The sequence below is a fragment of the Synechococcus sp. PCC 7335 genome, assembly GCF_000155595.1.
Classification (GTDB): Bacteria; Cyanobacteriota; Cyanobacteriia; order Phormidesmidales; family Phormidesmidaceae; genus Phormidesmis.
In genome coordinates this window covers 4027141-4084811 of the sequence record NZ_DS989904.1, presented here as the reverse complement: position 1 = coordinate 4084811, position 57671 = coordinate 4027141, and the positions used below count along the sequence as shown (strand labels likewise).

45 protein-coding genes (2 of these 45 only partly in view) are annotated in these 57671 nt (G+C 47.4%); 21 read left to right on the top strand and 24 right to left on the bottom strand.

The window, feature by feature from the left end; all coding sequences use genetic code 11:
- The 4 genes from S7335_RS17155 to S7335_RS17140 all read left to right on the top strand — a co-directional run.
- Window positions 1–33, top strand: the final stretch of a protein-coding gene (locus tag S7335_RS17155) for a 3-dehydroquinate synthase (protein WP_038016460.1). Its footprint begins 1152 nt before the window's first position; the window shows 33 of its 1185 coding nt (coding positions 1153–1185); the start codon falls outside the window, past its left edge; the stop codon is at window positions 31–33.
- The gene (gene eboE / locus S7335_RS17150; protein WP_006455338.1) at window positions 34–1269 is read left to right on the top strand and encodes a metabolite traffic protein EboE; all 1236 of its coding nucleotides are present in this window, start codon (window positions 34–36) and stop codon (window positions 1267–1269) included.
- A gap of 253 nt (window positions 1270–1522) precedes the next feature.
- Window positions 1523–2905, top strand: a complete 1383-nt coding sequence (locus S7335_RS17145) for an alkaline phosphatase family protein (RefSeq protein ID WP_006457275.1) — start codon at window positions 1523–1525, stop codon at window positions 2903–2905.
- A gap of 328 nt (window positions 2906–3233) precedes the next feature.
- Window positions 3234–4604, top strand: coding sequence for a chloride channel protein (locus S7335_RS17140; RefSeq protein WP_006456281.1), 1371 nt, complete (start codon window positions 3234–3236; stop codon window positions 4602–4604).
- A gap of 69 nt (window positions 4605–4673) precedes the next feature.
- Here the strand turns inward: S7335_RS17140 and S7335_RS17135 are convergent, their stop codons facing one another.
- Window positions 4674–8135: a PKD domain-containing protein gene (locus S7335_RS17135; RefSeq protein WP_006457243.1), complete on the bottom strand. Its 3462-nt coding sequence runs from the start codon at window positions 8133–8135 to the stop codon at window positions 4674–4676.
- Between the two features lie 334 nt (window positions 8136–8469).
- Here S7335_RS17135 and S7335_RS17130 point away from each other — a divergent pair, with 334 nt between their 5' ends.
- Window positions 8470–9045 (top strand): hypothetical protein, encoded by a 576-nt coding sequence (locus S7335_RS17130; RefSeq protein WP_006455125.1) that lies wholly within the window; start codon window positions 8470–8472, stop codon window positions 9043–9045.
- 478 nt (window positions 9046–9523) lie between these two features.
- Here the strand turns inward: S7335_RS17130 and S7335_RS17125 are convergent, their stop codons facing one another.
- The gene (locus S7335_RS17125; protein ID WP_006456837.1) at window positions 9524–9706 is read right to left on the bottom strand and encodes a CsbD family protein; all 183 of its coding nucleotides are present in this window, start codon (window positions 9704–9706) and stop codon (window positions 9524–9526) included.
- 258 nt (window positions 9707–9964) lie between these two features.
- Between S7335_RS17125 and S7335_RS17120 the strand changes: the two genes are divergently transcribed.
- Window positions 9965–10411: a DMT family transporter gene (locus S7335_RS17120; protein ID WP_050765912.1), complete on the top strand. Its 447-nt coding sequence runs from the start codon at window positions 9965–9967 to the stop codon at window positions 10409–10411.
- 184 nt (window positions 10412–10595) lie between these two features.
- Here the strand turns inward: S7335_RS17120 and S7335_RS17115 are convergent, their stop codons facing one another.
- The 3 genes from S7335_RS17115 to hpnH all read right to left on the bottom strand — a co-directional run bounded on the left by S7335_RS17115 (window position 10596) and on the right by hpnH (window position 13380).
- Complete coding sequence (locus tag S7335_RS17115) at window positions 10596–10862, bottom strand: acylphosphatase (protein WP_006456414.1); 267 nt, start codon at window positions 10860–10862, stop codon at window positions 10596–10598.
- Window positions 10863–10910: 48 nt separating this feature from the next.
- Window positions 10911–11978, bottom strand: a complete 1068-nt coding sequence (locus tag S7335_RS17110) for a sulfotransferase (protein WP_038018857.1) — start codon at window positions 11976–11978, stop codon at window positions 10911–10913.
- A gap of 388 nt (window positions 11979–12366) precedes the next feature.
- Entirely contained in the window at window positions 12367–13380 is a 1014-nt protein-coding gene (hpnH, locus tag S7335_RS17105) for an adenosyl-hopene transferase HpnH (protein WP_006453710.1), read from the bottom strand.
- A 152-nt stretch (window positions 13381–13532) separates the two neighbouring features.
- Here hpnH and S7335_RS17100 point away from each other — a divergent pair, with 152 nt between their 5' ends.
- From S7335_RS17100 to S7335_RS17080, 5 genes are all read left to right on the top strand, one after another.
- Window positions 13533–14372, top strand: a complete 840-nt coding sequence (locus S7335_RS17100; protein WP_006457213.1) for a squalene/phytoene synthase family protein — start codon at window positions 13533–13535, stop codon at window positions 14370–14372.
- A 114-nt stretch (window positions 14373–14486) separates the two neighbouring features.
- Window positions 14487–17255 (top strand): efflux RND transporter permease subunit, encoded by a 2769-nt coding sequence (locus S7335_RS17095; RefSeq protein WP_038018855.1) that lies wholly within the window; start codon window positions 14487–14489, stop codon window positions 17253–17255.
- A 3-nt stretch (window positions 17256–17258) separates the two neighbouring features.
- Complete coding sequence (gene hpnA / locus S7335_RS17090) at window positions 17259–18242, top strand: hopanoid-associated sugar epimerase (protein ID WP_006456864.1); 984 nt, start codon at window positions 17259–17261, stop codon at window positions 18240–18242.
- Between the two features lie 13 nt (window positions 18243–18255).
- On the top strand, window positions 18256–19917 hold the full coding sequence (locus S7335_RS17085; RefSeq protein WP_006453589.1) for a cyclic peptide export ABC transporter: 1662 nt from the start codon (window positions 18256–18258) through the stop codon (window positions 19915–19917).
- A complete protein-coding gene (locus S7335_RS17080; RefSeq protein WP_006453762.1) occupies window positions 19907–20569 on the top strand; it encodes a hypothetical protein in 663 nt (220 codons plus the stop codon). Before S7335_RS17085 ends, S7335_RS17080 begins: the two co-directional genes overlap by 11 nt.
- 9 nt (window positions 20570–20578) lie before the next feature.
- Here S7335_RS17080 and S7335_RS17075 read toward each other — a convergent pair whose 3' ends face one another.
- The 5 genes from S7335_RS17075 to S7335_RS17055 form a co-directional block, all read right to left on the bottom strand.
- A complete protein-coding gene (locus S7335_RS17075) occupies window positions 20579–21169 on the bottom strand; it encodes a sulfite oxidase-like oxidoreductase (protein ID WP_006453732.1) in 591 nt (196 codons plus the stop codon).
- Window positions 21170–21241: 72 nt separating this feature from the next.
- Complete coding sequence (locus S7335_RS17070) at window positions 21242–22141, bottom strand: lysophospholipid acyltransferase family protein (RefSeq protein WP_038018853.1); 900 nt, start codon at window positions 22139–22141, stop codon at window positions 21242–21244.
- Between the two features lie 155 nt (window positions 22142–22296).
- Complete coding sequence (gene bchL / locus S7335_RS17065; RefSeq protein ID WP_006453494.1) at window positions 22297–23220, bottom strand: ferredoxin:protochlorophyllide reductase (ATP-dependent) iron-sulfur ATP-binding protein; 924 nt, start codon at window positions 23218–23220, stop codon at window positions 22297–22299.
- Between the two features lie 92 nt (window positions 23221–23312).
- Window positions 23313–24989, bottom strand: a complete 1677-nt coding sequence (gene bchB / locus S7335_RS17060) for a ferredoxin:protochlorophyllide reductase (ATP-dependent) subunit B (RefSeq protein ID WP_038016456.1) — start codon at window positions 24987–24989, stop codon at window positions 23313–23315.
- A gap of 99 nt (window positions 24990–25088) precedes the next feature.
- A complete protein-coding gene (locus S7335_RS17055) occupies window positions 25089–26375 on the bottom strand; it encodes a ferredoxin:protochlorophyllide reductase (ATP-dependent) subunit N (protein WP_006454947.1) in 1287 nt (428 codons plus the stop codon).
- Window positions 26376–26691: 316 nt separating this feature from the next.
- Between S7335_RS17055 and S7335_RS17050 the strand changes: the two genes are divergently transcribed.
- A complete protein-coding gene (locus S7335_RS17050) occupies window positions 26692–26940 on the top strand; it encodes a hypothetical protein (RefSeq protein WP_006455342.1) in 249 nt (82 codons plus the stop codon).
- 68 nt (window positions 26941–27008) lie between these two features.
- Here the strand turns inward: S7335_RS17050 and S7335_RS17045 are convergent, their stop codons facing one another.
- Complete coding sequence (locus S7335_RS17045; RefSeq protein WP_006457685.1) at window positions 27009–27491, bottom strand: GNAT family N-acetyltransferase; 483 nt, start codon at window positions 27489–27491, stop codon at window positions 27009–27011.
- A 304-nt stretch (window positions 27492–27795) separates the two neighbouring features.
- Here S7335_RS17045 and S7335_RS17040 point away from each other — a divergent pair, with 304 nt between their 5' ends.
- Both S7335_RS17040 and secA read left to right on the top strand, forming a co-directional pair.
- A complete protein-coding gene (locus tag S7335_RS17040; RefSeq protein ID WP_006457322.1) occupies window positions 27796–28341 on the top strand; it encodes a hypothetical protein in 546 nt (181 codons plus the stop codon).
- 230 nt (window positions 28342–28571) lie between these two features.
- Window positions 28572–31361 (top strand): preprotein translocase subunit SecA, encoded by a 2790-nt coding sequence (gene secA, locus S7335_RS17035; protein ID WP_006454888.1) that lies wholly within the window; start codon window positions 28572–28574, stop codon window positions 31359–31361.
- 33 nt (window positions 31362–31394) lie between these two features.
- On the opposite strand, the gene S7335_RS17030 is transcribed toward secA, so the two are convergent.
- Window positions 31395–32054, bottom strand: a complete 660-nt coding sequence (locus S7335_RS17030; RefSeq protein ID WP_038016454.1) for a glutathione S-transferase family protein — start codon at window positions 32052–32054, stop codon at window positions 31395–31397.
- A 391-nt stretch (window positions 32055–32445) separates the two neighbouring features.
- Window positions 32446–32853, bottom strand: coding sequence for a plastocyanin (gene petE, locus S7335_RS17025; RefSeq protein WP_006456973.1), 408 nt, complete (start codon window positions 32851–32853; stop codon window positions 32446–32448).
- Between the two features lie 382 nt (window positions 32854–33235).
- On the opposite strand from petE, the gene S7335_RS17020 reads away from it, so the two are divergent.
- Window positions 33236–33613: a hypothetical protein gene (locus tag S7335_RS17020; RefSeq protein WP_006456303.1), complete on the top strand. Its 378-nt coding sequence runs from the start codon at window positions 33236–33238 to the stop codon at window positions 33611–33613.
- Between the two features lie 108 nt (window positions 33614–33721).
- On the opposite strand, the gene cobT is transcribed toward S7335_RS17020, so the two are convergent.
- The 3 genes from cobT to S7335_RS17005 are packed head-to-tail and all read right to left on the bottom strand — an operon-like array spanning window position 33722 to window position 36359.
- Window positions 33722–34819: a nicotinate mononucleotide-dependent phosphoribosyltransferase CobT gene (gene cobT / locus S7335_RS17015; protein WP_006453984.1), complete on the bottom strand. Its 1098-nt coding sequence runs from the start codon at window positions 34817–34819 to the stop codon at window positions 33722–33724.
- A gap of 1 nt (window position 34820) precedes the next feature.
- Window positions 34821–35657, bottom strand: coding sequence for a DUF2232 domain-containing protein (locus tag S7335_RS17010; protein ID WP_006455346.1), 837 nt, complete (start codon window positions 35655–35657; stop codon window positions 34821–34823).
- 12 nt (window positions 35658–35669) lie between these two features.
- A complete protein-coding gene (locus S7335_RS17005) occupies window positions 35670–36359 on the bottom strand; it encodes a Crp/Fnr family transcriptional regulator (protein ID WP_006456010.1) in 690 nt (229 codons plus the stop codon).
- Between the two features lie 638 nt (window positions 36360–36997).
- On the opposite strand from S7335_RS17005, the gene S7335_RS17000 reads away from it, so the two are divergent.
- On the top strand, window positions 36998–40789 hold the full coding sequence (locus tag S7335_RS17000; protein WP_006454743.1) for a hypothetical protein: 3792 nt from the start codon (window positions 36998–37000) through the stop codon (window positions 40787–40789).
- A 15-nt stretch (window positions 40790–40804) separates the two neighbouring features.
- Here S7335_RS17000 and S7335_RS16995 read toward each other — a convergent pair whose 3' ends face one another.
- Entirely contained in the window at window positions 40805–42289 is a 1485-nt protein-coding gene (locus S7335_RS16995) for a carotenoid oxygenase family protein (protein WP_006455720.1), read from the bottom strand.
- A 109-nt stretch (window positions 42290–42398) separates the two neighbouring features.
- Window positions 42399–43841 carry a folate/biopterin family MFS transporter gene (locus tag S7335_RS16990; RefSeq protein ID WP_006455241.1) on the bottom strand — a complete coding sequence of 481 codons (1443 nt, stop codon included), beginning with the start codon at window positions 43839–43841 and terminating at the stop codon, window positions 42399–42401.
- A 354-nt stretch (window positions 43842–44195) separates the two neighbouring features.
- On the opposite strand from S7335_RS16990, the gene S7335_RS16985 reads away from it, so the two are divergent.
- Entirely contained in the window at window positions 44196–44549 is a 354-nt protein-coding gene (locus S7335_RS16985) for a phenylpyruvate tautomerase MIF-related protein (protein WP_038018843.1), read from the top strand.
- Between the two features lie 27 nt (window positions 44550–44576).
- On the opposite strand, the gene mrdA is transcribed toward S7335_RS16985, so the two are convergent.
- The 5 genes from mrdA to S7335_RS16960 form a co-directional block, all read right to left on the bottom strand.
- Window positions 44577–46403 (bottom strand): penicillin-binding protein 2, encoded by a 1827-nt coding sequence (gene mrdA, locus S7335_RS16980; RefSeq protein ID WP_006453578.1) that lies wholly within the window; start codon window positions 46401–46403, stop codon window positions 44577–44579.
- An 81-nt stretch (window positions 46404–46484) separates the two neighbouring features.
- Window positions 46485–48734, bottom strand: a complete 2250-nt coding sequence (locus S7335_RS16975; protein ID WP_227500018.1) for a transglycosylase domain-containing protein — start codon at window positions 48732–48734, stop codon at window positions 46485–46487.
- Window positions 48735–49192: 458 nt separating this feature from the next.
- A complete protein-coding gene (chlG, locus tag S7335_RS16970) occupies window positions 49193–50176 on the bottom strand; it encodes a chlorophyll synthase ChlG (protein WP_198011451.1) in 984 nt (327 codons plus the stop codon).
- 210 nt (window positions 50177–50386) lie between these two features.
- Window positions 50387–51532, bottom strand: coding sequence for an ArsA family ATPase (locus S7335_RS16965; protein WP_006455669.1), 1146 nt, complete (start codon window positions 51530–51532; stop codon window positions 50387–50389).
- A 1-nt stretch (window position 51533) separates the two neighbouring features.
- On the bottom strand, window positions 51534–51740 hold the full coding sequence (locus S7335_RS16960; protein ID WP_006455779.1) for a DUF2862 domain-containing protein: 207 nt from the start codon (window positions 51738–51740) through the stop codon (window positions 51534–51536).
- A 134-nt stretch (window positions 51741–51874) separates the two neighbouring features.
- On the opposite strand from S7335_RS16960, the gene hisF reads away from it, so the two are divergent.
- Complete coding sequence (gene hisF / locus S7335_RS16955; RefSeq protein WP_006455395.1) at window positions 51875–52645, top strand: imidazole glycerol phosphate synthase subunit HisF; 771 nt, start codon at window positions 51875–51877, stop codon at window positions 52643–52645.
- A gap of 372 nt (window positions 52646–53017) precedes the next feature.
- On the top strand, window positions 53018–53272 hold the full coding sequence (locus S7335_RS16950) for a hypothetical protein (protein WP_038016452.1): 255 nt from the start codon (window positions 53018–53020) through the stop codon (window positions 53270–53272).
- A gap of 80 nt (window positions 53273–53352) precedes the next feature.
- On the opposite strand, the gene S7335_RS16945 is transcribed toward S7335_RS16950, so the two are convergent.
- Window positions 53353–54111 carry a peptidoglycan-binding protein gene (locus tag S7335_RS16945; protein WP_006457160.1) on the bottom strand — a complete coding sequence of 253 codons (759 nt, stop codon included), beginning with the start codon at window positions 54109–54111 and terminating at the stop codon, window positions 53353–53355.
- A 107-nt stretch (window positions 54112–54218) separates the two neighbouring features.
- On the opposite strand from S7335_RS16945, the gene S7335_RS16940 reads away from it, so the two are divergent.
- Complete coding sequence (locus S7335_RS16940; protein ID WP_006454713.1) at window positions 54219–55157, top strand: hypothetical protein; 939 nt, start codon at window positions 54219–54221, stop codon at window positions 55155–55157.
- 98 nt (window positions 55158–55255) lie between these two features.
- A protein-coding gene (locus S7335_RS16935; protein ID WP_006453643.1) for an HD family phosphohydrolase crosses the window boundary here: on the top strand, window positions 55256–57671 show its 5' portion. 314 nt of this gene lie beyond the right edge of the window; only the first 2416 of its 2730 coding nucleotides appear in the window; it begins with the start codon at window positions 55256–55258; the stop codon falls past the right edge of the window.

The window sequence follows — 57671 nt, the reverse complement described above, 5'->3', positions numbered from 1 at the left end:
CGCCAGGCGATCGCACTGTTGCAGGAGTCCTAGATGAAAGTTAATTACTCTACAGAAGACGACCAGGCCTTGCACCTCACCTACTGCTCTAATATTCATCCGGGTGAAACTTGGGCAGAAGTCAGGCAAAATCTTGAAACCTATTTACCCCCACTAAAACAGAGGCTCTGTGCACAATCATCCTTTGGCATTGGCCTTAGGCTATCAGATCTAGCTTCCCGAGAAATCCTAGCAGGAGATCAACTAGATACATTCAAAGCTTGGCTAGAGTCAGAAAACCTATACGTTTTTACTATCAATGGCTTTCCCTATGGGGGATTTCATCATCAGGTAGTAAAAGACAATGTCTATGCACCTGACTGGTCAAAACCCGAACGGCTAGACTATACATTACGCTTGATAGACATTCTTTCTACTCTTTTACCTAGTGGCATGGACGGCGGCATCTCTACCGTTCCACTCTCTTACAAGCCATGGTGGGTAGATGACCAAGAAGCGCGTGAAATCGTATTTGCTGTTAGCACGCAGCAGCTAGCTCAAGTCACTGCTAAGTTGGTCGCGATAGAACAATGCAAAAATCAACGCTTACACATTGATCTTGAGCCCGAACCCGATGGGCTCTTAGAGAACGCGACTGAAGTCATTGCCTATTTCAATGATTGGCTGCTACCTATCGGCGGTGCCTGGCTAAGAGAAGAGCTAGGAATCTCCCAAACGCAGGCAGAGCAACATCTGCTAAATCATATTCAAATTTGCTATGACACCTGTCACTTTGCAGTTGAATATGAGCAACCTCAGCAGGTATTTGAACAGTTTCAGGCGGCTGGTATCAAGATTGGCAAAGGTCAGCTAAGCGCGGCCCTACGAATTGAATTACCCAGTGATGTAGAAAAACGTCAGTGGATGGCCGCTCAGCTTGAGACTTTTGCCGAATCAACTTACCTACATCAAGTAATCGAACGTAGCAGCAGTGGCGATCTAAAACAACATGCCGATCTGCAGCAGGCACTCCCTCATTTCATCAGCAGTGACGCCCAAGAATGGCGCACTCACTTTCATGTGCCTATCTTTGTCGATCGATATCAAGCCTTTCAATCTACCCAAGCTGATATCTCTACCTTCTTATTAGCTCTGAAAAGTCATGCAGGCTGCTCTCATCTTGAGATCGAGACCTACACTTGGGACGTATTGCCCCCCGATATGAAACTCGATATGCTCACTTCCATTCAGCGAGAGTATGAATGGGTGCTAAAGGCCTTGGCTACCTAGCAGCTATCTGGCACCGTCTGTAAATTGCCTTAGCCTATAGCTATTCCTGCACAGACGAGCCCATGCTTATTTTCAAACAATAGTAGCTAGTAAAGGGCGGCTTCACCCACAGATCTACCTATAACAGATCTACCTACAGTAGAGCAAAAGCTAACTCACCTACTTAGGCCAAGCTGAGTCTTGAGTACACATTCTTCACTCGTTATATCAAATAATCTTTCAAGTCTTTGTGCATAAAGTACTCCTCTAATCCATGCAAAAAACTGTTGTTCTTAATGTTGTTGGCCTGACTAAAGATCTGATTGGTCAGTACACCCCGTATTTATCTCACTGGCTGACTAAAGGCAAGCAGGTTGCGATTGAGCCAGTGCTTCCCGCAGTAACCTGTACGGTTCAATCTACTTATCTGACCGGAAAATATCCTGATGAACATGGCATTGTTGCTAATGGTTGGTACTTTCGCGATGACTGTGAGGTAAAGTTTTGGCGGCAGTCGAATAAGCTTGTCCAAGCACCTAAAATTTGGGATATAGCCAGAGAGATTGATCCTACTTTCACCTGTGCCAATATGTTCTGGTGGTACAACATGTACTCGACGGCTGACTATGAGGTAACGCCGCGTCCAATGTACCCAGCAGATGGCCGAAAACTTCCTGATATCAACACCAAACCAGCTAGCCTTCGCCCCCAGTTACAAGAAACGCTTGGACAGTTTCCGCTTTTCAAGTTTTGGGGCCCGGTCACCTCAATCGAATCTAGCCAATGGATTGCAGCGTCTGCTAAATGGGTAGACGCCCAACACAATCCGACGTTGACTTTGGTTTATCTTCCCCATCTAGATTACTGCTGTCAGAAAGTAGGTAGCAGGCCCGAGCATATCGAAACTGACCTACAAGAGATTGACCAGGTTTGCGGTGATCTCATTGACTACTACGAAGCGCGAGGAGCGCAGGTGATCGTGCTTTCAGAGTATGGTATTCAACCGGTTTCAAAACCAGTTCATCTCAATCGCATTCTGCGAGAAAAAGGATTCATTGCTGTTCGAGAAGAACTAGGTAAAGAGCTATTAGATGCTGGAGCGAGTAAAGCGTTTGCAGTAGCTGACCATCAGATTGCTCATATCTACGTTGATAACCCGTCAGAGGTTTCTCAGGTCCAAGCACTTTTAGAAACTGTTGATGGTGTTTCCCAGGTACTAGATGAAGAAGGTAAACAAAACTATCACCTCGATCATCCTCGCTCAGGTGAACTCATTGCGCTTGCTGAGCCTAACGCCTGGTTTACCTATTACTACTGGTTAGATGATAGCCGTGCGCCTGATTTTGCTCGCACCGTCGATATTCATCGTAAACCAGGCTATGATCCAGCCGAAATGTTCATTGATCCGACAATTACACTGGCCAAACCCAAGATTGCAGGGACACTACTTAAGAAAAAACTAGGCTTTCGCACACTTATGGAGTTCACGCCGCTAGATGCCAGCTTAGTTAAAGGCTCACACGGCGCACTTAATACAAACTTAGCTGAGGGACCACTGCTTATCTCTCAACAAACCCAATATATAGCTTCGGATAGAATTGAAGCAGTAGATGTTTGCGACATCATATTGGACCATTTGCTTGTACGCGATCGCTAACGTTAGGATATTATTCCACTTACTGGATGCATACTCTAGAGGAAGGCTACGCCTATAGAGGAGTTGCATAGTGTGTATGCAGCTTTCATTATTTAATAGATAATTTGTAGCAACATGAACAAAAGCTATCGATCTACCTTGGTAACTTAGCCACCAGCAAAAGCATTCATTTCAAGACAGTAAGCACTTAATTAGTTGATTCTTGAGCTCGGTAATATTTTGGAGATAGCCTAGGCAATCCTTCAAAAGGCGATCCGACTACAACTAAAGTTTTGAAATGTTGATATGCAGTTGCTGATCTTCCTTTTATTATTAAGGACTGAGCTTAGTGACTACTCAAACTGATCTAGCCTCGTCAGATACGCAGACAACACCTGATCAAAACTCATTAGACCCCCGTCTACTCACCTATCCACAGCTAGTGTTGTGTGCTGTAACTATTGGGGTTGTAGGAGGTTTAGTTGCGACCTGCTACTACTTTGTTTTAGAAACCATGATGCACGGCGTCTGGCATACGTTACCAGACTGGATAGAACCCCACTTCCCAACTTGGCTACCTACTAGCAACTACGTTTGGATAGCAACAACGATTGGTGGCTTTTGTGTGGGGCTAGTGCTCTATTTCATGGGATTACCGGGTGAAATGGCTCAGGTGGTTGACAACGTTCATAATCCTGGTCGGATCGATATTCATAAAACGCCTGCAATGGTTATTGCCTCGCTAGTAGCGATCACAGCTGGCGGTAGCGCCGGCCCAGAAGCACCACTTGTTCAGGTAAATGGCAGCTTCGGGAGCTGGCTAGGCGATCGCCTTAGGCTAGAGAAAAACAATGTCCGCGTGCTGACGTTCTGTGGAATGAGCGCAGCTTTAGGCGCATTCTTTGGTGCACCCATTGGCGCAGCACTTTTTGCGCTAGAAATCCCCCATCGTCGCGGATTGGAATATTATGAAGCCGTCGCGCCAGCGGTAATTTCGGCGATCCTCTCTTTTGCTGTTTTTAGGATCAGTACTGGAATCACCATCGGCGGCTTCTACCATTTTGAGTCTGTGCCGGAGTTAACTCCAATGAACTTACTCGAAGGGCTTGTCTTAGGTGCAGTTGGCGCAGGTGTTGCCGTAATGTTCATCTATGTTTTTCGGCTAATTGGACAGCTTTTAGAACCGTTAGAGCATAACCTAATAGCCTTAGCGACATTAGGTGGACTATGCATCGGTTTAATTGCTTTCTTTGTGCCGCAAACACTATTTTTCAGTGAAGAACAAATCCATACCGTAATTGAGACTGGATCAACGCTAGGCGTCACTATGCTGTTGATTATTGCAGTTGCTAAGATGTTTGCAATTAGCTTTACGCTGCACTCAGGCTTTTTGGGCGGATTCATCTTTCCACTGTTTTTCATCGGCGCCAATGTAGGTTTAGCGATCGCCCTTGCAGTGCCCCAAGTTCATCCCACCGTCGGCATGGTCTGTCTGATGGCAGCGGTCAATGTAGCGGTTACCAAAACGCCGATTAGTACTAGCATCATTCTTAGCGTACTGTCGGGGACAGCAATGCTACCAGTCATTGTCATTTCTAGCTTCACCAGCTTTGTCTTGACGGGTAAGGTGGCTATGATTGGGACTCAGCGGTCACGGCAGTTAGATGAAAAGCGTCCTCAGCTTTGGGCGAAAAGCGATCTTCTACCAACTCCACAATAGGAATGAGCAATTCGAAGATTTAAACATATGCCTTAGGATTTGAGGATTGGTGCATCTAGATCATCTTTGTTACGCATATCCCTGAATTTGGTACATCTCTAGAGACAGCGCGACTGGAACATCAAGTCTCGAGTACTCTACATTTCCTAACTTATCCTCCATCCGATAGGTTAGTTGGTATACTCGAGCAGTTCCGTTTCTTAACTTTGCAGCACGCAGCAAAATTCGATCGTCTTCAATAATCTCATAATCATAATCGCTGCCGCCTTCGATTCTAGACCCAATAGGTTCGCTACAGGCAATCGACTCTAGAGTGACTGTGAAGTCAGATTCGATAGTCACCAAGCTTTCGATCTTTACTTCTACCATCTGATGTTCAGGGGGCCACAGGGTTGAGGGCTGTGCGGTCAAACCATCCGCCTGATCAGCGAAAGTCGCTGGGGACTCAAAACAAATATTGATAGTCTGATTAATCGGAGTATCCCAGCTGTCTTCTATGGCATATACAAAGCAGCTAGTATCTTCGGCTGCTGCTGGTGTTGGAAAGAAACTCGTTTGTTCTAGCTCAGCGCAGGTCAGCTGTTTGCCGGGAAAGAGTACACTACCATCGGCTAATTGAAGCGTGCCGCTGCTATCAGGCGGAATGTCAACTACAAAAATAGTATGATGGGCATCGTCAACTCCTTGGGGGAGGCGAATGTTTAAACCGTTCGCGAAGTCAGATGTTGGGAGAGTGACCGTTTTGTGCGATTCAACAATGGTTAAGTGCGTGGCCGCTCTTAGGGTAGCTCCTTCGTTGAAAATAACATTTCCTAGGGAGTGAACACTTCCTTCGAGCGTTGTGTTTGGATAAAGCTCAACGTCTGCTTTTGCCAGGATTCGAGATCGCGCGGCCCCACTGGCATTGAAGCAAATTCTTTTTTGGGTAACTATCTTCAGACAATCGGTTGCGTCCACCGTGGCGCCGTTAAAGACGATGGACTGCCGGCTGGCTAGTATACTATTTCCTCGAAAGCGCGATCGCTTAGTTGTTTGAATTGCTTTAGAAGCGAAGATTTTAATCGCTTTAGCGCTAATATCATCTAGTTCAACCCCGCCATCTTTGGCAACAAGCGTCAAATTATCAATAGTATAATAATTTTCTCGTAGAACAATATTGCCTCGATTAACCACAATCACCATATTCTCTAAGGTGACACCCCCAGGAACGATCAACGGCCCCCGCTGAATTTCAATTACTGTCGGACGATCAGCGGTTTCTCCAGCTAGAAAGATCTCACTCCAACCAAGTGTTGTTTGTATTTGTTCTCTATACTTTCTGATATCGAGCTGAATCGGGCTGTACCCTATTGGCGAAGTCTGTAGGAGCAGATTATTTATTAGATCGCGGTGCTGTGGTACCTCGATTGAGACCACTCCCCTCTCTTGGTACTGAACTGAATCATTCGCTTGTACCGAAGAAATTGTTGCCGGATAGATGTTTCTTTGACGAGCGCCTCTCATTTGATTTTCTAGAGGTTGTCGATCTTCTTCTGCAGAAGCGATCGCATCTATGGCATCTACAGTATCTATTGTCATAGTCCTAGAATCAATCTTAGGGACTACTATCAGAGCTTTGCCTTCAACTCGCAGCATCTGGCCCCTATAGAGATAAAAGTTATTCGCCGGCTGTATGGTCAGGCTCGCTTCAATCCTATCTGTTAGCTCTTTATCTACACCTCCACTTATTCCATCGACTGACTCGTTAGCTGCCAACCTAGCTACAACTTTGCCCCTCGCAATAAGTATCAATGGCAACTCGATCACATTTACAGAAACGGTACTAGTAGCCGTGATACCGTAAGTATCTATTACCCTCAAGATCGTCGTGTAGTTACCTGGATGGAGATACTGGTGAGATACCGCTAGCGTTTTACTCTTTATCTTCGTCCCATCACCAAAGTCCCATTCGATGGTACTAAGATCTGCTGACGAAGCAGATTGGTTAGTCGAATTGTTTACGGAGCCTACAAATTCAGTATGCTGTTTAGCTAGAACATGTGCCTTCGTCTGAATCGAGATTGTCAGCTCTGTCTGTGTCACAAAAATTGTGAAACCTTCGGTGACTGTTTTAGATCCGTCGCTAACCCCTAGCGTAACTGACCAAGCGCCCGCTTCTAGAAAAGTAGAAGAGACTACCTGCCCTATCTTCCGTTGAGTATTTTCATCAGTATTTATACCCTTACTCACCCCCGTATTCTCACTAGCTCTTTGTGAGGCGTTTCTAGAAGCGTTCCTATCAGTCCTCTCAAACATCCACTGATAAATCAGACCCTCTTTTTGTCTAGTGGATGCTACGGTGCTAAAACTAGCTGCTCTACCAACAATGAGAGTGCTCGGATAAGCAATACTCTCAATCTGCAAAATACTATCAACGGTAATCGGTATGACTTCTACTGCGCGACTTCCTGTTTCATTGGTGACTTCTAGCGTAACGGTATATACCCCATCGCGACTATAGGTATGATGGACGGTGTCGCCCTTGCCTGCATTGCTCTTAGGCTGCTTAATGTATGACTTTTGACTACCATCTCCAAAGTTCCATGAGTAGTTCAGCGCTCCTTTATTAGGGGCATCGACAAAAGCCGTTAATTTTGTTGGAGCAAGACCTCTAGAGAGGTTGCTAGCTGAAAGAGAACGGATCTCAACTGCACCAGAGACAACCTCAACGGGAATCTGGTTCGTGCTAGTTTCACCTTTTTTATTGGTAATTGCTAATGATACGGTATAGTTTCCCGCCTTACGGTAGACATGCTGAGGCGCAACTTTATTTTTCACAATTGTGCCGTCCCCAAAGTCCCAGTAGATAGAATGAGTCTCGAGAATGCGGTTGTCTTTGTATGGACTATTGAAGGTGATAGGATAACCTTCTAGTACTTCTTTGTTATTCTTTATAGGGCTATCTTGAATAACACCGTCTAAAGTAACTTTATGGACCTGAGTGGCAGTGGCACCCGAGGGACTAGACACAATCAGACTAACAAAATAAGTTCCGCTTTGATTGAACTTGTGAATAGCTTTTTGCCCTAATGCAGAACAACTACCATCGCCAAAATTCCAAACATAAGTAGATACGCGACTAATGACCGGGCAATTATCACCTGAATTGTCGATGATCTGGTTGCTGCCGCTCAGATCGTTTGAGCTCGCTTTGGCAGTTGCTTCAAATGCTACTATTCCTTTTGAGTGATCAATAACGTAGCTTACTAAGCTATTGATTACTAAAGGCACCATTTCAACAACTGCCGTTCTTTTGATGATACTGACGGTACCTTTATCATCTCTGGCTATCAGCGTGAGTGGATATTGACCAGCTAGATGATATCGATGTATAACCATTGCTCCTTGAATAGAAGAGCTACCGTCTCCAAAGTCCCATTCACACGTTAAAGTCCGATCGTCTTCTATGCCATCGGTCTTGACTGTCAGGCCGATACTGTTACCTTCTTCGACAAAGACAGAACTTTTGACTGGAACAATGCTTAAAGTCATTTATTCAGTGAATGATGCTTATCATTTGTTGATGTCTGCTCGAAGCTAATGTCCGATTTGCCATTCAAACGCCCGATGCGCGATTCAAGTTAATACAATAATATTGTATTCAAATCGCTTCTATGCTGTAAGATACAGGAGAATTCTCGGTGTTAACGAATCAAAGAACTTCTTTTGCACCAAAGAGCTTCTTTTGCACTGACTTATCTTCATTTGCTCTATCTTACTTAGTTTATCACCCTCTCCTTATTCATTTATCTTTGAGGAGATACTTCAATTAGTTGGATAGATGCGCTAGTATCGTTTACTGAAACATTTGATTGAAAGAGTATTTATGTCTGAAACCGTTTTACCTCAGCTGCAAGCAGTTATTTCTGACTTGGAGGCTGAAGAATCTAGCCTAACTGCGCAATTAACCGCCATACAAACTAGAAAGGACGCAGTCCTATCTGTTATTGATATGTTTGACGGTTCTACTGGCGATAAGTCTTCGACTGAGACTGCAGCGTCAGCTGAGCCTGACGAAGATTCGGCTGAAGCGCCTCCTGCTAAAGCTAAAGAATCTAGCAGTCAGAAGAAATCTACTTCGACGACGACAAAAACTAAAACAAAGGCGAAAACAAAGGGAAGAGCTAAGAAGAAGGATGGTCGGACAGCCGATTGGCAGAAGTATACATTACCAGGCGTAGGTGATCAGCCCATGCCAGAGGCGGTAAAGTTGATCTTGGCGACTAAGCCAAAAGAAGACTTCAAAATTGCGGAAGTTATGTCAGGCCTCTTCAAGGAAGATATGCCGAAAAATCAGTACTTAAAAGCCCGTAATCGAATTTCCAACATCTTATCTGGTGGTGTTCGCGACGGAGAGTGGTTTAAGGGGGCCAGAGGTGCCTACCGCTTGACAGAGGGTTAAGACAAACTACGCTCGTTAAACGCTACTTCCTTGTATAGCTATCTGCTGAGCGCTACTCTCTGAGAAGACTGCGCCAACAGTAGATCGCGAAACACTAGCTCTATCTATTAAGGGTTGTTGCTCTGGGTGATGGTGCAAGCTAAGTACAGATTACTGTAGCTTTTTTCCTGCTTCCTTGGTGAAGGGCTGGGGCAGAGAGTTCGTGAGCGATTTGTTTCGAACTGATATGTTGATCAAAACCCGTTCGGCGTACTGACAGGTGGCAATCTTGATAAGCATCATACTGAGCAGCAGTCTGAGCATAATCGATGTCAAGTAGATAGGGGCTATAGCATCTATTGAGTGACTAGGACGAGTTCACTGCCTGAAAGCAAAGTAACCGAAATCACAAAGTGACTGAAATGCATCGCATTTCAGTCACTTTGTCAGTTGAGAAGTAGAAATAATTCAATTGAGTCGGATTCATCCGAGTTCAGAATTAGTCGATGGCATCCTTGATACCGTCTTTAATATTCTCGCCTGCTTTCTGGACAGACGCTTCTGCCTGCTTCGCTTTTCCCTTTGCCTGAGCTTCTTTATTGTCCGTTGCTTTACCAGCGGCTTCTTGGACCTTGCCTTCAATATCTTTGGCAGTGTTCTTTATCTTATCGTCGAGACCCATAATGAGTATTCTCCAACTATATTTGATAACGTCTGGCTACGATAGGAGATGAAGTAAGCTGCTGTACTCTATCTTAAGGTGCAAATTTACTCATCAAAAGGTAGGTTGTTGACAAGCATACTCGAAACGAATCATATAGCTCATATGGCAACAACCATTCAGCTTAGTAGAGATAGAGGCGTTTGTTTTTGTCTGCCTAGCTCTTAAAGCCTTCACAATCATATACTTGAAATCCATAGGTTTCCGTAAAGTCATACCATGCTCCCCAAACTTCTCCTACTTCTTCTAGTGACGCTCGGTGGAGCTGGACTTGCTGTTCAAAGCACTTGGAATGCTCGGCTACGACTATCAACTGGGTCTCCAGTGCTAACAACAATTGTTTCCCTTATTGTCAGTTTGGCCTCTTTACTCCTGCTATGGCTCAGTGGTACTACGGCAAGGGGATCGCTACCCGCGTTTAGTTCTGTTCCTCTTTGGTCATGGTTGGGTGGTATCTTTGCGGCCTACTACTTAGTCTCTTCCCTAGTGGCCATTCCTAGGATAGGCGTTGCCTCTGTCTTTTCATTGGTCATTGCTGGCCAAGTGATAATGTCGCTAGTTCTTGATACGACTGGCGCGTTCGGAGTTACTCAAATTTCTTTGAGTCCCCTTCGCATCCTAGGAACGCTACTACTACTCGCTGGGGCAATCTTAATCCAGCAATAGGTCAGATAAAGTTACTTTCATTCCATGGAGTTCACTAATAAAGGTTACTACTAGCGGCCTTTACTGTGGAGCAGTAGCGGGTATGTCTGAATTGGCATAATAACGATAACCTTTCAAAGGAAGTGTCCGAATCTCTGAGCTGAAGGACAAAGCCCATCAAAGGTTCTATCAGGTATATGAGTGATTACAGAATATTGAAACTTTCAAACTTCTGAGGATTTTCCTCTTTAACTTCTACGGTAGATACGCTCGCAGCAGGAGGACCGATGTGGAACCAGGCCATCATACTCTCTATCTGCCTATGATTTCCAACGATCAGCGCTTCTACCTTTCCATTAGGTAAATTCCGGACCCAACCGACTATCCCTAGGAACTGTGCTTTCTCTTTTGTACTGTAGCGATATCCTACGCCTTGTACTTTGCCTGAGATGAGTACCCGAAAGCAAACCATGGTGCGGCAATCTCCTAGCTATTCTTCTAGACATAAGGTGACCAGTGACTAGCCTGAAGCAGGCGGTTCGTAGCCCCAACGATCTAACAGTGGCTGCCAGCGATCGCGCACCCGCTCAATCATATCTGCTGGAAATGCATAGTCATTCTTTCGATAGTGTTTTTGCGATTCTAGATACCGCTGAAAATGGGGTAAATCCTCTTCCCATCCGGTTAGTTCTAGCCGATCGTATATCTTTTCTAGCTGTTCTACTGGGTTTGTCTCAAAAGTCTCAAACCGCAGCTCCACAAAATCTTGTGTAGGCAGAGCCCTTGTCTCTCGCTGGGCAGCTTCTATCATTTTAGGATAGCTTTCTAAAACAATTTCTTCTACGGGTACCTGCTCGAATGATTGCAAAGACAGCTCACGAAAAAGCTTGTCATAGAAGTTGAGCGTAGAGCGATAGACAATGTAGGGGTTGCGATAGATGTGAATGAATTTTGCCTTTGGCCATAGTTCGCGCAGTTTTTTCACCCTAGCAGTGTAGACCGGATTTTTGATCAGTAGCTGTTGATGAGGATTTTGAATTTGCAGCTTTTTGCAAAAGAGAACCATGGCCTGTTGCCATTCTGTCATCTCTATATCAGTGCAGCCTTCGAAAAAGATGCCGGCATTAAAATGCTTCGCAAATTGTTTTGGAAAATAGAGCCCCTGATAAAATGACAGGAGCTGCATACTAGCTAAGGCAATTTCATCTTCTTGAGGAGAGTCTGGGTTGACGGGCACACGATCAATGAATCGGTCCTTTGGCAAAGCGCCTTCTAGAATAGGACGTAGGGCGTTGCCTAGCGTAAGGAAATCCCAGGGTAGGCCGACCGCTAGAGGAGAGGTATAGGCGAACTGAGGTGACTGGCTAAGGACGCTGTGTAGAAAGGTAGTGCCGCTGCGCCAATGACCGATGATGAAGATAGGAGGTTTGCTTTCTGGGTAAGGCGATCGCCTCACCTGCCAGCGTTCATAAGTTGAAAATGGAAAGCGAGCTATTGCTGTCGCCCAAATGATTAATAGATGTAGTGGATAGCGACCTGGACCGTTTTCACGCAGTAGCGCTGCAAGTGTCTTTAAGTTAGCACCCATCAGTGGGTGTAGTAGACGAGGTTGGGTAGAAGGCACAAAATAATAGATGCTTGTATTTCTATGAGCTGATATCTTGGAACGTTGATATCTTACAGAATTTGATTACAATCTTACAGATGTTGGTACCTAAAGCTACAAACTAAAAGCAGCTTTCCTTGTCCAATATTCCCTTACTGAAACTACCATGCGTGCAGAGACTACCGTGTATACATTGCAGATATATTAGCGGGGGATCAAGATTACTGGCTGTTGCTCTAACCAAAGGCAACCTCTGACTAAAGGCACTCTAAAGCCGCTATAAGCAAAGCACTACAGGCAAGAGGCGTGGGTTAGCCGCGTAGAGTGACTGACCCACACTCGTAGTTGAGCTACCAATCAACTAAATCAATCAACCAAACAGACTGCTAAATGATCTAGCCATATTCTTCGGCTGTAGTGAGTCCTGTGCAGCCGTTGGCTCATAGCCACAATGCACCATACAGTCTACGCATTCTGGCTTGCCACTTTTAGCTCCATAGTTATCCCACTCAGTCTCCTCTAGCAGCTCCTTGAAGCTTTTATAATGGCCCTCGTTCAATAGATAGCAAGGCTTCTGCCAGCCTAAGACGCTGTAGCTAGGACTCCCCCAAGGCGTACAGTCATAGTCTTTCTGGCCAGTTAAGAAGTCCAAGAATAGCGGATTGTGATTAAACTGCCAGCCTTTCTTGCCGTCGTTGTATGGGGCTAAGATTTCCCTAAACAAAGCCCGAGTCTGCTCTTTTCTAAGAAATCGGTCTTGGTTGGGTGCCCACTCATAGCTATAGCCTGGTGAGACCATCATCCCGTCCACACCAATATCGGTGAGAAAGTCAAACAAGTCCTGAATCTCTTTAGGGTCAGTTCCTTCAAAAACGGTGGTATTTGTCGTCACTCTAAACCCTCTGGCCTTGGCTGCTCGAATAGCGCTAACAGCCGTCTTAAAGACCCCTTTGCGATCTACGCATTCATCGTGTAGTTCCTGCAATCCATCTAGATGCACACTAAAGCTGAGATACGAAGAGGGCTTGAACTTATCTAGACTTTTCTCTAGCAGCAAGCCGTTGGTGCATAGATATACAAACTTTTTACGCTCGATGAGGCCTTCGACAATCTCGTCAATCTGAGGATGTAAAAGTGGCTCACCCCCTGGAATAGACACGACAGGTGCGCCGCATTCTTCTACAGCAGCAAAGCACTCTTCAGGTGAAAGGTTTTGTTTTAGAATTTCTTTAGGATGCTGGATCTTTCCACAGCCTGAGCAGGCTAGGTTGCATCTAAACAAAGGCTCTAGCATGAGAACTAACGGGTAGCGCTTACGGCCTTTTAGTCTTTGAGAGACAAGGTACTGCCCGACTGAAACGGCCTGCTGCAAATGAATTCCCACTCTTAATTTACTCCTCTAGATGTTTTCGGCTATCTTACATACTTAGCTGCAATAGCTATGGTGACAAATTTTACTTCGAAAAAATTAATTAAGCATTAATTGTTTTGTAGACAAAGCATCGCATATTTGCGATGTATATGAGGAGAGAATGTATGCCGTCTGTTGATTCTGCGCTGGCTTTGCTCAAGGCAACTAGCCGCACTTTTTTCATTCCAATTAGTATCTTACCGAATGAATTGAAGGAGGCCGTCGCCTCTGCCTATTTGTGCATGAGAGCCATCGACCAAATTGAAGACCATCCCGATATGGACTTTGTCTTAAAGTCTAAACTGCTAAGACAGCTCAGCTTAAACTTACAGGCAGGCACAGAGAGCTCAAACGCTGCTGACTTCGCTCAAGGACTGAAAGCTTTTGACGCGGATTTGGAAGAAGTTACCTTACGAATTGGGGAGTGGGCTCTGCTAGCACCCGAAACTATCTCGCCAAGAATTTGGGATGCAACAGCGGCAATGGCCGACCGAATGGCGTATTGGGCGGAGCGCAACTGGCTAATCGAGAACGAAGCTGATCTAGATCGCTATTGCTTTAGTGTGGCAGGCTCTGTAGGCTTGATGCTGTCAGATTTGTGGGCCTGGCATGATGGCACCCCTAGCAATCGGACCGAGGCGATTGGCTTTGGGCGAGGGCTGCAATCGGTGAATATCTTACGCAATCATACTGAAGATAAAGTACGAAGCGTTGAATTTTACCCTCCCGGTTGGACAGATGCTGATATGCAGCAGTATGCTCGCCGTAATTTGGCGTTAGCAGATGCTTATACAAATGCGCTGCCAAAAGGACCTGCCTTGACCTTTTGTCGAATTCCATTAGCGCTGGCCCACGGTACGCTAGACGCGCTGTCACAGGGCAAAGAGAAGCTAAGTCGAAGCGATGTACTCTCGATTGTGGGTCAAATCACGAAAGGACAGATTGCGACTACGCTGGCCCGCTAAATTGCAACTAAAAGCTAGTTTCACTAACTTTGATCGAAAGTTTGCTTGATTTAAAGTGGAAATAGGGTGACAAGACCCTATTTCCACTTTTTGGCCTTCTCATTTGCAATAGCTTTGACTCCTATTTCTTGGCGCGATCGCCTTAACCTTTCCCGCCTAGCCATTCAAAACGTCTGGCTGACAATTTGCTGCTGGATAGCGATCGCAACCATTGGTCTGATCGCCTTCGGCTCGCTTAAATATGCTCTTTTTCCTGACATCACCTTTCCAGTGGTTGTCGTCAATGCCACTTTGACAACAGAAACTGTGGATATAGAAGCGAGCGAAGTCGGCAGCGTGGAGTCTACTGAGTCGCTGTTGACGTCGCCTATTGAAAGCCAGCTATCCACTATAGACGGACTCAATCGTAGTCGTTCTTCTACAGTTGCTGGTCGCGCAGTGATCACGCTCGAATTTCGAGTGGGAACCTCACTAACAGAGGCAACAGCTGCAGTAGAGGAAGCTGTAGAGGCAGCGAGCCTGCCTTCAGAAGCAACTTATGAAATTATCCCGCTCAACCTAAATGAGGCGACAGCCGTCAGCTATGCCTTGCTGAGTGACTCGAGATCGCTAGATGAGCTAGCAGATTTAGCTGAGATTGAGGTTCTGCCAGTTTTACAATCGGTACCTGGCGTTTTGCGCGTAGATTTACTTGGAGAAGCGCTGACTCGAGTAAAGTTCGACACGCAGGCAGCGTTGGCGGTGCAAGTCATCAAGCAGGCCGATGCGAACACGCTAGAAGTAGTCGAGCAGGTGGATGTGGTCGTCCAGACGCTACAGTTGGAGCTGCCACAGGTTCAGTTTGCGCTAGCGGCGACTCAAGCAGAGTATATTCAGGCAGCAACGCGGGCGACGGTGAGTTCTTTGGTTGGCGCGATCGCGATCGCCATTCTAGTAATCTTTGCCTTTTTGAGAAGCTGGAGGGCTACGCTAATTACGGCGCTTGCCATTCCGCTCTCGCTGCTAGGCACCTGCATCGTCATGGCCTACTACGGTTTTAATCTAGAAACGATTACGCTGCTGGCGCTGGCACTGGTGATTGGCATTGTAGTAGATGATGCCATTGTCGAGCTAGAAAACATCATTCGGCACATTGAACTAGGGGAAAGTCCTCGGCAAGCGGCGCTAGCGGCCACTAAGGAAATTGGGCTGACGGTATCGGCCTCTACGCTGACGATCGCGGCAGTGTTCTTGCCAGTAGCCTTTATGGGTGGGACTGTCGGCCAATTTTTTAAGCCCTTTGGCCTAACTGTATCGGCAGCAGTGTTGGTGTCATTGCTAGTGGCCAGGACGCTCTCTCCAGTCCTAGCCGTTTATTGGCTAAAGCCAAGGCAGTCTTCTCAAAATAAACTACAAGCTGAAGCTGATCAGCCTTCTATCTCTTCTACTAAGTCTTGGCTAGAGCGATCCTATAGCCGTTTGCTGGCTTGGTCTTTGAGACATCGTTGGAGTGTTGTTGGTATTGCGATCGCTAGTTTTATTGCTGGAATTGCGATCATTCCTCTGATTCCCCAGGGGTTCATTCCTCAACTCGATCGAGGTGAGTTTTATGTGAACTACACTGTCGATCTCCCTTCAGCGTCTGCGACGATTCCCGATCGGATTCAGGCGGAATCAGACCAGCTAGGTACCAATCCACTAGCAACTTCACCCATTGACCCGGCGATCGCTGCTTCAAGAGCTCCGACGCTTGACCCAAGCGCGGTTGACCCAAACGAACTTGATCCAAGTGAACCTAATCCAAATGCGATTGATCCAAGAGAGCAACTACTACAACAAACGCTTCTAGCAGCTGATGAACTAGAAGAATCCATCTTTCAGCTGCCAGAAGTAGAGTCGGCGCTAACGACAGTCGGCGATCGCGGCCAGCCCAATCAAGGCAGAATCTATGTGAAATTAGCCTCCAATCGCACTCGTAGCACTGCTGCTGTTCAGTCTGAACTCCGAGAAGATCTACCCGAACAAGACAATGTGACCACTAGTGTTGAAGACATTCAGTTTGTCGATACGGGCGGTGAAAAGCCCTTACAGGTGGCTTTGCTAGGAGATAACTTAGCTGTACTAAATGAAAGTGTGATCGCACTTCAAACTGAAGTTGCTACGCGACCAGGCTTTGCTGATGTTCGCAGATCCGCAGCGGCCAACACTGCTGAAGATATTGTTGAAATCAACCATCAAAACGGTCAGCGCGTTGCCTTTATTAGCGCCAATCTAGAGGAAGGGAAAGCTTTGGGAGATGCTACCGACCAGGTTGTAGAGATCGCCCAATCTATCATTCCAGAAAGCGTGAGTGTAGGACTTAGTGGAGATTCTGCCCGGATTGGAGAAGTCCTAGGGAGCTTTGGCAGAACGCTAGCATTGGCTATTATCTGTATGCTGACGGTGCTATTCCTACCATTTGGTCGATTGCTAGAGCCTGCTGTAGTTGGGCTCACTTTACCTTTATCGATAGTAGGCGCTATGCTAGCGCTGCTGATTACCCAAAGCGACTTTGGCCTGGTATCGGTGCTAGGTCTGTTGTTTTTGCTAGGGCTACTAGATAAAAATGCGTTGCTAATTATGGACTATGCTAATCAGCTACGGCGAGATGGAATGCAACGTACTGAAGCAATTATCAAGACGGGTCAGGTGCGGCTGCGTCCTATCCTAATGACAACAGCTTCTACAGTGCTCGGTATGATTCCAATTGCGCTAGGGCTCGGAGCCGGTTCAGAACTACGACAACCTCTGGCCGTAGCTATTATTGGTGGACTGCTGACCTCAACGCTCTTGAGCTTGATTGTGGTGCCAGTGCTGTACAGTTTATTGGAAGACGGATGGAAAAAAGTGGGAAGCGAGAAATAAACCATGCAGGTATTCTTAACGGGCGGCACAGGATTTATTGGAGCTAATGTTGTCCGGCTACTTCTTCAGGAAAATCATTCCGTCCGCGTACTTGTTAGAGAAGACAGTAATCTCGATAACTTGGAAGGGTTAGACGTTGAGAAAGTCATCGGCACTCTCAACGACCTTGATCTTCACGAAAAAATGCAGGGTTCCGAGGCGCTGTTTCATATCGCTGCATTTTATTCGCTCTGGCAATCGGACAAAGAACAGCTCTATCGCAGCAATGTAGACGGCACTCGCAACTGTTTGGCTGCCGCTAAGCGAGCCGGCATTAAGCGAACGGTTTACACAAGTTCGGCGGCGGCAATCGGTCTAGGGCCGAAGGGAACACCTGTAGATGAGACCCATCAGTCAGCGGCTGATGAGTTAATCGGCCACTACAGAAAATCAAAATACTGGGCAGAACAAGAGGCACTCAAAGCCGCTAAAGCCGGACAGGATATTGTGATTGTCAATCCAACTTCACCAATTGGAGAGTGGGACGCTAGGCCAACGCCGACTGGCAATATTGTTCTACGCTTCTTACGTCAGAAAATGCCGTTTTATCTAGACACTGGGCTGAATGTAATTGATGTGCAAGATGTGGCGAAGGGACATTTGCTAGCGCTTGAGAAAGGACATTCGGGTGAGCAATATATTTTAGGAAACCAAGATATGAAGCTAAAGTCCATGCTTGATATTTTGGAGAACTTAACCGGAATTAGTGCGCCAGAAAAGTCAATTCCTGTTGCTGTACCGCTGACGGTTGCCTGGATTGAAGAAACTTTCTTATCACGGCTAGGAAAATCACCATCTGTTCCATTAGACGGAGTGAGAATGGGAACAAAGACGATGTATTACGATGCTTCAAAAGCAGTGAAAGAACTAGGCTTACCGCAAACAGATATCTCTAAAGCTCTACAGCGATCGGTAGATTGGTATGTTGCAAACGGGTACGTAGAATAAGCTCGTTGATGTGATGGATCTCATCGTCTTTTTGTTCAAATCTTCCTGGAAAGCGTTGTCCATAGCTCTGTTTACAGGCGTGGTAAGCGGAGGATGCAGTGCGGGCTTAATTGCACTGATTAGTAAGACGGCTGCAGAGCCTGGAACGCCACCAGGACTTCTAGCTATCTTCTTTGTGGCTCTAGGCATTGTTGCTTTGTTCACTGCTATGCTGTCTCGTATTCTGCTGATTCGCTTCTCTCAGTCGGCGGTATTCGAGCTACAAATGCAGTTGAGTCGTCAGATTCTAGCAACTGAGCTTAAGCCACTAGAAACAATTGGTTTACCTAGACTTTTGGTAGTGCTGACAGAAGATGTGCAGGCGATCGCCACCGCAGCGGGCGTCGTGCCTATGCTAATTATCAATATCGCCAGTGCCGCAGGCTGTATGCTCTACATCTCCTGGCTTTCGTGGCAGGTGCTGGCACTCGTGGCTGTTCTAACTTTAGTGGCTTCTGTGAGCTGTCGATGGTTTTTAGTGGCCGGCTGGCGCGGACTGAATGAAGCAAGAGAACATCAAGATCGGCTCTTTCAACATTTTCGTACGCTGATTGACGGTATCAAAGAGTTGAAGCTCCATCCTATTGGACAGCAGGACTTTTTAGAGGCTGATCTCTCACAGACTGCATTACAGCTGCGAAAAGCTAATGAGCGTGGCATGAGTCAGTTTGCGGTGGTCGATAGCTGGGGAAAGTTTATTTACTTCTTCGCAGTTGGGTTGATTCTCTTTGCGCTACCTTATTGGATTGGCATCAGCCTAGAGACCCGCTTTGGCTATCTTCTCACCTTTACCTATGTGCTTGGCCCGATGGAAAGCCTAGTTAACAAGATTCCTTTCCTCAGCCGCGCTAGCATCGCCCTCCAGAAAATAAAGTCATTAGGACTTACCCTTAGTAACACCAGACTAGCTACAGGTTCAACGGTTGTTAAAAGTTCTACTGCTCCATTGGCTTCCGATAGCTGGCATCAGCTAACGCTCAAAGAAACAACCCACGCCTATCGGACTGACCAAGGCGATCGCGAATTCACGCTCGGCCCAATTAATCTCACCGTTCACCCCGGCGAGTTAATCTTTATCATCGGCGGTAATGGCAGTGGCAAATCAACCCTTGCGAAGCTGCTGACCGGCCTCTACTCTCCTCAATCCGGTACTATTCATCTAGACGATCAGCTAATCACAGCCCAGAACCAAAATTGGTATCGTCAACACTTTTCTGTTGTATTTTCAGACTTTTATCTGTTTGAGCGGCTGCTTGGCTTTAGTGAGAGCAGTGACGATCGCCAAGCTCAAGCCTACCTAGCAAAACTTCAGCTCGACCACAAAGTCAGCATTAGTCGAGGTCGGTTTTCTACTACCAACCTTTCACAGGGCCAGCGAAAGCGCCTCACCCTGCTTAGTGCCTATCTAGAAGATCGGCCGATCTATCTATTCGACGAATGGGCTGCCGATCAAGATCCCACATTCAAGGATATTTTCTACACGCAGTTTCTCACTGATTTAAAGGCAAAAGGAAGAACGCTTTTTGTCATTAGTCACGATGATCGCTACTTTCATTTAGCCGATCGCATTATCAAACTTGACTACGGTAGCGTCACTTTCGATCAAGCCCCTACACCTCAAGCCTATGCAGGATAAGGTTCACACTATACTGGTACCCGCAGGCGCTGAATACAGAGCAGTAAAACGCGGTTTAGACAAAGCACAGCATGCGCCTCAGCTAGTCGCTATTCCGGCAGGACCACAAGGGCTAGAGACATTCCTACGCGATTGGTCAATGCCCGAACTAGGTGGCAAAGGCCTACTGCTAATAGGATTAGGCGGTAGCCTAGTCAGTAAATATAGGGTCGGAGAGGCGATCGCGCTAGAAAAAATCTGGAATCATGCTACCGGACAGATTTTTGAATGTGATGCTGAGATAACACAGTGGCTCGCGCAGCGACTGACGATAGAGGCCGGAATCGGAGTGGCTTGCGATCGCATCATCACTTCCGCAACAGAAAAACAGCAACTAAGGGATACTTACAGCGCTGATGTCGTCGATATGGAAGCTGCTGTCTTGTTGAAGACCCTATCCGCTGCCGTCGGCATCGTCAGAGTGATTAGTGATGATTGTAAAAGTGATCTGCCAGATATCGGGAATGCAATCACACCGGACGGTTCTCTTAGACCTGTTCAACTAGCAATAGGTTTTATCCAAAAACCAAAGGCAGCGATTCGATTGATTAGTGGATCTCTAACGGCATTAAAAGCGCTAGAAGAGCTGACTCGCAGAGCTTTTTTGAAATAGTCACTCCCTTTACAGCGAACTATACCTTTCTTCCGCAAACGGTTCGCCTCGGTGATGATAGCCGTTCTTCTCCCAAAATCCTAATTCCATATCTGCTAGAAATTCTAAACCGTTAATCCACTTCGCACTTTTCCAAGCGTACAAGTGTGGAACCACTAGCCGCATAGGGCCACCGTGCTCGCTTGGGAGCGGTTCGTCGAAGAGTGTATGCGCAAAAAAGTTCTCTTCTTTGACGAAGTCTTCCATCGAAATATTAGTGGTGTAGCCGCCATAGCATTGCTCCATAACGTGGGTAGCCGTCGGGTCTACGTCAATCTCTTTCAAGAAATCTACAACCTTGATACCACGCCACTTTACGTCTAGCTTGCTCCACCTAGTCACACAGTGAAAATCTGCGGTGAACTCGGTCTGTGGCATATCCATGAAATCTTGCCATGAAAATGTCTTAGAACTAGCAAGACCAGAAACAGCGAACTGCCACGCTTCTGTTTTAACCAGTGGCGTATCACCATAGGTTAAGACTGGAAACCCTTTGGCCAAATGCTGGCCCGGCGGAACACGGTCTGCTAAATCCGTACTGGGTTTTTCAAAGAATTTCATGTCGTAGAAGCGATAGAGATTGCTTCTATTGTAGTGCCATAGCTTATCCGCTTAGCTAGAGCATCCCCTAGGTTAGTCGCTGTAATCGCGCACTAACTGATCAAGCGCCCTTTGCATTTGCCTTTTCACTATCTCAAAACATTCATCGATATAGCGACTATCTTTAAGGGCCTTACTACCATAGCGATCAAATCGAATCGGCTCACAAACGCGCGTATGGATTTTTGTAGGAAGTGGGATGTGGGGTAGCGGTCCGAACGACAAACCCCAAGGCAATCCTAGGTAGATTGGGAAAACTCCTGGATCGACCCCAAAAGCCCACGGCATCCCTAGTTTGTGTAACATCTTCATCTTTGGATAAATATCGGTTAATACAACAAATGTAGAATGCGCCCCACAAGAAATCAGCGGCACGATAGGAACACCTTTTTTGATTGCTAGCTTGATGAATCCTTTGCGCTGATGAAAATAGATCTGGTGTCGTTGCCAGTAAGGGCGAAATACGTCCTGCATACCGCCTGGATATACGACGATATTCGCTCCTCTGTTGAGAGCTGCGATCGCCATTTTTGGATGCGCCTGCACTGCGCCTACCCGTGTCGCTAATTTGGCTACAGAAGGAAAGACATCCCATATCTTCGGGCTCATTAAGCCATAAAGCGGTTTTTCAACGCCGAACCGACAACACCAGTCATACAGCATCATGTGCAGATCCGGCGCCGGCAGTCCACCATTATGAGAGCCCACAAATATTACGGCTTCATTGGTTGGAATCTGTTCCCAGCCGTCTGTTTCCACCTTGAAGTAATGTTTGTAGAACCATTCCATTGACTGCATCACTCTCTGTAATGCGGCCGGATCGCGATCTTCTAGAGACCAGCCATCTAGAGGCGACTGCGAAGGCTGAGCCAGCAGCCCTTCATTTGCAGTCTGTATCGCAGTCAAAAGCGAAGATAGAGCAGCAAGATTCATATAGCTTTCAAGAGTAAAGGGTCTGTTAGCTTTGCCAACAAACCCTTTGTATGTCATGTTCCGTAGTTATCAAACGATGAACTACCTTTTAGACCTTGGCGCGAGTCTCAGTCTAGTCAAATCAGTCTGATCAAATTCAGGCTGTTTAAACCCGATTATTCAAACCCTAACAGATCGAAGATGTCTCTATCTTTTAGCGGGTTCACCTCTAGTGGCTTAGCATCTTCAATCATTCCTTTCGCTAGCTTCAGGTATTCTTGCTGGACTTCCAAGACTTCCGGCTCCTCGTCCATTTCAAACACGGTGCATTTCTTCAATCGACTACGGCGAATTGCGTCCACAGTCTTGAAATGTGCCAACGTTTTCAGGCCGACACGCTCGTTGAACTTATCAATTTGATCAGTTCCTTCACTACGGTTAGCAATAATGCCACCTAGTCTCACCTTGTAGTTTTTCGCTTTTGCCTGAATCGCTGCCACAATCCGATTCATTGCAAAGATCGAGTCAAAGTCATTAGCGGTCACAATCAAACAGTAGTGAGCATGTTGTAAAGGAGCCGCGAAGCCGCCACACACAACATCACCCAACACATCGAAGATCACCACATCGGTATCTTCAAATAGATGATGCTCTTTTAATAGCTTCACTGTCTGTCCAGTTACATAGCCACCACAGCCGGTTCCTGCTGGAGGACCGCCAGACTCGATGCACATGACGCCGTTATAGCCTTCAAACATAAAGTCGTTGGTCTGCAGCTCTTCGGAGTGAAAATCTACCGACTCCAACACATCAATGACTGTAGGCACCATCTTCTTGGTTAGGGTAAATGTGCTGTCGTGCTTGGGATCGCAGCCGATTTGTAAGACTCTTTTACCCAACCGAGAGAAAGCCGCTGATAGGTTGGAAGAAGTGGTTGACTTACCGATGCCACCTTTACCGTACACAGCAATGACCAACGCCCCGGAGTCAATCTTCATCGACTCATCTTGATGGACCTGGACACTGCCTTCGCCGTCTGCACCTTTATTAACGACAGCTTTGTTGGCAACGTTAGGTCGAAGGTCGTTTGAAACTACCACAGTAGGGTCTCCTATTTTTTATTTGACGTTTAATGATTTTTCTTCGAGCGCTTGAAAGGTCTGGTGCCTATAAGGACATCCTCAGGCGTACCTTATTTACCAATCGCGGCTTTGGCTTCGTAGAGGGTGTCTACGGTAATGGAAGTAATACCACGATCGCTCGCAAATTTCTCAGTATTCCGCTTTACTTTCCCCCGGACAAAGAACGGAATCTTCTTTAGCTCAGCTAGACCATCTGGGCTCCAGCCCATACTGTCTACGTCTGCATCTGGGGCTGCGGCCATGGATTTGTGCTTAGCGTCATTGCTAGCAACAGGCTCATCTGTAGGTGCTGCTACACCGTCAACGTTCCCCTCTTGAGGGGGTGCTGTATGTAAATGGCTCATATGGCCTTCTGCAAATTCAAAGTCCTCACGAAACATCCCAATTAGATGCTCTTCTAGGCCCATCATCAGTGGATGCACCCAGTCATCGAAGATGACATTTGCCCCTTCCCAACCCATCTGAGGAGAGTAGCGAGCGGGCACATCTTGGACATGGATCGGCGTAGAGATGACCGCGCAGGGAATTCCTAATCGCTTCGCAATATGACGCTCCATTTGAGTCCCTAAAACCAGCTCAGGGGCAGCCTCAGCTACCGCTGTTTCAACCGCTAGATAGTCGTCACTAATCACTGCTTCAACGCCGTGCTGCTTAGCGACTTCACGCACCTGGCGAGCAAACTTGCGGCTGTAGGTACCGATGCCAACTAATGTGAAACCGAGTTCTTCTGTCGCGATTCTAGCAGCCGCGATCGCATGAGTCGCATCTCCAAAGATAAACACTCGTTTACCGGTTAAGTAAGTCGAGTCCACCGAGCGAGAGTACCAAGGCATCCGCGATGCACCTGGAATCGCAGAAGACGCCACCCGCGAGACATTCCAGTTGCCCAAAGTCTCCGATCTAGAGCGATTAAGCACTTGGCTAACATCGATTCCGGCCACCTCGCCAATCTCAGCGACGAAGTCGCGAGTTGCCCCCACGCCAATCGGCACCGTCTTCACAATCGGCTGGGCAAAGTTGCGCTTTAGCCAATCACAGGTAGTCTGCGCGATTTCTGGATATAGACAAATATTGAAGTCTGCATCTGGAATCCGCATCAGGTCCTCGGGCGTTGCTCCCAAAGGCGCAATCACATTGGCATCTACGCCAATCTCCCCTAGCAGCTTTAGCACTTCTTGAATGTCGTCACGACAGCGGAAACCTAGTGCGGTCGGACCGATGATATTTGCCTTGGGCCGAATGGCCAGATCTCTTTCAGGTCGCTGTGTACCCGCCGGCAGTGCTTTAGAGAGCAATAGCTTCCTAACTAAGTGGTAGAGTGTCTCGCTTGCCCCCCAGTTTTCCTTTTTAGAGTAAGCAGGCAGCTCCAAGCTCACCACCGGAATCGGTAGATTCATACTCTCAGCTAGCGAACCGGGCTGATCTTGAATCAGCTCTGCTGTGCAGCTTTCGCCCACCAGCATTACCTGCGGTGAAAAGCGATTATAGGCATCGCGTACAGAGGTTTTCACCATTTCAGCAGTGTCGCCGCCTAAGTCTCTTGCTTGGAAAGTGGTATAGGTGACGGGCGGGCGCTGATCGCGGCGCTCAATCATGGTGAACAACAGATCGGCGTAGGTATCACCTTGAGGCGCATGGAGCACATAATGCACGCCTTCCATCGAGGTGGCTACGCGCATGGCCCCGACATGGGGAGGGCCTTCATAAGTCCACAGAGTCAATTCCATAGGTTAAGAGATGAAGTTAAGAGAGATAATGTTGGCTGAGCGAAGTCGCTCGCAGGGCGTCTTTTATAGCAGTGAGCTGTAGGCGTTAGCTCAGCAATATCAAACCGTCAGTCGCTTCCGTCTTTCTAGCGATCGCGTAAACAATTCCGCTAGATCTGCCGCTTGGTCATAGCCATGTAGCGGTGAGAACACCAGCTCAATTGACCACTTCGTCGCCATCCCCTCGGCTTCTAGCGGATTAGCTAGGCCCAAACCACAGACTGTGATATCTGGGCGGGCACTCCGACAGCGATCTAACTGCTTTTCTACGTCCTGTCCTTCGGAAAGCGCCGTACCCTGGGGTAAAAGAGCAATCTCATGATCCATCAGGAGACGGTCAATGTAGGGTGTACCTACCTCTACTAGCTCCATGCCACATTCACGAGAAAGGAAGCGAGCAAGCGGAATTTCTAGCTGAGAGTCGGGAAAGAGGAAAGCCTTGCGTCCGCTTAATTCTTGGCGATAGCGCTCTAAACCGGTATTAGCTCTAGCGACTGCAGGCGCGATCACTGCTTCAAACTTCTCACTATCCACCTCCCAGGCTTCTGCCGCTGTCTTCAGCCAAGCTGTCGTTCCTTCGATGCCAAACGGATAGGGTGAAGGTAGCAGCTTTGCGCCGCGAGCGATTAAAAGCCGTACAGTCTCACTCAAAAATGGCTGAGCGACTAATAGCTTCGTTCCTTTGCCAACACTGGGCAAGTCTGCGGCGCGGCGCGGCGGAAAGAAAGAGACAGGACCAATACCCATCTGGTTGAACAATCTCTGAAACTGATCTTCTACGACATCAGCTAAGCTACCGACTACCATCAGCGCTGGCTCGTCGGTTTCTTTGCTAGGTAATACCGGGACCATCGAACCTAGGCACGCATCCTCTCCCTGAGTAAAGGTTGTCTCAATGCCACTACCAGAGTAGTTCAGCACTCTAGTCTTCGGAAAATGCCGATGGTTTAGCTTCTCCGCAGCCTTAGCAAGATCCAGCTTAATCACCTCAGAAGGGCAAGAGCCGACCAAAAACAGAGTATTAATATCGGGCCGACGGACTAGTAGCTCTTCAACAACCCGCTCTAGCTCTTCATTCGCATCAGCAAGCCCTGCTAGATCGCGCTCGCCTAAAATTGCTGTGCCAAATCGAGGTTCCGCAAAGATCATGACCCCCGCCGCCGATTGAATCAGGTGGGCACAGGTTCGAGAGCCGACCACTAAGAAAAAGGCATCCTGCATCTTTCTGTGCAACCAAACGATACCTGTTAGCCCGCAAAATACTTCTCGCTGACCACGTTCTTTGAGAACAGGTATATCAGAGCTGACTGTTTCACTAGGATGATCTGTGCAAGCCTGTAGCGCCATACTTAGTTCTTCGCTCTTTCTTATCAACAGTTGTGTAGATATGGTTCAGGTGTCAGCCGCTTTACTTGCCTCAACCTTGTTCTTAGTTTGAACAGGTCAAAAAAATCCAAAGCAACAAAACGAGCTGAGAGTTCAGTATAGAGACCTGACTGAGCCGAGCTCAGTAGTCAGCAGGCTTTATTTACATTCAGCCATCAATGTTTACCTAACGCATCGTTTGATGAAAGTATCGGCTTCAAATGACGAGGCATAGAGCATAACGGCCTAATATAGAGAGCAATTCAAATTGCTGACAAAAGTATAGATATTCGGAATCATGGCCAAGCCGACTCAAGCCCACATCACTAAAATGATTTCTAAGCGAGAGAGCGAGTTTTTCCGCAGCCGCACTCTCAAGCAAACTGAATACTACATGGGTGCCAAACTTTTAGAAGTCGGCGTCAACCCCAATCAAGGGGTCATCTACCGATGGAAGACCGTAGACAAAGGCGCTAAAGAAGAATGGACTTACAGCGCCTATTGGGGAGAATCTCGGACAAAGATCGAGGCAGAAGAAGCTAGATAGTAGAAACTACAGGTACTGAACGCTAGCTGACTCCTTTATTCTCTTCCTCTAAGAGCGCTAAATGCCCACTACGCATCTACAGTTTCAGCCTTCTCAGCTCGCTGTATTTCTGTTGGCTGTAGCAGGCCGATTGATTGGTTGTGTAGAACCATTGTAGTGGTGGTGTTCTGCTCAAACCCAATTCGTTCATAAAAGCGCTGCTGATAGGTAGTCATCAGATAGGTGCGCTCTACTTTGTTCATATGGGGATGGGCAATTAAAGTCTCTACTAATCTGCGACCTAGCCCAGCCCCTTGATAGTTAGGATGCATGACAACGTCCCAGATGGTAGCTCTAAATACGCCGTCTGATGTTGCTCTAGCGAATCCTATCAGGTGCTCGCTGGCCCATGCTATCACGACTGGATGGCTATGCGCGATCGCGACGGCCATCTCTTCTGGTTTTCTTGTCTTAGCCCAAAATGCAGCTCGCTCAAACAAATCACATACCTGCTCAAGCTCACAGGGCGAGAACGTTTGCATATAGCGAAACTGAATATTCCGACCGTCCATAGACCTCACCAAAATACAATTGTTTACACAATTCACTCTTCAATATAGATGCGCACTTACTAATCTGTCTCGGACTAACTGAGTCTAAAGTGATGCTTTCATGACTTACGTTCTGTAGCTGTTTTGTAGCTGTATAAACTGCTGATGGAATCAGAACACCGGCATAGTTAGAGTGCCTCTCTACAGCACAAGGTTATAACATCTGATAGTGCCTCCAGCAGCTCTGCAACAGCTATAGCTGCCATATCTTGGACAAAATCCATCAGATAACTTCATTTAACTGCTTATCCTAGCTGAGCTTTCTATGCAACCTATTCGGCCAGTTCAACTCTCGATGCTGATTGCAAGCTTCCTAGCATTTGCAATCAGCGTCTTGCTAGGAAGTGGTATGGCCACTGCGATTGATACAGGTCGCGCTGCAAGTACCACCAACACCCTCACAACTGCCAATACTTCCTATGGCATGGTTGATCCCATTAATTCTCGGCTCGAAGCTAGCTACCGCATCTATCTCAACGAATGCGCTACCTGTCACGTTGCTCTACCGCCAGCTGTTCTCCCTACGCAGACCTGGCAGCACCTCGTTGTCGACTCTGAACACTACGGCCTGACGCTTAGTGACATCACCGCTTTTGAAAAGCAGCTAATCATCAACTACCTCCAAGCTTACTCACGTCCTCACAAAAGCAGCGCTCCAACTCCCTTTAGACTCTTTAACTCGGACTACTTCCAAGCGCTTCATCCTCAAGTCAACCTTCCTCAGCCGCTCAACTTACTTACTTGCACAAGCTGCCACCTCTCAGCTACCACCCAAAACTACCGAGACATCATCTCGAACCCGAATAGATAGATCGAGACGATAAGGCTGAGAATCCAGATGGAATCGAGATCTCGACACGTATTGTTCAATCTGCAGTGACATCTTTAAAGCGGTAACATCTCTGAACATGAGACTTCTCTGTAGGGAAACCCGACCTGCTCGGCCCTTCCCTACAGGTCAGCTATCCCCATAAGATTAGGTAGAATTAATATTCCGGGGCTGACCTATACTTGCCTCGCTCGTCGTTTCTCCAGCCCGACATGCTAAAAAGACTTCTAGGCGATCCGAATACTCGTAAGCTCAAAAGATATCAGCCCGATATTAAAGAGGTGAACCTGCTTGAGGAGGAAGTGCAGGCACTTTCTGACAATGAGCTAGCTGGTAAAACAGCTGAGTTTAGGCAGCGTTTAGAGAACGGCGAAGAGATAGACGACATTCTAACAGAGGCTTTTGCTGTTGTTAGAGAAGCCGCAAAACGAGTTTTAGGTATGCGTCATTACGACGTACAGCTATTGGGTGGCATGGTGCTACACGATGGTCAAATTGCTGAGATGAAAACAGGTGAAGGCAAGACGCTTGTTTCGACCTTACCAGCCTATCTAAACGCAATTTCAGGAAAAGGCGTTCACATCGTAACGGTCAATGACTACTTAGCGCGCCGCGATGCGGAATGGATGGGCCAAGTTCACCGATTTCTAGGGCTAAGTGTGGGTTTGATCCAGCAGGGCATGAGTCCAAAAGAGCGCAAAAAGAACTACGCTTGCGATATCACCTACGGCACTAACAGCGAGTTTGGCTTCGACTATCTGCGCGATAATATGGCAACGCAAATGACAGACGTCGTTCAGCGTCCTTTCAACTTTTGCGTGATTGATGAAGTTGACTCTATCTTAATTGATGAGGCCAGGACGCCGTTGATTATCTCGGGGCAGGTAGAACGTCCGGGTGAAAAGTACACGAAGGCGGCTGAAGTTGCTGCTCAGCTAGAAGGAGATGAGGTTGATTACGAAGTCGACGAGAAAGCTCGTAATGTGCTGCTAACGGACGAAGGCTTTGAAAAAGCAGAGAGTCTGCTCAATGTAACTGATTTGTTCGATCCTAAGGACCCTTGGGCGCACTATATCTTCAACGCAATTAAGGCGAAAGAGCTATTTACCAAGGATGTCAATTACATCGTGCGCAACGGCGAAATTGTGATTGTCGACGAATTTACTGGCCGTGTGATGGCTGGTCGTCGCTGGAGTGACGGCTTGCATCAGGCAATTGAGGCCAAAGAACACGTCGAGATCCAGCCTGAGACTCAGACACTTGCGTCTATCACCTATCAGAATTTCTTTTTGCTGTACCCAAAGCTTTCTGGAATGACTGGAACTGCAAAGACAGAGGAAGCTGAGTTTGAAAAGATCTATAAGCTAGAAGTTACGATCATTCCTACGAATCGCCCTTCCCAACGCCGTGATCTGCCCGATGTGGTTTATAAGACTGAAAATGCGAAGTGGAATGCGATCGCCCAAGAATGCGCTGAGATGCATGAAACGGGTCGGCCTGTCCTTGTGGGTACGACTAGCGTCGAAAAATCCGAGGTCCTCTCTGCACTACTCAGTGATCTCAAAGTTCCTCATAACCTCCTCAATGCCAAGCCAGAAAATGTAGAACGCGAGTCAGAGATTGTGGCCCAAGCAGGTCGCAGTGGCTCAGTCACGATCGCAACCAACATGGCAGGGCGCGGTACGGATATTATCCTAGGAGGTAACGCCGACTATATGGCGCGGCTAAAAGTACGCGAGTACTTTATGCCAAGGCTAGTTAAGCATGAAGACGACGATAAGTTTGGTGTGGCGCAGGTATCTGCGGCTAAGAACAGTCGTCAGAAAGCTGGATTTGCCGATAAGAAGAAGGTCAAAACCTGGAAAGTTGCTCCGCAGATCTTTCCAACCGATCTCTCACCTGAGATCAAGAACAACCTAAAAGAAGCCGTCGATTTTGCAGTCAAGACATACGGGGCGCAAAGCCTATCGGAACTAGCCGCAGAAGATAAGATCGCGGTAGCCGCAGAGAAAGCACCTTCTGACGAACCCGTGATCCAGAAGCTACGCGATGTTCATAACCAGGTTCTAGAAGCTTACGAAGCAATCACCTCAGCTGCGCATGACGAGGTAATTCAGTTAGGTGGTCTACATGTGATTGGCACGGAGCGCCATGAATCTAGGCGGGTGGATAACCAGCTTAGAGGCCGCGCAGGTCGTCAAGGCGATCCTGGTTCGACTAAGTTCTTCTTGAGTCTAGAAGATAATTTACTGCGGATTTTTGGAGGCGATCGCGTTGCAGGCCTAATGAATGCTTTCCGCGTAGAAGAAGACATGCCAATTGAATCCGGGATGCTTACTCGTTCACTAGAAGGCGCCCAGAAGAAAGTTGAAACCTACTACTATGACATCCGTAAGCAGGTCTTCGAATACGATGAGGTGATGAACAATCAGCGCCGTGCTATCTACGCTGAGCGCCATCGCGTATTGGAGGGTCAAGCGCTTAAAGAACTTGTCTTAGGCTATGCCGTGCAGACCATGGACGACATCGTCGAAGCCTACGTTAATCCAGAACTTCCTTCAGAAGAATGGGATTTAGCTAGCGTTGTTAGCAAAGTACAAGAGTTTGTCTACCTGCTCTCTGATTTGACCCCAGACCAGCTAGAGAATCTATCCATGGGCGAGATGAAAACTTTCTTAGCGGAGCAGGTTCGCATCGCCTATGACCTCAAAGAAGCTCAGGTTGATATGATCAAGCCTGGTCTGATGAGGGAAGCCGAGCGATTCTTTATTCTTCAGCAGATCGATACACTCTGGCGTGAGCATTTGCAGCAGATGGACGCCCTACGGGAGACCGTTGGCCTGCGTGGTTATGGTCAAAAAGATCCCTTGATTGAATACAAGAGCGAAGGCTACGAAGTTTTCTTAGAAATGATGACAGGTATCCGCCGCAACGTTGTGTATACACTCTTCCAATTCCAACCCCAGCCTCAACCTGCAGCTAAGCAATCTGAAATGGTCTAGAGGCGATGGCACTCTTGCGTACTTATTTGTGTATCAGCAAGGCTCTCCAACTTCCTCTTCTAGAAGTACTTCAGTTTCCACTTTACCTGCATCAACCCACTTCTTTAGCGTGAAATCTTCCAAAAAGAAGTTCTGATATCGTGTGGCTAATTCTGATAGAACAATGCTGTAGGTCTTGAAGCGCATGACTACGGGCGCATAAAAGCAATCGGCTATAGAGAATCTTTCAAATAGCCAAGTGTCAGGATTTCGAGCCATACAGCCTGACCAAATAGCATCGATTCTAGCGATGTCTTGATAAGCTGTAGCTGAAGGATTAATCCGTCGGCTCGCTCTACAGTTCATCGGTAGCTCGCTACGCAGACCCATAAACCCAGAATGCATTTCAGCGCAGACAGCTCTCGCTTCAGCTCTTAGAGATTCATCAGCTGGCCAACCTTCGCCTGAGAGATACTTTTCAGAAATATACTCACAGATCGCCAGCGAGTCCCATACTGTTGTTTTCTGGTCGATCAAAACAGGCACACGACCAGTAGGCGAGTACTGCTTTAGTCGTTCTGTGAGGGTTCCGTGTGAGTTTTCACGTTCGAGAGATTCTTGAATCTCTTCGAACTGAAGATCAAATTTGGCCAGTAGCATCCACGCCCGTAAAGACCAAGAAGAGTAATTCTTATTTCCAATAACCAGTTTCATATCCAGTTTTATGTACTGTGTCTATATAGATACATCTACGTGTTAGTTGGAATAAAAGTTGGGACGAACGAAACTTATGCATAGCTAGTAGCACAGCTTGCTAAGTATACATCTATCATCCAACAGCTATGGACATAACAAACGAACGCTTTAGCAAAGTTGCTACCTGATACTAGCTTTATCAAAAGCTCAGTTAGCCAAAAGCTTACCTTATGAACTAAACATCAAAAGTAAGTATCAACTGCTGACTAAGCAGTGAGCATAGACGTCTTTCAATAATCGAAAGACTCAATGGCGAAAAGTCATTGAGTCTTAAACAAAGGAGCTCCATTAGATATCTCTAACAGAGCTCTTAGTAATAAATTGTTCTCAAAAGTTAGCCGATCAAAGATTATTTAACAATTACCTTGCCAACCATACCAGCACCCCGGTGAGGCGCACAGTAGTAAGTGTACTCGCCAGGCTCCACATCAAAAGTACTAGAGTAAGACTCGCCAGGTGCAAAAGTCAGCTGTTTATTAGTCAGTTTATCAGCTACTTCCTTACCACCAGGAATGTTGTTTGGATCAAAGATAACGTTGTGGGGTGCCATCTTGTTATTTTCCCAAGTGACGGTATCTCCTTTGGAAACGGTGACAGTTGCTGGTTCAAAAACAAGTAACCCACCGTCTGAACCCATTTTGACGGTTTGGTCAGCGGCAAGAGCTGGCGTCGCAAGCACCGCGCAACTGCTAATAATCAGAGCAGCCATCATTAGGGTAGTACCTAAGCTGCGGAATGCTTTTGCTAAAAATTTCATAGGACCTCTAGGACTAAAACGTGCGTGTACTTTCTTTACACTTGCTGAGAATTATAGATCGCCTAGTGGGCATTTTGACGCTTTGTAGAGGTTCGGATTTGAACACCTACGTTATATAACAGTTCTGTAAAGTACATAGATGCCAGGTACTCACAACTACTAGAGCTATCATACTTCTACCAAAGTCCCTATGACTTGAGTTAAAGACAGTCCTGAGGAACAACTACTTAACAGTTCGCATCGGATAAAGATTGAAATTTAATTTTCGAATTCTGAGGATTTGTAAATTTTTTATAGCAAAGGTTAAATCATCTAGTGATTTCGGGGGCCGGTTACTGCACTTATTAATAGGATTGAAAAATTCAATAACACAACTGTCTTTATGGCTATGGATGTTTTAGAAAAGCAGGTAATTGAGCTGAGTGACAAAGTTGACTCGCTCCATGGCTTGATAGCGCAGTTGACTGAGAAGGTAGATGCTAGCATCACCAATGGGTACGGTCGTTCGACGACTAGAGAGATTTTGTCAGATGCTAACGCGGTTAATCTATCACCAACGGCTATGCGTCGCTCTCCTAACCCAGCAATGATGCATAAAGATGTATTGAGCGATGATCCTTATTTAGAAGGAGAGTCGTCAAGTACCACAAGAACGCTATCGCCAGAGATCCAAATTCAGCGGTTGACAGCTCAGCTGACCGCTGCATACAACCGTATAGCGGCTTTGGAGGAGCAGATTATGGCTTACCGCTCTTATTAGAAGGCTTCGCTTTTGAAAGCTTCTCTCTATAAGCGCTGCTTAGAAGATAGTGCCAAGTCCAAAATGGGCTACCTACGTTTAATTAGCTTTGAAGGCCTCAAGATACCCTCAGATAGATAGCCGGAGCTGAGCTTCAACGGCATGACGAATCTGTGATCGCGTCCATTGACCATAAAGGTGTGCGGCGATCACGCATCCTCCAGCTCCCACTCCCTCTTTTACAAATCCTTGCTCATAAGCTCGCAACTGCATATAGGGCGATTGACTAAAGGTGATTTCACTGGCTAGATAGGTAGCGCCTACTTGGTGCGCGATCGCCACTGTATCTGCACTATTATCTTCTATTACCCAGCGGGTCGTGCCTACGACTACTTGCTCAGGCTGCCAGACAATTCTTTTCTCTTGCGCTAGTGCCTTACACAGACTATAGACCGCTAGCATCTGTGAGCCACCTGCCAAAAGTACTCCGCACGATTGACTGGCCGATAGTGCTATTCCTGTTGCCACAATCTGCATCGGATCGCCTACAGCTGCGACTAACCCTATCGCTGACGCCTCCTGTGGCTGGTTCCAACGGGTTTTCCAATTAGCTAGTCCCTGTTTGACTAAGGTTTGCTTTTTCAAGTGATTGCCTAGTCGCAAACTGCTACTCATCTGGTTAATTACGGTATAGCCTAGGCCAGTGAGGATGGCCTGTGCAGTCGTCGTGCCACCGACCACACATTCTCCAATAACCAAGTAGCTAGCTTGACATTGCTTAGCTAGCTGATCAGCTAGCTGGCAGCCTAGATCTCGACCTAGGCGAAAAAGCATATTCGCTTCGGCAATCGTCATCGCCTGCCCTGTTTGAATAGGTTTGGCAATGGTTTGAGGTAGCGATAGATGAGGAACGCTAAGCGCTTTTGGCAGCCCAGTGCTAATTAGCTGACAGTCAATAGTCTGTCCACACAAGATAGACCTGGTAATCACAGCAGGAGAAATTCCAGCCGATAAAGGAACGAGAGAGGTTCCTGCGAGCAAGTAGTTAGCGTCGGCGGCGGCGACGCCCAGTCGATCTTGTTGGCTGTCCCCAGCAGCTGAAATGCCAGGAATAAGCGCAGTTTCTGTAAAGCTAAGAACGCAAACGAATAGGGGCTTTTTACCTCGGTAGTGGTTGAGCCATCGGTAACTCGCTCCTGGACTGGTCTCAGCACAAAGTCTGATCATCCTATTCGTCTATGAGCACCTGTACCCAGTTTGGAGGTTCTGACATGACAATACCAAGACGCTCTAGAATGAGCCACGCAGCAAGATGTACGGTAAATAGGTAGACAACGCTAGCAAAAACGGTCATAGAGACAGCGGCGATCGCGATGATTTCCATATCTGGCTGTCCAAATCTTCCTAGTCCGATCAAGCCCCAGTTTGTCAGCAATCTTACGCTCCAATCTATAAACTGAGTGATCTGCGCAATTAGATAGCCCCACAGATCTTCACCCGCTAAGATAGAAAGCAGCCAAATTCGGAAAAACGTTCCAAACGTAACTAGCAATCCTCCCGTCAAAATAGAAATACCCCATCCGGCTTTTCTACGCCATAGATACCCCAGCTGCACACCCAAGATGCCATAGGGCATCACAAACAAAACACTACGAGTAGGGCCTAACAGGATGGTAAGCAGCAACCCTGATACCGTCGCTCCCATCCAAGCTGCACGAGCATTCCACCGCAAGTAAACCAGCGTAATAGGTAACGGGAAGAGTATTCGTAGTAGTGGACCGGGCGGAAAGTATACGTTGACTAGCCACATAAGACTAGCAGCGCTAGCTAGAAAGGCGGTTTCGACTAGAGGCAAAGGTGAAGGCGGTAAGGAACGAGCAGGCATAGTCGATAGCAGAGGAGAGTTATAGGAATCGACTGTGCCTTCAGTATCGACTTTCCGCTCAGCATCGATGGACTGAACAGAGTAGCGATCAGCAGCGTGAGCGGTAGGTAATGAAGAATCGGATATCCAAGGCTCGTCGTTTAGTTGCTCTGGTATCGGGTCGTGGTTGGGCTCGGTCATAGGCGAGAATTGCTATACCAGAAGTTGTTCAAGAGCTTCAATATCAGTAATTTTAAGAATATTATGATCGCGCTGAATGATGCCTCTTTTCTCTAACTTACTCAGCGCTCTAGTAACCGTTTCTCTGGCAAGTCCGCTAAGTCCACCAAGTTCTTTGTGAGGTAATTTAGGGATTACCATCCCTTCACCAGCGACCTTCCCCTGACCTTCGGCTAAGAACAGTAGGACATCGGCAACTCGAGACTGACTGTCTGATTCGCGCAGGCGCAGACGGCGATTGACTTGTCTTAGACGTTTAGCGATCAGCTTTGCTATATACAGACCAGCCATAGGCTCTGTACGGATTAGTTTAACGAAATGCGGCGCAGGCATACTGCCGATGACAGTTGGTGTCAAAGAAATAACGTCAGTAGAACGTGGGGTTTCCTCTAAAGGAGCCATCTCGCCGAACATTTCGCCCTTTCCTAACATGTTAAGCGTGACTTCTTTGCCATCTATATTATAAGTCCGTATCTTCGCCCAGCCTTCTAGAACAAAGTAGACAGAACTACCCCAGTCGTCTTCTAGCAGAATCGCATGGTTAGCAGGATGATGGTGAGTGACTACTTGAGCAGCAGCTTCTGCGGCTAAAACTGGATCGAGCTCACAAAAAAAAGGAGTCATGCGGATAAGGTCACGGGTATTGCGAGAGTGTCCGTCCATAATCAGCTGCTAGATGGCATATATTTAAGAGTCAAGAATTAAGAGTCGATAAGAGTCGATCAAAATAAAAAGGCAAAGTTTTAAAGGCTTACATCGGTGCTGTCTACATAGAGGAACGAGATAGAGGAACGGGTTCTGTCCAAAAGAGCTATCGATCCTGGTATCGGAACAGTCCTAAATAGCACGAGGGCCTAACGGAAGGTTTATAACTTATAGCATCCTCTTCTATTGTTTGGGGTCATTGCAAAAACGACAGAGATAGTATATTTTTCGAGACATTCGCTTGCGTTTCTAGAGCTGCTATCAAGGCTACTCGTTGACTCAATCTCTATATATAGAAATATAGAATCTATGTGGCAGAGCTGGCCTAGAGCTATTTCTATAGAAAGCTATTTTTGGGGGACGAAGCTCGCTTAGGCCTAAGCGCTTATGTTTTGGGTTTGCATCCTATGCACTTACATTCCGGCTTTAGGCGGTAAAATTCTGATGATCTTATGACGGTGCTCTGTAAGCTCACTAAATCCGTTCCCTCTATAGCCGTACATAGCAGCCATACATAGCCTAATACTAGGCTTTTGCTGTTGCTTAACGCTAGCAGCTTTCGAGCACATAATTATTTGACTACATTCAAGGCATTCATGGTGACTTCTCAGAAGGAACAAATTCAATCACTGATTGCTGATATAGAGCAGGCTTTAGCGGTGAAAAAGCCAAAAACTCTATGGATAAAAGCTAGTGAAGTCGAGTCACAGCGACAGGTTTTAGTGCAAGCACAAACCTATTTAAAGTCACTAGACCAGTTGTTTGAAGCATCAGAAGGGCAAGAATCAGGCGAATCTACTGAAGATTTACTACGGACGCTACGGACCGAAATGACTTTTTTGAAGTCGAATGCACTGCGACCACTGCGCCTAGAGATAGATAATTTGCAGTCGGCTAAAGAGGCTTTACGTCACGAAGTGGAAGCATTAGAAAGACAACGATCGCATATTACTCAAAGTATGGCTGAGCAGGCTGATGATCCTCATAGCAAAGATAGTCACTCGCAGATAGACGAAGCGCAGCTCAATCAGTTTTTAGTTGTGCTGACGGAACGTTTTCAAGAGAATTTGTCTGTGCTGGTGAAGCAGCAGCTAACTCAAACTAACTTGGACCATACGGCTGTAGCCTCAGCGCCGTCAGCAGCTACAGAGTCAGGTCAATCAAATTTACAACCTAGTCACGAGCAGCTAGAAAAGATACAGCAGCTTCAGTCTAAATCTGAACAGCTACTGATCGATATCGACTCGACTTTGCAGCAGACGTTTGAAACGCTCCAAAGCAACATCAGTAAATATCAAGCCTCTATCAACGAAGGGATTGAAAGTATTCATAGTCTAGGTCGTCAGGGCAAGAAAAGCATGCGATCGCTGATTGATCATTTGACTGCACAACTTGAACAAACGCTTGATCAAACAAGTGTCTCTGATTCTGCTTCATCACATGGCGATGTTTCGGTGCTACCGATTGTCGAAAGTGACGCAGAGCTAAATGAGCTAGATACAGTAGCTTCTCTCGATGAGATTCTGCCGCGTGAAATCCAAGGTGACGGGTTAGAATCCGAGGTTGGTGAAGCTGAATCGGCGACTTTCATCGGTGAAGACAGCACCACCACTGTTGATTTACCTAGTCAGGATGTTGATCAAAGTAGCAAGCGTGCTGAGGCAGAGTCTAGTGACAGTGTGGTGGATGCTGTGATCGCAAAGACACAGGTGGCCGAAGCGGAAGCGGAAGATCTCGATGTTGAATCCAAAGTAACCCCTACAGCAGATGCCGTCTTTTTGGCCAACCTGACTATTTCTGATTTGACCGACGCTAAGCATATGATGATCGACTCTTCAATTGAAGCACCTGTGGATGAACTCGCTCAGGTGAACGGAATTGATCAGAGCAATTCTGATGGCAAGCGTAACAATCTGGCCGATATGATCGAGCCTGGTGGAAGAGATCGCAGAGATAGCTCTGTTGAATCAAACAACGCTAACGGGGTTATAGAGTCTTCGCCAAAATCAGATGGAATCGATACTAAAGAGATGTCAGATACGTTTTCTTTAGCAGAAGGAAACGACTCGGCACTTTCAAAAGAGCTACAAGGTGAGCTGAAAGAGAACAATCAGGCATCGATTATTAGTGCGCTCGAAGTGCCAATAGTAGAGGAAGATCCAATTGTTTCTGAGCGGTCCGAGGATGCCTCGATCTCACGCGCCAGCTCACCTAATGTCTCAGTCAATAGTGACTCTAAGGTGATCCCAGACGAACCAACCGAAACTGTTAACAAAGACAATTTGATTGATGCTGATTCAGGCAACATAGAGTCGAGCGATAGACTTGTCAGAACCGATCGGCCCGATACAGATGGCCTAATGTCAAACGGGGATATCGAGTCAAACTTCTTTGAAGCGACTGAATCAATCGATTCTTCTAACCAGTCAGAGCGTGCTCAGCAATCTGGCGATTCGCAACAGCTTTTAGCTGAGCAATCTGGTTTAGCGCAATCTAACTCAGTGCGGTCTACTCTAGATCATTCAACTGAAACTAGACGATCTAAACCGACTCATTCGAAGAAAAAAGAGAGCGCCCTTCAACTATCGGATAATGAAGGCTTTGCCCCTGAGGATGATGATAAGTCTGCTTGGTTTCTAGGCATTGATCTGGGGACAACGGGTTTATCAGTAGTCTTGATGGAGCGATACACCCATCGTATGTATGAGCTGTACTGGAGCGTTTCAGGTGATAGTGAGGCTAAACGGTTTCGTCTGCCAGCGGTAGCTTCTGTTGATTCAAAGGTATCTGGGCAGCTAGGAATCGGGGTGGTAGGTCCAGCAGCATTGCAAGAGAATACTCCTTTGCTGCGATCGCTTAAGACAATGCTCAAAACAGGCATTCCTGATGATGTTTCAGGAGAACCCCAGATACAGTGGTCTGAGCGAATGTCGCTCCCTCTACTATCATTGCAAAGAGCCGTTTGCGATCTATTCCGAACGCTGAGTGCTGATCATATGAGCTGTCATGCCGTAGGAATAGAAGATGATACTCTGCGCCGAGCGTTGACGAGTTTAGAGGGTGTGATCATCGGCTATCCAACTAACTGGCCAGATACCTACAGTTTCAACATTCGAGAGGCAGCACTATCATCTGGATTAGTAGCGACACCCGATCAGGTCTTTTTTGTAGAAGATGCAATTGCCGCTTTGTTATCTGCTTTGCCACTATCGACTATAGATGAGCCTAACAACAATCAGCAACTGGGGCTGTACAACTGTAATTGGAGCGGAGGTAGCGTTGTATTGAGTGCAGGAGCGACACTAACTGAAGTTGCGATCGCCAATTTGCCCACAGACCTCACGCAACTCAGCTATTCTGATTTCGCTTCACGTAGCTATACCTATGCAGGCGATAGTGTAGATCAAGATATTATCTGTCAACTTCTCCATCTGCCTCTTCAAAATGAAACAAGTACCAACACTCAACAGTCTGGCCAGCCGTCAGCTGACGACTGGGAAAGTTTAAAGCTCGATCAGCTTCAGCTTCCTCGCCCTGGTGAGGCAAATCGGATCGCTCGTCATCGCCTAGCTCAGCGATTGAATGATTCATCGTTAGGTCAGCAAGCCCTAGCAACTGCTCGGGATCTAAAGATGATGCTTCAAGAAAATGATGAGGTAACTGTGCAGCTAGGCAATCGTGATTGGGTTATCACTCGTAGAGACTTAGAAACCAAGGTCTTTTTCCCCTATGTCCAGCGCATCAACCGGCTGACTAGCACCCTACTTAATCAGAAAGCCTTATTGCCTGAGTCGATTAAACAGGTCGTTTGCACGGGAGGAATGGCCTCATTAGCTATCGTCTCCGATTGGCTTAGACAGCAGTTTCCCAACGCTACCATCATTCAAGACACCTACAGCGGCGAGTATCCCAATAGCTGTAGCCGTATTGCCTATGGCCTAGCAAATCTATGCCACTATCCTACTGTTCTAGACACTGCTCGCCATCGCTACAGTGACTATTTCTTGTTATTAGAGCTATTACGTACTCTGCCAGAGCAGCCTTTACCTGCTGGCGGCATTATGCACCTGCTATCTGAACGGGGAGTGGACATTCAGATCTCTCAGGCGCATCTACTAGCATTAATTGAGGGACATTTGCCACCAGGGCTGGTTCCTACTGAAGGCGATCGCCCTCTAATCAGCGTTCAAACCTCAGATGTGGATAACTATCGGCTACTGGCTGAATTTCCGTTGTTTAGAAAACAAAGCGGTCAAATCTATATCGCTGATTTTGCACAAGGTGAAAGGTTGCGGTCTTATCTGGAATCTCTGCTGACAACGAAAGCTCAGTCATTGGATAGGCCAATGGCAACAGATGCTCTAACTGCTTCAGTAGAAGTAGAGTAGGGCTTTCGCGCTGTCTTAGCTTAGATTTGTTTCTGGGCCAAAGTACTCCGATACAAAGCTCCCGTGCAAGCCATAAGGAATATGATGTCTTAACTTTAGCGTCGCGATCGGACCAGGGGTAATATCTTGCGCATTAAAGATAGTCAGTTCAGTGCGATCACCTGCTGCGTTAAAGATCCACAGCAGTACCCAACCATCATCTTCTGCCTTACTCCCGGGTCGGGCCACAAATAATGGTTCTCCGCCAAATCCTCGAGGAGCGGCGCTCCACAGCTGCTCTTCTCCAGTCTGCATATCTCTTTTAATCAAGGCCTGAAGTGGCGCATTTTTAATTGCGCCATCTGTCGCTCCCATAAATAGATATCGGTAATTTCTACCCACTTGCTTTGGGTTGAGTGCTGGGAACTCACAGGGTCGCTCGATTATCTTTTCCACAGCAACGTTCTCTGTGTTCAAATCAATTGAAAATCGCCAGAGCTGACTAGCAGGGACATGATCAAAATCTACAGTGCTGTAGTCTTCGGCATCGTCTATAGTTGGGAAACTGTCATAACAAACTGAATCAAGAATTAGCTGGTTTCCGTGCTCAAATGCGTTCGCGTGATGAAAAACAAAGCAGGAATCAGTGTCGAAGAAACGAACTTCACCCTTTCCATCTCGAGGAATTAGAACAATCTTCGTAGGCTGCTTAGGATTGAATTGGATGCATTCTGCTGCGCCCTTGAAGCCGAACACAAACGGCAAAGGATTAAAGCCCACTGGGTTTTGCACAAAGAGGCAATAGTTTGGCGTAATGGCGAAGTCATGTAGAAAGGCAAAGCCCGGAACGCTATGCCTATGCTGATGAGCCAGCCTTCCGTCTGGAGTGAATTCATACAGACTAATGGTGCTAGAGAGGCCGGTTTTGACTCCAAAGTTAACCATCCGCTGTGTCCCCTCACAGTCAGGATCAAACTTCGGATGTGCAGCAAAGGCATCCCCCTTTTTTAGCAAACCATCTAGAGAGTCTATTCCTATAGTCTTTAGGGTCCGCGGATCTAATCTATGCGGTTCTGCGGCTTCCCACAAAGCCAAGAGCTTCCCGCCCCAATACACAACATGCGTATTTGCAATGTTCTTTAGTCTTAGATCAAAAGCATTCGCTAGCCAACCGCCTGGCTTTTGTGTCCCAAATACGCCTCTATATTCCGGCTTACCACTCTTTTGTTCGGCGATAAACGCTTCAGTTTTCACGAACTTGTTTCGATAGAATGCTTTGCCACCTTTGAAGGCAATCGAATTGATCATGCCGTCACCATCAAAAGGGTGCTTTAGCCGATAGCCATTGATATCTGTGAGGCCCGGACCGTTGCGAAACACCGTGCCTTCTAGATCTGCAGGAATTTCTCCTTCTACGTCATCAATCCAATAGGCGAATTCTTCTGGCTGAGAGCGGTAGCCACTAGTCCAATCTTCGCGAGTGTATGAAAGCGGTTGGTTAGGAGCTTCGAGCGTTTGCATGGGCTGAAAAGGTGAGAAGTAGGTGGATATAAGTTTGAACGAGAATTAATCTCTATCAGCAGAAAATCAGGGTGAAATGTTCTAAATGCAGCTTCCTAAGGCAAGCTAGCTAGAGCGAAATGTCCAGGCGAACATTCGCATCATCCGTGACTTCTGGAGTAGCAAGAATTAGCACCGATTCGGCGCCTGTGGCTGTGTCGCTACTTGCTTTATCATTGCTGAGCGTTCTATCTCCCGTCGCAGAAGCTGACGGTAGCAAACCTAATAGCGGTAGCGGTAACAGCGTTGTCAAATTAGTGATTAAGACTAACTGCCATAAGCTTTGAAAATTGGTCTCAGTGATTCCTAACTGGTGAGTGAGCAGTGCGCCAAGTTCGTGAGAGAGCAATCCGGCCAAATTGACAACAGACATCAGCAGTGCAAACAACGTCGCTTCTACGCCAGGAGGACACAGCCTAGCAGAGAGTACGAGCACCGGCATGAAGGCAATTTGCCCAGCTACGGTCAGCACCAAACTATCGCCTAAGCTAAACCATTGATCGTCTATTCCTAGGCTGCGGTTTACGTGGGTAACAAGTAAAAGGGTCGTCATTCCGAGTGCTGCTGATATCACCGTCGACCAGCCAAAGATCTTACGAAAGGAGACTTCTTTAAGAAACCTTTGAAAAACCCAGATACCAATGAGTGATGCGAGGCTAGTGACGAGTCTAACTCGACCGAGAAATTCGGGTGCGAAACCTAGTTCATTCGTCGAGAAAAAGAAAAAGGCTGAATCGGCGGTAGGCGTTGCTTGCCACAAAAATAAGAACAAAGCTGGCATCCAAATGACCTTTTTAGAGACAGCTTGCTTTAGCAGCTTGACTTGATTGATGACAACCTTGAAATTTGATTTCTCCGTAACCGGATCTTCCGTAATCAGCCAGGCAACGCCACAAACAACCAGTGGAAAGGTAGCGGTGATACCAAAAATGACTTGATTGCTAGTGCGCTCTAGCAAAAGCCCGCCAAGGTAAGCGGTGATCAGTCCACCGACTGCTGACGCTCCCCAGGCTAGAGATTGTAGTGTACCTATGCCCCCTTGCCCTTCTTCTCTGGCGCGTTCTACCACCAGCGAATCAACAATGACATCTGAGATAGCCACTGAGAGCGAGGTCAAGAGAATAGCGACCGTAGCAGCTAGACCAGTATGAACGACGGTCGCTAGAGACAGCCACGTGATCGCCCCTAATATCCCAGCTAAGATCAAATAAGGCCGACGCCGATACCGAAATAGTGGGAATCCATCCGACATGAAGCCAAACACAGGCTTGATAGTCCACGGCAACGCCGCGATTCCCATCAGTGCTGATACCTCTGCTGGTGATAAAGCAATATCGTCTTTTAAAAAGAAACTCACTGCTAGACGAGCGAGCCCCAAAATCCCCTGCACAAAGTACACAATTAGAATTGCGCTTAGCTCTAACGTCAGGGGTTGACCTAACAAGATTCGCTTTTCAATGAAGCCTTTAATTTTTTGGCCTACTGAAAGGTGGGTGGTCGAAGACGCCGTCATGTGAAGAAGTGTAAACTCTCTCTATAATAGCTGGCTTCTCCGGTTTGTTTTGGAAAGTCTCTCTATTGGCTGATTAGCTGGCTAGTTTTAACTCAACCATGAGCGATCGCCTAGTCAAGTTAGCTAAAGGTGATTCGATAGGCGGTCGCTCTGTCGATCTAAGTACAGTTTGAGATGATAGAAGTATTCTATAGCTTTGGTCGCTTGCCTCTACCTGTCTCAAAAGTCTGCCTCATCAGTGGTTCTGCTCAGCGAAAGGGGTTAAGCCAACTGGTTAGCTATTTACCCGTAGGCATGACTTCTTTGAGCAGGCCTTTGTCCAGTGGCTATGTCCCCCACAAAACGTGCCGTCCTATGCCTTTAATCAAAGTTCAAACTTCAGTAGAAGCACCTGCTAAAACCACGGTTGAAGCGCTACTCAAACAGCTATCAGCTAGCTTGGCAAAGCATTTAAACAAGCCCGAGTCTTATGTAATGACAGCGTTTGAACCAAATACAGCAATGACCTTCGGTGGCACAAGCGATCCTACTTGCTACATCCAAATAAAGAGCGTGGGCACTATGGGTAGTAGCAAGACCCAGACGATGAGTCAGGATTTTTGCGCTAAAGTTCAAGCTGCCCTTGGCGTTCCCCCTAATCGTACGTATATCGACTTCGCTGATTCTCAGGGGGCAATGTGGGGTTGGAACGGGACTACCTTTGGGTAGGGGGTAAGGAGAACGATAGAGATATAGTCAGGGGGCCGTTTTAGAGGATTCTTTTTGGTTCACACCGAAATACTGCTCCAATACCTTTTTCACCATCGGTGCAGCGAAGGAGCTACCACCGCCCCCAGAGTGCTCTCCAAAAGCGACAACAACAATTTCAGGATTGTCGTACGGTGCATAAGCTCCAAACCAAGTGTGGTTTTCTCCCGGGGGGGCCTCGGCTGTTCCGCTCTTCCCCGCCACAGGAGGAAGTGCTGGGTCGTTCATCACAGTGCCCGTTCCAGCAGTGACTACCTGGCGTAGGCTCTCTTTCAAGACTTTAATCGTACTAGGCTTCATCCCTACAGACGTTCGCCATTCTTGAGGGGTTCGCTCGTCCAGTACAAAATGCGGGGTTACGCGATCGCCCCCATTAGCGACAGCTGCAAACATCACAGCTATTTGCAAAGGCGTTGCCAGTACGTTTCCCTGACCAATTGAAGAGTTAATCGTATCGCCTAGATACCAGGGCTCATCCAACATCTCGCGCTTCCATGCCTCGTCAGGCACTAGGCCTTTATCTTCCTCTACACCTAGTTCAATCCCAGTTCGCTCTCCAAGTCCATACTGGCGCATCCACTTTTGTAAGCTCTTCTCCCCCACCCCTCTACCAATTTGATAGAAGAAGGTGTCACTACTCATCGCCATTGCCCCTCTAAATCCTAAAGGTCCAAAGCCCGCATTATTCCAATCCCAAAACTGGATGCCACCAATCGTCAAAAACGGATAGGTTGGTAGCACGACATCAGGAGAAAACTTACCTGACTCCATTCCTGCTGTTGCAGTAATCACTTTGAAAGTACTCGCCGGTGCATAAGCTCGCATGGCACGGTTCACCAGGGGATAGCCGTTCTTAGTAATCTGTTCCCATTGCGCTTGAGTAACCCGAGTAGAAAAAATATTCGGATCAAAGGTAGGTCTGCTGACCATGGCTCTAACCCCACCGTCACGCGGATCAATCGCAACAATAGCGCCTATATGATCGCCCAGCGCTTCTTCAGCAGCTCTTTGCAGCTCTATGTCCAGTGTGGTCTGCACGTCTTGACCGGATATAGAAGGCTTTTCGCCGATAATACTCAGCACCCGGCCGCTACTATCTACTTCTACCTGCTGTCCGCCCCATTCTCCACGTAGTTGGGACTCTAGGGCCATTTCTAGCCCCATCTTGCCGATCACATCCCCCAGCCGATAGCCATCTTCTTTCAGCCCTTCTAGTTCAACATCGTCCAGCTCACCTGTGTAGCCCAAAACGTGAGCGGCTAGGTCGCCACGTGGGTAGTTGCGGACAGCTTCTGCCTCTACACGGACGCCAGGTAGCTGGGCAGCATATTCTGCGAGCGCAGTCGTTTGAGCAGAGCTTAAACCCCGAGCAATGGGAACAGACTTATTGAGGTTGTAACTACTCTGCTCCAGGCGATCGCTAATTTCCTCAATTGGCACGTCCAACAGTTGACCTAGGCGATCGATGACTGCCTGCTTAGCAGCCTCTTCTTTGGGTAGCGAGATTGGCCAAATGGAAACAGAATGCGACAGCCGCGAGCCGACTAATACTTCACCATTTCGATCAAAGATAGTCCCTCTGGCTGGTCGCCTGGGTAATAGTAGAACTCGGTTGTCTTCAGCTAGCTCTCGGTTACGCTCCCCTTGAACGATTTGAAGGTATGCCAGACGACTGCCAATACCACCTATCATCGAAAGGCTCAGCAAAAGCATGATCACAATCGATTGGTACTGACGGCCAACGGTGCGTCCGCTTCTCTTTTCACGGAAGCTAGGCGAGCTAAAGCTAGATTGTGTGCGCTGAGAAAAAGCCATGATATTTGGGGCTGTAAACTAGAGCTACTCTATAGAGTAGCCACTAATTAGCGACTCTGAGCTTTAGAGTTGTCTAGCGTTCTAGTTTTCCAAGGCCCTAGGTCGAGGGGGTTCAGGAGCTGGGGCCGGTGCTGGCGCTGGCGGTGGCGGAACAGCTGTAGGCGGAAGTGGAATCGGTGCTGGTGTTGGGGGGGCAGGGGCCGTTGGCGCTGGCGTCGGTGGAGGTGCTGGAGAACTACTAAAGACGGGGGTTGGAGCAGGGGCCGGTGCTGGCGCTGGCGCCGGGGCCGGTGAGCTACTGAAGACAGGAGCAGGCGCTGGGGTTGGAGCTGGATCTGACGCCGGAGTCGAAGGCCGAGGAACCGGTGCTGGCGCTGAGTCAGTATCCGCTGAATCGCTTGATGAGTCGCTATAGTCTGTATTGCTGAGTGCAGTGCTAGGTTCAGAGCGGCGTTGTTCACTCTCGCTAGAGTTACGTGCCCCCGGTTTATCGGCAATCACTCGACCTGGGGAAACAGGTTTGGCCTGAATAGAGCCTTCACGGCCACCTAGACGCGGCAATTCAGGAAATTCTTCGATGGGTAGATCATCTACAAACTGATCAACAAATCTATACCAAGCCAGCGCCGCCGTTCTACTAGCTCCGCCAGTTGGGCTGCTGTCGTCATTGCCCATCCATACACCAGTTACTAGCTGGGGCATGTAACCAATAAACCAAAGGTCTCTATTTTTCTCAGAAGTCCCTGTTTTTCCAGCGACCTGTCTGCCAGGAATAGCGGCGTTGCCACCTGTACCACCGTTAACCACACCTTCTAGCATCCAGGTCATAATCGCTGCGGTATCTGCGTCTATAGCTTGCCTAGGCTTTTCGTTAAACTCATAGACCACGTCTCCTTGGCTATTAGTGATACGCGTGATCCCGTGGGCCTCAACGTGTTTGCCTGCTGCTGCAAAGCTGCCATAGGCGCTCGTTAGCTCCAGCAAATTTACTTCTGATGCCCCTAATGCCAAAGAATAAGCTGGTAGTAGGTCTGATTTAATGCCCATGCGACGAGCAAGCGCGATGACTGGATCAAAGCCAACGTCAACTAGTAGCTTAACGGCAACGATATTAATAGAGCTAGTAAGCGCACGACGTAGATCGACATTACCGCTATAACCACCCCCGTAGTTTTTGGGTTCGTAGCCGTCGATCACATAGCGAGCGTCTGCGTAAGCTTTATAGGGTGACATGCCAGTGGCGATCGCCCCAGCATAGACAAAAGCCTTGAAAGTAGATCCTGGCTGACGCTGAGCTTGAGTGACCCGATTAAACTGACTATCATCAAAGTCCGTACCGCCAACCATGGCTTTGATTTCACCCGTTTTGGGATCGATTGCCACCAAAGACGCTTGTTCAAATCCTTGCCACGCACCATACTCTTCGATAACTTCTTCAACCGTCTTCTCAGCGGCTTTCTGCCATTCGGTATTCAAAGAAGTTTCAACAACCAAACCGCCGGCTTCAAGCTCTGCAGGTGTCAGAATCTCTGCTAGCTGCTTCTTGATATAGATCGTGAAGTATGGGAACTCGCTATATAGGTACTTGGGCTCTTGGACTTCTATAGCAATTTCAGTCTGACGAGCTGTTTGCGCCTGTGATGAGGTAATCACACCGCTATCTTCCATCCGTCTAATCACTTGATTGCGCTGTTGTCTAGCGGCGGCAGGATTAACGACTGGCGAATAGACGCTAGGCGCTGGAGCCATGCCTGCAATCAAAGCGACCTCAGCAACGCTAAGCTCATCGACAGTTTTCCCAAAGTAGATCCAGGCGGCATCTGCAACACCGTAGGCACCTGCACCCAAATACACCAGATTCAGATAGCGCTCTAGTACCTTGTCTTTGCCTAGCTTTTCTTCTAGTCGGCGCGCCAAGATAGCTTCTTTGAACTTACGCTGAAAGCTCTGATCCAGGTTCAAGAATGTGATACGAGCAAGCTGCTGGGTAATCGTACTAGCCCCTTCAACCACGCTACCACTACTTAGATTTGCAAAGGCAGCTCGCCCAATTGAACGATAATCTACGCCATTGTGCTCATAGAACCGACGGTCTTCAGAAGCAATGAAGGCTTGGGCCACAACGTTAGGAATCTCGTCAAAGGTTAGGCTCTCTTGGGCGGTAGGGCCTACCTTCTGCAAGATTTGTCCGTCACCTGCTTTGAGCGTAATGGTGCCAGTGCGCTCAAAGGTCAACGCCTTGCTGACGTCCGGTACGGTTTCGTAGACGTCTAGCCAGATTTGATATAGGCGCACACTGGTACCAGCAATGCCTGCGGCTATGAGCAGCATTAGCCAAAACCTCACTCGCTTGTAAGCTAGTCTTGGTAATGGTAATGATTGAGTCTGTTCTAAGTGGCTGTTTGCGAAAGCTACTGGTTTTTTACGCCGAGAGGATAGACGACTGGAGCCACGTGGTGGACTGCTTGACCCTTTGAGTCGGGTAGACCATTGTTTGATCTGTGAGAAAAGGTTAGCCACGTTAGCGAACTCTCCAGACGGTATCACCGCCATAACAAAATTGAAGTGTTATTGAAGCGTTTTCTCCTAATCGCGTTTCAAAACGCGAAGGAGTCGCAATATCAAGATGCTGATTTGCTTATCAAAATTTATTAAATGCTACCACGGGCGACAAAGTTGCTTTTGAAACCGAATCTTGCAGGTCAAGTTTTAGAGGAGGGGATCATAGGCTATGCCAATGGCTCAGCTCACTTGTTCGGGTTGACTTACCAGGGCTAACTTGCCAGGGCCTAGCTTACTAGAGCGCTATGTCCAAGTGCGATCGCCATGACCAGCATTCCTAACACTAAAAAAGGCTGAGCACTGGCCTGGTATTTAACATCGTTTTCTAGTGGGTCACGCAGGAAATACATGTCCTGAAAGGTAATTTGCGGAATGATTAGCAAAATCAGCAGCACTGCGTACAGATTCTTGTGAATAGCAATCAAGTAGGCTGCCATTCCCCCCTGAAAAATATCAATCATCAGTACACAGATCCAGGCCGCTGTTTGTACACCGAACATTACCGGCAAGGACTTGAGGCCTAGCTCGCGATCGCCTTCTACCGCTTTGAAATCGTTGACGATTGCAATTCCTAAACCCGCCATACTGTAGATCAGCGTCAGGACAATCACCGTAGGATTCAGTTCACCAAACAGAGCATGGCCAGCCCACCAAGGCAGTGCAATGTAGCTAGCGCCTAGCGCATAGTTGCCTAACCAGCCATTTTGTTTGAGCTTCAACGGTGGTGCCGAGTAGATATAAGAGAGAAAAGATCCGCCTAGGGCAAGTACGAATAAAGTAGGAAAGTCGTGGCCGGCCCAAATGTCTAGGCCGTAGGCTACTGCAAGCCCAGCCAATAGCAGCACCCAGATTTGTACCTGGACCTGCTTAAGCGAGATTGCCCCCGATGGGATGGGACGATTGGGCTCATTAATTGCATCTAGGTCACGATCATAGTAGTCATTAATTGTCTGGGTGTAGCCTGTGAGGAGCGGACCAGACATCAGCATGCAGGCCGCTGAAATGAGAACGTTCTCAACCGTCCAGGTAAACTTTCCAGAAGAAGCCGCCCCACAGACGACACCCCAGATTAATGGGATCCAAGTAATCGCTTTCATGAGCTGAAGGCGAATTTTCCAAATCGAAGTTTCACCGGCCTCTGCTCCTTTCATCCCCAGAAGCTGACGAGCCTTACTGTTTTTAGGATCGTGAGGCTCACCTACAGTTTCCATTCCTGCAGAGTCGGGTAACGGTGCTGTAGAAGATTGCATATTATCTGACATTTTAGGCTCTTGTCCCTACTGAACTGAAACAACACTCTGAAGTAGCACGCGAAACAACACGCGAAGTAACGTTGGCCAAGTTGAAATTTCTCAGTTGAAATTTCTAGATTAAATTGCCGAATCAAACCATCGCTGGAGCAAAGTAGTCTAACCAAAAGTCTAGCCAAACGTGATGATTAGATAGCCTGACTGGAACTTAGCACCCGTAACGGATCGGCCTTTAAGCGCTGACGGCAAGGAGAGATTGTGGCGCTGATCGCCTGCCTCTACAGTAACTTCTGGTCCATATTGTGTCAGTTTTACCTGGGTCTTATCAAAGCCGGGCAAAAATAGTTTGACGCTACTGTTAGCAATATCTACGCTCATCGGGCTAGGAACAGATACTGGCTCGACCAGAGCAGGTAGAGCCTCAATAAGAGGTTGCCAGCCACCTGGTTCACCATCTAAACGATTGCCTAACTGACTATGATCTAAGGTACTCACCGGAATCGGCTCGAAGGCTGCGGCTGCGGCTGTAGATTCAGCCCGCTTGCCATAGGGCGCAGTCACAATAGCCCCAGCAACGGTAAGGCTAATTTGCTGGGCAGCGCTCCAAAGATATTTGCCAGTCGCGATCGCAATCTCATCTTCAGTGGTCACTACATAACCCCGCAGCTGCATAGGGTCTTTGACCATCGCTTTACCTTTGGCCACCATCGCTTCCACATTCTGCGTCTCAGGCCGATTCCAAAGATCTCCAGACAAACCACTGCTAAACACTGCGCCTGTAACAGGGCCAATGAATGGCGAAATCGAACGATAGAACTGCGAATCTTGAAAGACTTGCTTAAACCGACGGTAGTACCAGTCGATACCCCCAATCGCACCCCACATTCTTAAGCTAGCCTGGTTGCCAGGCCCATCATGCACAATCACGTCGTATTGATTGCTTTCGGTATACTCGCGAATTGCGTTAAGCGCTAAAAAGTCGTCCATACCAGGAACTACGCTGAGTTCTTGACCAAACACCGCTTTAAAGAATGGATCTCTTAGATACTGGGCCTCGAACTGCTTAAGCTTTTCCCAGTTCTCATCGACGAGTTGAGTAGTTTGTAGCCTTACAGCCTGAAATGATTTTTCAGCTACGCTCACGGGTATGGGCGTGGTGCCAATATCAAAGCCAGTAAGCAAGGAAAGCGCAGGTCCGGCCTCTTGAGAAATCAGTAGTACCCGTTTGCCTTCATTAGTCAATTTTTGGGCAGCAGCGATCGCGACTGTTGTGCGTCCAGTACCCCCTTTACCTAGAAATGTGAGAATAAGCGTCATATTAATCAGCTACAGGACGTAGTTCGTCTTCAAAGAACCAGGTAGTAAAGTCATCAGATTCAAAACTTACCAGAGCTCCAATGTTTTGACCGTCTAGAACCTTGAAGTCTTGAATAACAGCAGTTTCTCCTAGACGAGCCGCGAGTTTTTTGTCGACGCGATCACGCATGCGACGAACCTGAACCCGCTGTCCTACTTCTAAATCCATGTTGAAAGACTGTATCCTTACTAGTGTCTACCTCGAGGCCACTAAACAGTCTATCAGCGACCCGGACTCACCTGGAGAGTTTTCGTTAACGAGAAGTCCCGTAGACTGATCACAAAGTACTAAAGGAAAGCTCTATGCTCGCCAAAAGAATTCTTCCTTGCCTCGATGTCAAAGCAGGCCGCGTAGTGAAGGGAGTTAACTTTGTTGATCTAAAGGATGCAGGTGATCCAGTCGAACTAGCCAAACTTTATAACGAAGCAGGCGCTGACGAACTCGTCTTTCTAGATATTACCGCTACTCACGAAGACAGAGACGTCATCTACGATGTGGTATATCGCACAGCAGAACAGGTGTTCATTCCTCTGACAGTAGGCGGTGGCATTAGCACACTGGACACCATCAAAAAGCTACTTCGAGCCGGAGCTGACAAGGTAAGTATCAATTCAGCAGCCGTGCGAGACCCAGATCTGATTAATAGAGCTAGCGATCGCTTTGGCAATCAGTGCATCGTTGTCGCTATAGATGCAAAGCGACGGCCTGGGCCATCGCCTCAACTAGGATGGGATGTGTTCGTTCGAGGCGGCAGAGAAAACACCGGCCTAGATGCAGTGGAATGGGCCTGTGATGTTGTCAATAGAGGCGCGGGAGAGCTGCTAGTTACTAGCATGGACGCAGATGGAACAAAAGCTGGGTATGACCTCACTTTAACAGAGGCGATCGCAAGCAAAGTCAACGTACCCGTAATTGCTTCTGGTGGGGCAGGGACCTGCGAGCATATCTACCAGGCCCTGACTACGGGCAAAGCCGAAGCTGCGCTGCTAGCCTCCCTACTTCACTATGGTCAACTAAGCGTCAGTGAAATTAAGGACTATTTGGTTCAGCAAGGCCTGATCATCCGGCGCTAGAATGTTTACAAAACCTTATGAATTTCTGACTTTTCTTAAATAGATCGTATTGTTGGGCTACAGTTCAAGCCATGTCTTAGCTAGTTGAGCAAAGTCAGGCCTGTTTATAGAAAGCCTAATATACTAGGCTTTTCTCAAGATACTGAAATATTGTACGTTTTATGCATTTGTCCTTAGCTAATTATGAGTAGCTATGTTAAGCTATGTGAAGGTTCTGAAAACAAAAGAATTTGCCACTGTTGCAGAACGGTTTCTATAAATCTCTTACTAGAAAGTCCTATGGGCTAGTACAAAAAGCTAATGCTTGGGACTTCTAGCTCTTGAATAGGTCAGTTCTTTAGCAAAAGTCCAACTTGGGTTCAATCCTCTTCAATGATTTTATTGATTCTTGTTATAGTTACCTGCCTAGTTTTCTGGGCGTTACGCTTAATGGATAGGGCGGTTGAAAACCAAGAGTTTTCGCTGATGTTAGCAGGGTTTCTGGTGGCTTCTTCCGCTGCTGCAATTATCGGTATCTACTTTTTGATGAGCGATTACATGACCTTTATTACTCATACTAGTACTGCATTTGATGGCTACGATACAGCTATGATGGGTAGTAGTGAGTTTCCTTTATGGCTAGACTAGGACAGTGGCTAGACTAGAGCCTAGATAGAGTTAGACCTGAGCATAGTCAGATCTAAACATAGTTAGACAGTTTGGCATAGCTAGTTTTGTAGTTCTCTAGTCAGTGCTGTCCAAGTAGAGGGGCCAACAATGGCATCGACTATTAGCTGTTGGTCGGCTTGGAACGCTCGGACAGCGGCTTCTGTTAGCGCTCCGTATTTACCGTCGATAGTGCCGTCGTAGTAGCCCAGTGTCTGGAGTTCTCTTTGCAGCTGTGATACAGCAGGACCTTCAGCACTAGGACGAAGAACTGGCGGACTAGGTTCGTCTGCTTCAGTGGCACTTTGTTCAGGCGTAGACTCTACAGGTGTCTCTTCGCTAGTAGCATCTGTATTGCTATTCGCGTCTGCATTGTCAGTTGTGCTAGTAGCGTCTGTATTGCTAGCTACGCTATCACTGGCTACGTCGTTTGGTGCAGGAAGTAGCTTACGCCAGGTAGCTGGCCCAGTAATGCCGTCAGCGGAGAGGTTTACGGCACTTTGAAATGAAGCGACAGCTTGCTGCGTTAGCTCGTTGTAGGTTCCGTTGACCTCACCTTGATAGAATCCTAATAACTTCAAGGTAGCTTGAAGTCTACTGACAGATTCGCCCACGCTACCGTTGCGCAAAGTTGGGTAGATAACGGTTGAAGCTTGAGCAATCTGGCGTTGCGAGATTTGAGAGTATGTCCTGGTAGTAAGTTGTGGCGTGTCCCTATCTTCAAGCGCGTCTGCGGATACGCCAATCGTAGTGCCGAATAATACGATAGACGCCAGTATTACCTTGGTTTTTGAATACCGAAAGAAGGGTTTGATTACCATTGTGGGTTTCCTTAACTTTGCGTGTAGTCTCCATTAAGCCATATCAATCTATACAGAGACAATCAAATATACAGAGACAATGGACAGTGTAAAGGTGATGGCGAAAGTTGATCTTATCTGATGACGGTTTGGTGCGAGATCGGTTCCAGGGTGCTGTGATGGGGCTTTGGATGCTACCTATGGCATTGGAGTCGAAAAATTTTGGGAGATATTCTCAGTCAAAGCCGTCTGTAGATGCTAAGCCGTTTGTGGATGGCTGTGGGCTAGCGGCTCTTACAGATGAGATTGCTGGCCACCTAACTCAGATTGATGCCTTTTTACATGACCCTCAAAGCTTCAAACTATCGGCATCAAAGTCAGATCTTGTGCTCAGTAGTTTACCTTTACTTTTACGCTATAGCAGCGATGACAAGAGGCGATGTAGTGTCGTTTTCGAGATGCTAGCTGAGGGAATGCTAGAGCAGAACTCTCAGCGCCTGATACAGGTTCTGGTATTAGGTGACGTTTTGTCAATGGCTTTGAATGCTTCAGCTTTGCCAGCCTACTTTCCTTCTTTATCTACTTTGAGAGCAAGCGGATCAAACTGGGGGCTATCGTCTTTACAACGTCGCGACTATGAAGCTCTGTGGCAGTTGTTAAGTGATCGCGTCCTGCATGGTTCGTCTGTCATGGCAGATGAGGTCATAGAGGGGATTGCGATCGCAATTACTCATGCGAACCACTATTCTGCAGCGGTCTGTATGGCTCACTGTATGAATCAAAGAACATGGAGCGCTGATGATACTTCTACAGCTACTTCTAATGCGCTGGCGGTCTCTGGAATGGTTGCAGGCATAGTTGCAGGCGCTATAGGCGGTAGGACATCGTTGCCTGTGCTATGGCAGATGCATGCTTACAACGAGCAGCATTACCTACAAAAAAGCACTCTAGGGAAAAATCATACTAGGTATGATTGGAGACTATGCCAAGTGGTTAGCTTAGCCAATCGTCTATTTGACCAATGGGCAGGTGTCGTAAGAAAGTCGCACACTATAATATCTAGATGAACTATTCGCTACCCCTACGTAATTTTCTTTGGTTCTCGTGTGTTTCTGCTTGTAGCTTTGCTACAGCGGTTGATTAGATAGGTTGCCCGGTGAAAATTATGGGTGCTCTTCGTCATATTGCCAATCGGCTACGTCGGCTCTGGAAAAGGGTTGTTCCTGCCTTCGTTAATAGACTAATCGACCGACTGAAGCCATCTAGTCGAGCTTTGAGAAAGAAGATTGCTCGCCGATGTTTCCCCTTAGTTAACGGCGCTCAAGATTTTTTGCTGTTAGAAGAGACTCACCCAGAAACGCAGTCCTCTCTTAAACCGAATATCGATACTGTTAGTACTAGTACTGGCAGTCATTCTACCGCGCAGGCTAAAATCCCTAATAGCATCGGCGATTCCGTTCGCTCTCGATCTGTTACTCCCCAATGGCCTCCCAACAGTCGGCGCTCTAGTGCCCGACCCTCTACAGGGCACACTCTAATTCGCTCGCCAATCGGCTCTAAACGGATTTGGACAGTAACTCTGCTTGCGGTTCTGCTCTTAGCCACCTGTTTTGGTCAGCGCTTCTATCGGCAACCTGCTTTAGATGTTCGTTCGATTGCGCCACAGACTTTTTATGCGCCCGCGCCTGCTCAGATTGAGGACAAGAAAGAGACTGAAAGTCGCCGCGAGGCGGCTCGAAGCGGTCTAGTTCAGGTATTACAGATAGATTCTGAAAAGACAGCCACAGCTAGGCGATCGCTTAATACCCTCTTACGGCAGGGCCGCAAGCTTCGAGACCAGGCTGGAAACCTTCCTCTCCTTGATCTAGAAACACTATCACAAACAACTCAAGGCTTTCTCTTTCAGACAACTGAAGAGCAATGGCAGGTAGTCTGGCGCTTAGCAAAGAAACCTGATCTTTCGACCGCTCAGATCCAGGCTCTTACAAACGCCGCTGAAGAGCAAACTGAAGCAGCCCTAACTGAAGCAGCCCTAGGTGAAGTAGGTAGCGAACTAGACTCTCTAACACCGCCACAAAGGCTGGCTTTGCAAGAGCTACTTGCCTATCGCGAACTATACGACTTACCAGGATTGGTGCAGCTACAGGTTCGCTTGGAAGATCGTAGGCAGCAGTATCAAAACAATATAGAGGCCTTGGCAGCCACAGCCCGTACAGAGGGGCAACTGCTAGACAACTATCAGCTGTTTAAACTATCTGAGGAGCAGTGGAACAGACTGGAAACAACCTCTCGGAGACTGTTTAACGAGATGATGCTGCAAGGTATCAGTGTTGGAACTCCAGACGATTTGTTACGTAAGGCCATCAAGTCGCGTGTTGCAAGCGAGCCTAACGCAGACATAAAGGAACTGACAGCAGGTTTTTTGGCAGCTTCACTTACGCCTAATTTAGTGGTTGATGAAGCTCGTACTCGTCAGCAGGCAGAGCGAGCAGTCCGTCAAATCGATCCCGTAATGCTTTCTGTAGAACAGGGTGATTTGATTGTTCGTGCGGGTGAGCCGATTGACGCCTCTGACTTTGTGTTGCTGGACTATTTCGGATTGACGAATCGCTATTTCAACTGGGTTGGTCTGTGTGGCTTTAGTGTACTGACTGCCTTTGCCGTAGCTTTTTATCTGTGGGTGGATCATCTTCAGATAAATCGACTCAATCAGCGAGATCATCTGCTAGTTCTATTGCTGTGTTTATGCGTATCGGTACTAGCAGCACTGAAGGTACCAACGATCGGTCTGCCTGCAGTAGGGCTGCTAGTCGGCAGCTTTTATGGTAATGCTCTTGGCGTAACAGTCGTAGGACTCTTAACGCTGATGCTACCGATTGGTACAACGGTAAGTATCATTCCATTACTGGCAGGGGCGTCGGCCGCACTGGTAGGGACTTGGATTGCACCACAGCTGCGATCGCGCGAGGAGTTTGCGCTACTAGGTGGTTTTGTTGGGCTTAGTCAGGCGATCGTCCACTTTATCTTGACTTTGATGCGCCTAACGGTAGCTGCGCCGTTATGGAAATCTATTTTTATCGGCTCTGCTATGCATGGAGTATATGGCATAGCTTGGAGTGTACTAGCACTTGGGGTGAGTCCCTATCTAGAACATTTTTTTGACGTCGTCACACCCATCCGACTGGCGGAGCTCGCTAATCCTAATCGACCTTTGTTAAAGCGGTTAGCTGCTGAGGCTCCTGGAACATTTCAACATACGATGTTCGTGGCTAATCTGGCAGAAGCTGGCGCTCGCGCGTTAGGACGCAATGTAGAACTAGTCAGGGCTGGAACGCTTTACCATGACATTGGCAAAATGCACGACCCACAAAGCTTCATCGAGAATCAAATGGGAGGCCCCAACAAGCATGACGAGATTAACGATCCGTGGATTAGTGCAGGCATCATCAAAAAGCATGTGACTCAGGGACTCGTCATGGCTAGAAAGTATCGACTACCCCAGGCAGTACAGGCATTTATCCCTGAGCATCAGGGCGATATGAAAATTAGCTATTTCTATCAGCAGGCTAAGCAGCGCCAGG

Bases quoted from the DNA above. Each gene is read 5' to 3' on its own strand.
- S7335_RS17075 (WP_006453732.1), bottom strand. From the start codon at position 21,169: ATGAAATTCTTTGAAAAACCCAGTACGGATTTAGCAGACCGTGTTCCG.
- hpnA (WP_006456864.1), top strand. From the start codon at position 17,259: ATGCAGGTATTCTTAACGGGCGGCACAGGATTTATTGGAGCTAATGTT.
- S7335_RS17125 (WP_006456837.1), bottom strand. From the start codon at position 9,706: ATGGGTCTCGACGATAAGATAAAGAACACTGCCAAAGATATTGAAGGC.
- S7335_RS17020 (WP_006456303.1), top strand. From the start codon at position 33,236: ATGGCTATGGATGTTTTAGAAAAGCAGGTAATTGAGCTGAGTGACAAA.
- S7335_RS17045 (WP_006457685.1), bottom strand. From the start codon at position 27,491: ATGGACGGTCGGAATATTCAGTTTCGCTATATGCAAACGTTCTCGCCC.
- S7335_RS16985 (WP_038018843.1), top strand. From the start codon at position 44,196: ATGCCTTTAATCAAAGTTCAAACTTCAGTAGAAGCACCTGCTAAAACC.
- S7335_RS17005 (WP_006456010.1), bottom strand. From the start codon at position 36,359: ATGGACGGACACTCTCGCAATACCCGTGACCTTATCCGCATGACTCCT.
- S7335_RS16990 (WP_006455241.1), bottom strand. From the start codon at position 43,841: ATGACGGCGTCTTCGACCACCCACCTTTCAGTAGGCCAAAAAATTAAA.
- S7335_RS17085 (WP_006453589.1), top strand. From the start codon at position 18,256: ATGGATCTCATCGTCTTTTTGTTCAAATCTTCCTGGAAAGCGTTGTCC.
- S7335_RS17010 (WP_006455346.1), bottom strand. From the start codon at position 35,657: ATGACCGAGCCCAACCACGACCCGATACCAGAGCAACTAAACGACGAG.
- S7335_RS17030 (WP_038016454.1), bottom strand. From the start codon at position 32,054: ATGAAACTGGTTATTGGAAATAAGAATTACTCTTCTTGGTCTTTACGG.
- S7335_RS16965 (WP_006455669.1), bottom strand. From the start codon at position 51,532: ATGACGCTTATTCTCACATTTCTAGGTAAAGGGGGTACTGGACGCACA.
- S7335_RS16945 (WP_006457160.1), bottom strand. From the start codon at position 54,111: ATGGTAATCAAACCCTTCTTTCGGTATTCAAAAACCAAGGTAATACTG.
- S7335_RS17110 (WP_038018857.1), bottom strand. From the start codon at position 11,978: ATGGGTGCTAACTTAAAGACACTTGCAGCGCTACTGCGTGAAAACGGT.
- S7335_RS17055 (WP_006454947.1), bottom strand. From the start codon at position 26,375: ATGGCGCTACAGGCTTGCACAGATCATCCTAGTGAAACAGTCAGCTCT.
- S7335_RS16960 (WP_006455779.1), bottom strand. From the start codon at position 51,740: ATGGATTTAGAAGTAGGACAGCGGGTTCAGGTTCGTCGCATGCGTGAT.
- eboE (WP_006455338.1), top strand. From the start codon at position 34: ATGAAAGTTAATTACTCTACAGAAGACGACCAGGCCTTGCACCTCACC.
- chlG (WP_198011451.1), bottom strand. From the start codon at position 50,176: ATGGAAACTGTAGGTGAGCCTCACGATCCTAAAAACAGTAAGGCTCGT.
- petE (WP_006456973.1), bottom strand. From the start codon at position 32,853: ATGAAATTTTTAGCAAAAGCATTCCGCAGCTTAGGTACTACCCTAATG.
- S7335_RS17120 (WP_050765912.1), top strand. From the start codon at position 9,965: ATGCTCCCCAAACTTCTCCTACTTCTTCTAGTGACGCTCGGTGGAGCT.
- S7335_RS17145 (WP_006457275.1), top strand. From the start codon at position 1,523: ATGCAAAAAACTGTTGTTCTTAATGTTGTTGGCCTGACTAAAGATCTG.
- S7335_RS17070 (WP_038018853.1), bottom strand. From the start codon at position 22,141: ATGAATCTTGCTGCTCTATCTTCGCTTTTGACTGCGATACAGACTGCA.
- S7335_RS17050 (WP_006455342.1), top strand. From the start codon at position 26,692: ATGGCCAAGCCGACTCAAGCCCACATCACTAAAATGATTTCTAAGCGA.
- secA (WP_006454888.1), top strand. From the start codon at position 28,572: ATGCTAAAAAGACTTCTAGGCGATCCGAATACTCGTAAGCTCAAAAGA.
- S7335_RS17100 (WP_006457213.1), top strand. From the start codon at position 13,533: ATGCCGTCTGTTGATTCTGCGCTGGCTTTGCTCAAGGCAACTAGCCGC.
- S7335_RS17000 (WP_006454743.1), top strand. From the start codon at position 36,998: ATGGTGACTTCTCAGAAGGAACAAATTCAATCACTGATTGCTGATATA.
- mrdA (WP_006453578.1), bottom strand. From the start codon at position 46,403: ATGGCTTTTTCTCAGCGCACACAATCTAGCTTTAGCTCGCCTAGCTTC.
- cobT (WP_006453984.1), bottom strand. From the start codon at position 34,819: ATGATCAGACTTTGTGCTGAGACCAGTCCAGGAGCGAGTTACCGATGG.
- S7335_RS16950 (WP_038016452.1), top strand. From the start codon at position 53,018: ATGATTTTATTGATTCTTGTTATAGTTACCTGCCTAGTTTTCTGGGCG.
- S7335_RS16975 (WP_227500018.1), bottom strand. From the start codon at position 48,734: ATGCTGCTCATAGCCGCAGGCATTGCTGGTACCAGTGTGCGCCTATAT.
- S7335_RS17130 (WP_006455125.1), top strand. From the start codon at position 8,470: ATGTCTGAAACCGTTTTACCTCAGCTGCAAGCAGTTATTTCTGACTTG.
- S7335_RS17080 (WP_006453762.1), top strand. From the start codon at position 19,907: ATGCAGGATAAGGTTCACACTATACTGGTACCCGCAGGCGCTGAATAC.
- S7335_RS17135 (WP_006457243.1), bottom strand. From the start codon at position 8,135: ATGACTTTAAGCATTGTTCCAGTCAAAAGTTCTGTCTTTGTCGAAGAA.
- S7335_RS17040 (WP_006457322.1), top strand. From the start codon at position 27,796: ATGCAACCTATTCGGCCAGTTCAACTCTCGATGCTGATTGCAAGCTTC.
- hisF (WP_006455395.1), top strand. From the start codon at position 51,875: ATGCTCGCCAAAAGAATTCTTCCTTGCCTCGATGTCAAAGCAGGCCGC.
- S7335_RS16995 (WP_006455720.1), bottom strand. From the start codon at position 42,289: ATGCAAACGCTCGAAGCTCCTAACCAACCGCTTTCATACACTCGCGAA.
- S7335_RS17115 (WP_006456414.1), bottom strand. From the start codon at position 10,862: ATGGTTTGCTTTCGGGTACTCATCTCAGGCAAAGTACAAGGCGTAGGA.
- bchB (WP_038016456.1), bottom strand. From the start codon at position 24,989: ATGGAATTGACTCTGTGGACTTATGAAGGCCCTCCCCATGTCGGGGCC.